We start from the raw sequence: 54,579 nt of genomic DNA on the forward strand, positions 1-54,579 counted from the left end.
TGCGGCAGGCGCGCGTCGTGCCTGCGTGCCCGGTTTGACTCCCGGCGGGGAATGCCGCGCCTTCGTACCCGGTTTGACTCCCGGCGGGGAATGCCGCGCCTTCGTACGTCACTTGGCCTGCGGCAGGCGCGCGTCGTGCCTGCGTGCCCGGTTTGACTCCCGGCGGGGAATGCCGCGCCTTCGTACGTCACTTGGCCTGCGGCAGGCGCCCGCCGCGCCCACGTGCCCGGCTTGCCTCCCGGCAGAGAACGCCGCACTGCTTACATCACTTGGCCCGCGGCAGACGACCCGGCCGCCGACCGAAGACCCGGCCAAGGTCAACGCAGTGCTGTGGCGCCCGGTCCGCGCGTCGCTGCGGGTGCACGCGGACCGGGGCCGTTGAGGGGACCCCGAGGGGTCAGTGGGCGGCGCTGACCGGTTCCTCGGCAGCGGCGTGGGCGTCCATCCGCTCCGCCGCGAGGATCGCCGCCGCCGTGTCCGCGCGGGAGGCCGCGACGACCAGGGCGCGGCCCGCGAGGGCGTGGGCCCGCTGGTGGAGCGTCGGCGCCCCGTCGGCCGTGGCCGTGGACGCGCGGAGCGGAGCGCGGCCGCCCCGCAGCCGGGACACCTGCGCGGCGAGCCGTTCGGCGGCCGTGTCCAGGTCGGTGGAGGGAGCCAGCGCACGCAGTTCGTCCGTGACGGCGAGGAGCGCCGCGAGATGCCCCGCGAGCTGGATGTCCAGCTCCTCCTCGCGCGACCGGTGGGGGAAGTTCGGGGTGGTGCCGGCCATCGTGCGGTGGACCGACTTGCTGCGGATCGGTTCGTACATGGGAGATGGCCTCCTGTGCTCTGACAGGAAGCCATCCTAGCTTAGATTTCGTCTAAAGTTGGCTGTAGCCATCGAGGAAGGTGCCGATCCGCGTCACCGCGTCCCGCAGATCGCCCACCGACGGCAGGGTGACCACCCGGAAGTGGTCCGGTTCGGGCCAGTTGAAGCCGGTACCCTGGACCACCATGATCTTCTCCTGGCGCAACAGGTCCAGGACCATCCGCCGGTCGTCCTTGATCTTGAAGACCTGCGGGTCCAGGCGCGGGAAGAGGTACAGCGCCCCCTTCGGCCGTACGCAGCTCACGCCCGGGATCTGGGTGAGCAGGTCGTACGCGACGTCCACCTGTTCCTTCAGCCGCCCGCCCGGCAGCACCAGGTCGTTGATCGACTGGCGCCCGCTGAGCGCGGCCACGACCCCGTGCTGCCCCGGCATGTTCGCGCACAGGCGCATGTTGGCCAGGATCGTCAGACCCTCGATGTAGGAGTCGGCGTGCGCGCGCGGGCCGGAGATCGACATCCAGCCCACCCGGTAGCCGGCCACCCGGTAGGCCTTCGACATGCCGTTGAAGGTGAGGGTCATCAGGTCCGGGGCGATCGCCGCGGTCGGCGTGTGCGTCGCGCCGTCGTAGAGGATCTTGTCGTAGATCTCGTCGGAGCAGACCAGCAGGTTGTGGCGGCGGGCGATGTCGGTCAACCCGCGCAGCACCGTCTCGTCGTACACCGCGCCCGTCGGGTTGTTCGGGTTGATGATGACGATCGCCTTGGTGCGGTCGGTGACCTTGCGCTCCACGTCGGCGAGGTCGGGCATCCAGTCCGACTGCTCGTCGCAGCGGTAGTGGACCGCCGTACCGCCGGAGAGGGAGACGGCCGCCGTCCACAGGGGGTAGTCCGGCGCCGGGACGAGGACCTCGTCGCCGTCGTCGAGCAGTCCCTGCATCGCCATCACGATCAGCTCGGAGACGCCGTTGCCGATGAAGACGTGCTCGACGTCCGTCTCGATGCCGATGGTCTGGTTGTGCATGACGACCGCGCGGCGGGCCGCCAGCAGGCCCTTGGCGTCGCCGTAGCCGTGGGCGGTGGAGACGTTGCGGAGGACGTCCTCGAGGATCTCGGGCGGGCACTCGAAGCCGAAGGCGGCGGGGTTGCCGGTGTTCAGCTTCAGGATGCGGTGCCCTGCCGCCTCCAGCCGCATCGCCTCCTCGAGGACCGGGCCCCGGATCTCGTAACAGACATTGGCGAGCTTGGTCGACTGGATCACCTGCATGTCAGGAGCTTACGGCCCGGTAACGCATGCCGGGTCGTGTTTTCCGACACGTGAGACGGGCGTTTTGCTCCGTTATCGCCGGTAGCTGTCCCAGGAGCCCCACCGGTACCTAGAATCGCAGGCCATGTCGAGCCCCACCCAGCCGCCCCCGGGCGGCGAGCCCCTCCCGCCGCCGAACGTGTACCACCCGTCGGTCCCGGCGGCTCCGGCGTACGAGGAGTACGCCGATCCCGCGGCGGCCCACGGGTGGCAGAACGCCTACGACGAGACGCGCGAGCTGCCGGTGACCTTCGGCGAGGACCCGTCCGGCGCGGGACGGGCCGTACGGCACCGCGCCGCCGGGCGGGGCTCCCGGAGGCGGGCGGGCGGCCGGCGTGGGCGCCGTGCGGCGGTCGCCGGCGGAGCGGTGGGCGTCGCGTCGCTCGCCGCCGTGATCGCGGGGCTCTCGCTCTCGGGGTCGCCGGACGCGCCGCAGGGGCGGCACGGGCGTACGGCGTCGACGGCGGGCGGTGAGGCATCGGCGCCCGCGCGGTCGGTGTCCCCGTCCGGGGCCTCCGGCGCCGCGACGCCCGGCACGCTCAAGGCCGTCGAGTCGGCCGCTGCCGAGTCGGGCGCCGTCGGTGCGGAGGGCACGGCGTCCGCCGGCGGCCACCCGGACGGCACGACGCGGTCCGCGACCCCGGCCGCCACCTCCGCCGCGCCTGCCGGTGCCACGCCGGCCGCCTCGGCCACCGCGACGCCGACCGCCGCCGAGACGACGGCCGTCTTCGGCCCCGGCAACTCCAGGGGGCGCGGCAGGGGGAGCACCAAGGGTCCCAAGTAGTCGCGTTTCGTGGTGGGTTGACCCCCGCGCGGCGAGCGGTGCATTGTCTGCGGCTTATTGCCGTCACCCCTCCGTGAACATAACAATGCTCATGACAAGACGGCAGGCGGCCGGAAGATTTCCGGTCGCTCACGTCTGCAGAGGGGACCCCCACATGAACAAGCCTCTCCTTGCCGCGCTCGCGACCCTGGTGATCACCGGGGCGGGCATGGCACCGGCGGCAGCCGCCACTGCGGCCGAGGGCGCCACCGCGACCAAGACCACCGCGACCAAGAGCGCGGCGCCCTCGATCAAGGCCGTCAACTTCGCCGGCACGGTGTCGCTCAGCAACTGCTCCGGGTCGGTCGTCCGCTTCCCGAAGTCCGCGGACAGCGACCCGGCGCTGGTGATGACGAACGGCCACTGCCTGGAGACCGGCTTCCCGGACCCCGGCGAGGTGATCGTCGGCCAGTCGTCCAGCCGCACCTTCGGCCTGCTCAACTCCTCGGCCACCCGGGTCGGGACGCTGCGCGCCAGCAAGGTCGTGTACTCGACGATGACCGACACCGACGTCACGCTCTACCAGCTCACCACCACGTACGCGCAGATCAAGAGCACGTACGGGATCAGCGCGCTGACGCTCCAGGACACGCACCCGACGGCCGGCACCGCCATCACGGTCGTCTCCGGCTACTGGAAGAAGACGTACGCGTGCAACGTCGACGGCTTCGTCTACCGCCTGAAGGAGGGTGACTGGACCTGGAAGGACTCGCTCCGCTACACCTCCGCCTGCCAGACCATCGGCGGCACCTCGGGCTCCCCGGTCGTCGACAACGCCACCGGCAAGGTCGTCGCCGTCAACAACACCGGCAACGAGGACGGCGAGCGCTGCACCGAGAACAACCCCTGCGAGGTCGACGCGAACGGCAACGTGACCGTCCGCAAGAACATCAACTACGCCGAGGAGACCTACAACATCCCGGCCTGCTTCACCACCGGCAACAAGCTCGACCTCACCCTGAGCGGCTGCACCCTGCCCAAGCCGTGACAGGAGCATGATGGGCCGGACGTGACGGACTGGGCATGACGGGCCGGGCGGTCAGCAGGGAGGAGTCCGGCGGACCGCCCGGCCCGCCAGTACGTCCGTCCGCCGGCCGTCCTCGATCACGAACCGCCCGTCGACCAGGACGTACGGGATGCCGACGGGCAGCGTGCGCGGCTGCTCGAACGTGGACCCCGCCGCGACCGTCGCCGGGTCGAACAGGACCAGGTCGGCACGGTATCCCTCACGGGCGAGCCCCCGGTCCGGCAGGCGCAGCCGGGCCGCGGGCCGCGCGGTGAGATGGTGCACGCACTCCTCCAGCGACAGCACCCCCAACTCGCGTACGTAGTGACCGAGATAGTGCGGGAAGGTGCCGTACGCCCGCGGATGCGGCTTGGCGCCCTGCAGGATGCCGTCCGAGCCGCCGGTGTGCGTGCGGTGCCGCATGATCGCCCGGACGTTCTCCTCGTGCCCGACGTGCTGCAGGATCGTCGAGCCCAGCCGGTCCTCGACCAGCAGCCGCCGGGCCGTGGTCCAGGGCTCCTCGCCGCGCAGCCGGGCGGACTCCGGCACCGTACGGCCGACGTGGTCGGCGAGGGCCGGGTCGCTCACGCCGGAGATCTCGACGGTGTCCCACTCGACGGGCACGCCGTGGCAGCCGTCCGAGCCGGTGACCTCCAGATCGTGCCGGATCCGCTCGGCCGTCGGCCCGTCCGCGAGCCGCGCGAGGACCGCCTCCGGGCCGCCCGCGCTCGCCCAGCTCGGCAGCAGCGCGGCGAGGGTCGTGCAACCGGGCGTGTAGGGGTAGGTGTCGAGGCTGATGTCGGCCCCGGCGGCGAGCGCGTCGTCCAGGAGGGCCAGCAGGTCGGCCGCGCGGCCCCTGTTCACGCCGAAGTTCATGGTGGCGTGGGCCAGGTGCAGCGGGCAGCCCGCCTTGCGGGCCAGCTCCACCATCTCCGCGTACGCCTGGAGCGCGCCCGCCCCGTACGACCGGTGGTGCGGGCAGTAGTAGCCGCCGTACGACCCCACCACCCGGCACAGCTCGGTCAGTTCGGCGTCGTCGGCGTACATGCCGGGCGTGTACGTGAGCCCCGACGACATGCCGACCGCGCCCTGCTCCATCCCCTCGGCGACCAGCTCCCGCATCCGGACGATCTCCTCCGGCGTCGCCGGACGGTCCTCCCAGCCGACGACCAGCGCGCGGACGGTGCCCTGGGGGATCAGATAGGCGGCGTTGACGGCGATGCCCCCGTCCAGCCGGGCGAGGTACTCGCCCACCGACCGCCAGTCGAAGTCGATGTCGTCGCCGTACCCGTTCCAGCCGGTGATGGCCCGGCGCACCCCGTCGAGCGTGCGGTCGTCGACCGGCGCGTAGGACAGCCCGTCCTGCCCGATGACCTCCAGCGTCACCCCCTGCGCGGCCTTCGCGCCGTGGTCCGGGTCGCGCAGCAGGGCCAGGTCGCTGTGGGCGTGCATGTCGATGAAACCGGGGGAGAGGACCAGGCCCTCCGCGTCCAGCTCCCGCATCGCGCGCGGGCGCTGGCAGCCCGCCGCCGCGGCCTCCTTGACGATGGCGGTGATCCTGCCGCCGTCGACCACCACGTCCGCCCGGTACGACGGCTCCCCGCTGCCGTCCACGACGTCGGCGTCCCGGATGACGAGGTCTTCCACGCGGGCCTCCTAGAAGAACGTGCGGATGTATTCGACGACCGTGCCGTCCGCCTCGGCCACCGGGATCAGCGGCCACTTGTCGAAGGACGTGCACGGATGGGACAGCCCCATACCCACCCAGTCCCCGACCTGGAGGTCCGCCTCGGAGGTGGTGCCGATCCAGGCGTGCTGGTCGGACAGGGCGGTGACCGTGACACCCGTGGCGGGCCGTTCGGCACCGTCCCGGCGGACCACCTGGGCGAACGGCAGGTCGAGGTCGTACGCCGCATCCCGCTTGCCCGCGTTCAGGAAGGCCTGCTCCGCCGACGGACGCGACACCACCTGCGCCCACAACCGGAACGCCGGCTCCAGGCCGCCCTCCCCGGGCACCCGGTTGAAGGGCGTCAGCCTGCGGTAGTGCCCGTCGTCGTGCGAGACGTACGCACCGGAGCGCAGCAACTTCAGTACCGGCAGGGACAGTTCGGGGACACCGGCGAAGACGTCGGCCACCGCGTCGAACCAGGCGCTGCCGCCCGCGCTCACCACGATCTCGTCGAGGCCGGCCGCCGCGAACCGCCCCGCCTTGTCGAAGTCGACGGCCAGCGCCACCAGCCGCCGCAGCCAGGCCGTCACCCGCTCCGGATCGGCCCGGGGCACCTCGCCCTCGTAACCGGCCACTCCGACCAGCCGCAGCGTGGGTACGCCGGCCACCGCGTCCGCGACCGCCGCGCACTCCGCCTCCGTGCGCACCCCCGTCCGGGCACCCTCCCCGGCGGCCAGCTCGACCACCACGTCCACCGGGCGGACGGCCCCCCGCAGCGCCGCGTCCATCAAGTCCACCCCGCGCACCGAGTCGACGTAGCAGACGAACCGGAACGACGGGTCGGCGGCCAGCTCGGCGGAGACCCACCCGAGGGCCGCCGCGTCCACCAACTCGTTGGCGAGGAACACCCGCTGCACCCCGAACGCCCGCGCCACCCGCACCTGGTGCGGCACCGCGAGCGTGATCCCCCACGCCCCGTGCTCGATCTGCCGCTGGAACAGCTGGGGCGCCATGGACGTCTTGCCGTGCGGCGCGAACGCGAGGCCGTGGCGGGCCGCGTACGCCTCCATCAACTCCAGGTTGTGCTCCAGGCGTTCGGCGGACAGGGCGAGGACCGGGGTCGCGAAGCCGCCGGTGAAGAGGTTGCGGCGCTGGGCGGCCAGCTCGCCGACGGTGAGGCCGTCGGCATCCGGCGGGAGGCCCTTGAAGCGGTGGTCGACGCGCTCCTCGGCCAGTCGGGCGAGCGCTTCGATCCTCATAAGGCCTCCTGAAATGCACTGTTGCACTCTGTGCAACGGTCGTTGCGTATGTCGCTCACCGCTGTCTAACATCTCGGCCACGCCGGGTCAACGGCGTCCGCCCCCACCCGGACCGAGGAGCTACGACGATCGTGACCACCACCGGATCCCGCAAGGCCCCCGGCGTCGTGGACGTCGTCGCGCTCGGCGAGTCCATGGTCACCTTCCTGCCCACCCGGCCCGGCCGCCTCGCCGACGTACCGTCCTTCGACCGCGCGATCGGCGGCGCAGAGTCCAACGTCGCCTGCGCGCTGGCGTCCGCCGGCCACTCCGTACGGTGGGTCAGCCGGGTCGGCGCGGACGGCTTCGGCGACCACCTCCTCGAGACGATCGGCGGACACGGCGTCGACGTCACCGCCGTCCGCCGCGACGAGACCCGGCCGACCGGCGTCTACTTCCGCACCGCCGGGGACCGCGGCACCGACGCCCACGAGGTGGCCTACTACCGCGCCGGATCGGCGGCCTCCGCCATGTCCGCGGACACGGTGGACCTGGCGGCGGTGCGCGCCGGACGTGTACTCCACCTGACCGGGATCACCCCGGCACTCTCCCCCGAGTGCCTGGCCCTGACCCGCGAGCTGGCCGCCCCCCACCCCGGCCGCCCGCTCCTCTCCTTCGACGTCAACCACCGGCCCGGACTGTGGCGCGGCGCGGACGGACCCGGCATCCTGCTGGAACTCGCCCGGGCCGCCGACATCGTCTTCGTCGGAGAGGACGAGGCCGAGGACCTGTGGGGCATCGGGGGAGGCCCGGCCGCCCTCCGCGACGCGCTCCCGGAACCCGAGGTCCTCGTCGTCAAGCAGGGCGCGCACGGGGCGACGGCCCTGCACCCGGGCGGCGCCGCCTTCGTCCCCGCCCTCGGCGTCGACGTCGTGGCCACCACCGGCGCCGGGGACGCCTTCGCCGCCGGCTTCCTCTCCGCCACCCTGCGCTCACTCCCCGTCCCCACCCGGCTCCGGCACGGCCACCTGACGGCAGCCGCCGCCCTCACCGTCCCCGGCGACCTCGCCACCCCCTGCTCCCGCGACCACGCCGACCGGCTGGCCGCCCTCGACGAGCAGGCGTGGGGGACACTTCGACTCGGCCCCGGCTGGACACACGCCGACCACAGGGCCGACGAGGAGGTACGCACCCCATGAGCCAGACCGTCGACCGCGCGCTGAGCATCCTGCCGCTGCTCGCCGAGGGCCCCGCCGACCTCGGCCAGGTCGCCGACCGTCTCGGCGTCCACAAGTCCACGGCCCTGCGGCTGCTGCGCACCCTCCACGAGCACGGCCTCGTCTACCGCCAGTCAGACCAGCGCTACCGCCTCGGCGCCCGCCTCTTCGCCCTCGCCCAGGAGGCCATGGAGAACCTCGACATCCGCGAGATCGCCCACCCCCACCTGGCCCGGCTGAACGAGAGCTGCGGACACACCGTCCACCTCGCCGTGTACGAGGAGGGCGAGGTCCTCTACATCGACAAGGTCGACAGCCGCTACCCGGTACGCATGTACTCACGGATCGGCAAGCCGGTCGCCATCACCGTCGCGGCCGTCGCGAAACTCCTCCTCGCCGACCTCCCGGAACCCGAGCGCCGCGCCCTCGCCGACAAGCTCGACTACCCCATGTACACGGCCCGTTCGACCCCCAACGCCACCGCTTTCCTGCGGGAGTTGGACAAGACACGCGAACAGGGCTGGGCCACCGACCTCGGTGGCCACGAGGAGTCCATCAACTGCGTCGCCGCACCCATCCGCGGCGCCGACGGCCGCGTGGTCGCCGCGATGTCGGTCTCCGCACCCAACGTCGTCGTCACCGCCGACGAACTCCTCACCCTGCTCCCGCTGGTGCGCCGTACGGCGGACGCCATCAGCGGCGAGTACTCCGGCAGGACCCCGATCAAGGAAGTCACATGACCGACAAGACCGCGCTCACCCCCAAGACCCACACCACCCCGCCCGCGAAGTTCTCCCACGGCGTCCGGAAGGGCAACATCCTCCAGGTCGCCGGCCAGGTCGGCTTCCTCCCCGCCGAGGAGGGCAAGCCCCCGACGCCCGTCGGCCCCACCCTGCGCGAGCAGACCCTCCAGACCCTCGCCAACGTCAAGGCGATCCTCGAAGAGGGCGGCGCCGACTGGGACGACGTGATGATGATCCGCGTCTACCTCACGGACACCGCCCACTTCGCCGAGATGAACGAGATCTACAACACGTACTTCGAGGAGCAGGGCCTCACCCAGCCGCCCGCCGCGCGCACCACGGTCTACGTCGGCCTTCCCGCCGGACTCCTCATCGAGATCGACGCGCTCGCCGTACTCGGCTGACGCACCCTCACCTCCCGCACGCGGTACGCCTCACGGCACGGCGCCCCACCACCCCCACCGGCGCCGCGCCGCGATCCCCCCTGCCCGAAAACTCCATGAACCCAACCAGAGGACCCCCATGTCCCACCCGCTCGCCGCGGCCACCCCCGCCCCCACCACCCCGCCCCACACCGGAGGCCTGCTCCTCCTCGTCGACGGCACCACCGGACTGCTCCTGGTCGCCGCCCTCGGCATAGCCCTCCTGCTGTACCTGATCATCAAGGTGAGACTCCAGCCGTTCGTCGCCCTGCTGGCCGTCTCCATAGCCGTCGGCCTGCTCGCCGGCCTGTCGGTCACCGAACTCTTCGGCACCGTCCAGCGCTCGGACGCCGTCTCCACCATCGAGTCCGGCATGGGCGGCATCCTCGGCCACGTCGCCATCATCATCGGCCTCGGCACCATGCTCGGCGCGATCCTCGAAGTCAGCGGCGGCGCCGAGGTACTGGCCTCCCGGCTCCTCAACCTCTTCGGCGAACGGCGAGCCCCCCTCGCCATGGGCCTGACCGGCCTGATCTTCGGCATCCCCGTCTTCTTCGACGTGGGCATCTTCGTCCTGGCACCGATCGTGTACGCGGCGGCCAAGCGAGGCGGAAAGTCGGTCCTCCTCTACTGCCTCCCGCTCCTGGCGGGCCTGTCGATGACCCACGCCTTCCTGCCGCCGCACCCCGGCCCGGTCGCCGCCGCCGGACTGCTGCACGTCCAGCTCGGCTGGATCATCCTCATGGGCGTCGTCTGCGGCATCCCCGCCGTGCTCGCCGCCTGGGCCTTCTCCGCCTGGATCGGCAAGCGCCTCTTCGTCGCCGTACCGCAGGACATGGTCGAGGCCGCCGACGAGGCCAAGCGCGCGGTGGTCGAGGAGCAGCGCCGCGCCGGCGTCGAACCGCGGGAGGACCCCGTGCCCCTCGGCACCGTCCTCGGCATCATCGGCACCCCGCTGATCCTCATCCTCGCCGCCACCTTCTCCTCCGTCGCCCTCGACCCCTCCACCGGCCGCTCGGTCCTCGAGTTCTTCGGCCACCCCTTCGTCGCCCTCACCCTCGCTCTGCTGCTCGCCTACTACCTCCTCGGCATCCGGCGCGGCTGGTCCCGCAAGTCCCTGGAGGCGGTGTCGACCGCCTCGCTGAAGCCGGTCGGCAACATCCTGCTGGTGGTCGGCGCGGGCGGAGTCTTCGGCGCGGTCCTCAAGGCCAGCGGCGTCGCCCAGGCCCTGTCGGACACCTTCCACGACGTCGGCCTGCCCGTACTCGTCCTCTCCTACCTGATCTCCGTCGTCCTGCGCGTGGCCCAGGGCTCGGCGACGGTCGCGATCGTCACGACGGCGGGCATCGTGGCGCCCCTGCTCTCCGAGGGCGACCATTCCCAGCCCTTCGTCGCCCTGGTCATCATGGCCATCTCCGCGGGCTCCATCTTCGCCTCCCACGTCAACGACGGCGGTTTCTGGATGGTCGCCAAGTACTTCGGCATCAGCGAGCGCGACACGCTGAAGACGTGGACCGTGCTGGAGACGGTGCTGTCGGTGGTGGGGTTCGCGGTGGCGGGCGTGTTGAGCGTGTTCGTGTGACCGCATCGAGCGACCCGACTGGTTCCGGCACAGCAAAGTCGTCCATACTTCCGCCGTGGAGCAGCGCATAGGTTCGAGCAGCCAGCCCCTGGAGGGCGCCGGATTCGACCCGGCCTTCATTCCCGGGCTCAACTCGCCCGTGGCGGAGGGGTCCGAGGACGCCAAGCCCGGGACCGAGCCCGGTGTGACGAAGGCGGAGGCGGACCCGGAAGCGACGGCGGAGACCGCCCCCGACGCGGCCGAGGCGGAAGCGGCGGGGGAGGAAGCGGCGGGGGAGGAGGACGGCGCCCCCGACGGCCCGGTCTTCGAGGCCTCCGACCGCCGCGCCAGAATCGTGGCCGACCGCAAGGGCGTCCGCCTGAGCCTCGACGAGGAGGCGTGCGAGTTCCGCTGGGACGAGATCGGCGCGGTCGAGACGGAGTCCCCCCGCTTCGGCAAGCGGTACACCGTCACGGTGCACACTCCTGACCGCCGCTGGTACCCGATCGAGATCGAGGCGCCGGCCAGGAGCCGCTTCACGGAGTGGGACGAGCAGCTGGACGCGGTACTGGACGCCTACTTCGAGGAGTAGCCACCCGGCAGGCGGGCCCTAACCGCAGTACTGGGCCTGCTTGCCGATGGACCGGTACATGCAGTCCGCGTTCTCCAGAAGCTGGAACACCGCGTCCTTGTTGCGTGAGGTCTCCCGCTCGATCACCTCGTCGGGCGGGTAGAACCCACCGTCGAAAGCGGACGTCGGATACATCTCGAAGGTGAAGTCGAATATCTTCTGGGTGCCCCAGAGATAGTCGTCGATCGACCCGTCCGTGATGTACAGGTCGCTGGACTGCTCCGCCGTGTAGCCGTTGCTGGCGGCCATCTTCTGCCCCACGGCCTTGAAGGCGGCGGCGTCGTCCGCGGTCATCCCGGTCGCCGTGTCGGAGTACGTGTACCCGAACGGCCACAGCACCAGCTCGCTGTAGGTGTGGAAGTCGATGCCCGCCTTGATCTGCTGCTTCCCACCGACGACCCGGCTGCGCACGAAGTCGGCGACCACCTTCACCTCGGGCGCCGACTCGGCGGAGGCGCCCCGGTAGGTCTCGGACGACGCCGACCCCGACGAGCCGCCGCAGCAGCCCCACTTGTAGTTCCAGTTCCGGTTGAGGTCGGTCCCGACGTACGAGGAACCGGCGTTGGGCTGGCGGTTCTTCCGCCAGGACCGGTACGACCCGGTCGCGATGTCGTACTCGCCGCCGTCCGGATTGAGATCCGGCACGATCCAGATCTCCCGGCTGTTCACGATGTTCGTCACCCGCGGATCGCTCCCGTACCCGGCGCCGAGCTCGCGCAGCAGGTACAGCGCCATCTCCACGGTGAGGTGCTCGCGGGCATGCTGATGGAAGGTCAGCAGCACCTCGGGCTCGTCCTCGTCCGTCCCCACGTTGTCGCTCACCTTGATGGCGACGATGTCCCGGCCCTGGTACGACTTGCCGATCACCCGCTTGCTCATGATGCCCGGGTAGGCGGCCAGCCGCTGGTCGATCTCCGTGTTCATCTCGGCGTAGTTGTGGTACTTCGAGTCGGCGCTCGGGAAGTCGAACAACCGCGCCCCGGACCGCTTCGGCGCCGCCCCCACGGGGGTGACGCTGTAACCGAGTCGGCGCAGCGCACGGATCTGGTCGGCCCGCCCGGAGACGACGACGGTCTCCTCATCGGCCTCGTCCACTGTGACGCCGGTGCGCTGGATGGCGGTACGGGTCACGGGCGTGGTGCTCTGGTGGATCTCGTACTGCCGGATGTCGTTCCGGGAAGGGGCGACCTTCCGGACGCTGTCGGCGCTGGCGTCGGCGGCCGTCGACCAGACGGGAGCGGCGAGGGCCAGGGCCAGCAGCGCGCCGAGCCCGGCGACACGTCTGCTGCCGCGCGCGCCGGAGCCGCGAGTGCGAAGTCGCATGAACTCTCCTTGGGTCTCCAGGACTCCCGGGGTCACCGGGATGTGGGGAATGGAGCTGGGAGCGGTGTGCTTCAGTGCGACGTGCGGGTGGGATGCGGGCCGGGGCGGAGTTTGCTGTGAGTCCGCTGTGCCGGTCGGCGCTCCATGGTCCAGCGATGTCATGGTCAGTTCAAGTGGCGGTAAAGGGGTCCGACTGGAAAACGCCGGATCGATCCCCCTCGGCACTACTCGGTGGTACCGTATAGCGGTACTCGGTATCACGTAGTACTGGCAAGGCTGAGGGGACCCGCAATGGACGACCTGACGGAGATGCTGAAGGGCACGCTCGAAGGGTGCGTGCTCGAAATCATCGGCGGCCAGGAAACCTACGGGTACGCCATCACCCGTCAGCTCAACGAGCTCGGCTTCACCGACGTCATCGAGGGGACGGTGTACACCATCCTGCTGCGGCTGGAGAGGAACGGACTCGTCCAGGTGACCAAACGACCGTCCGGGGTCGGCCCGCCGCGCAAGTTCTACGCCCTCAACGACGCCGGACGCGAAGAACTCGCGAAGTTCTGGGCCAAATGGCAGTACGTCTCATCACGCATCGACAGGCTCAAGAGGGGCGGGGAATGAACTTCTGGGAGAAGGTCACAGGCAGCGATCTCACCCGGGACTGGAAGGCGTTCGAAGCCCGGGCCGAGGCCCTGCCGGACGACTACCGGGCGGCGTGGGCACAGATCATCGCCCACCTCTTCCCCTACCGGGACTTCACCGGCCGCAACCTCATGCCGATCCTCGACGCCGCCCTGGGGCTGCTCGAAATGGCAGCGGCGGACGGGCAGAGCGTCCACGAGGTGCTCGGCGACGACATCCAGGGCTTCTGCACCGCGCTCGCCGGTGGGAAAGGGGCTCGAACCCATCGCGACCGGTGGCGCGAGCAGTTGAACAGGAACGTCGCAAGGAAACTGAGCCGGCTGGGAGACTGACGTGAGCATCCACGACATCATCGAGGGCAAGAAACAGTGGCGGGCGCACCTGGCTCGGGTCAAGGCCCTCCCGCCGGACTACCAGATCGTCTACAAGGAAATGCAGAAGTACCTGTTCAAGGTCGGACCGGTCAGCCTGTCCGACGGACCCCTCCTGCCTGGAATCGTCGACTTCTTCGAGGAGGGCGTCGCCGCGGGCAAGGGCGTCCTGGAACTCATCGGCACCGACGTCGCCGCGTTCTGCGACGACCTGGTCAAGGACTCTCCCACCTTCGCGGACGTCTACCAGGCATCCATCAGCGGGGAGCCAGGGACGGACGCGAAGTGACGCTCGCCGCCCCATGCCGACGGGCGTAGCGCCCGAGCGGAACCTGGAGCCGATATGCCCCCCGGGACCACGAACGATGACCGCCCAAAGCCAGAACCTCAGGCGACCGACGCCCTGAAAGGATCGGTTGGGATGATCTCTGCCTCGTCGAAGAGCTGCTCCAACGCCTCGTGTCCGTGACGCCTACGGAATTCGATCTCGGCGGTCGTCACAGGCAGGGCCCACAGGGTGCGAGCGCGTCCCCCAGGAAGCGGGCAGTGTTCCAGGCTGGGGCCGTGGAGATAAGGCAGGCTGATCAGCAGGTGGTCACAGGTTGAACCCGGCACCCACGGTTCACCGATCGGCATGCTGTGCTCCAGGCCGAGCTGATGTCCTCCGCAGTGGTAATAGGCGATCATTGCTATGAGTTCGATGAACCGCTGGTCGCGGACGTGGGCGGTCATGACGAACTCAAGTCCATGACCGTCCTTATTCATCGCGGCCCAGCACCCGGCGGTCAGATAGGCCCAGCCGTCGCCGCGGGGACCGGGCCCCACAACGAGAACGCGCAGCTCGGGCACCACTGCTCGCCGTTCCCGCCCGAGGTCGTAGTCGAGGACCTCCACAGAGTGCCCCTCGAAGAACGCCCGGACATGTGACTCAACGGCTTCCGCAGCCGGCACCCTCGCATCACTCACTGCGAGATCATCCCAGACCGCGACCCGACCGCCCCTGACAGCTCAGTCAGCGGCATGGCACTGTCGACGCCGGCTACGCATACGCGACACCCCAACACGCGAGCTCACCGGTCCCGGGGCCGGTCTACTGGAGGAGGCTCGGCCGTCGCCGCTTGACGCGGTCGAGGTCGCCGCCCAGCAGATCGCGGTGACTGATGCAGAAGTCCCCGTTGCTCAGAACCTGTCCGTCGCCGTAGTACCGACCCACGACCGCGCCGGGAAGGAAGGCACGCAGACTGTGCCGCATACGCGCCGGATAGTCGACCGGGGCGCCCCAGCCGTCCGGGGCCTGGTCGGTGGAGAACAGTACCCAGTGGTCCACGGGGACGTCGGCGTCGAGATCCGGCGCGCCTCCGGTGTGGCTGTCCAGCGCGGGCAGCGTCAACCGGTCCGGGTCGTGCGGCGAGTACCAGACCAGCAGGGGCTTGGCCCGTTGCGCATCGGCGTTGTCGAAGCAGCAGACTGCGATGGTGTGGTCGGGGAAGTGCTCGGCGTAGAACCGCAGGAGATCCGGATCGAGCCGGGGCCGCCGATGTGCGGGCACTCGATGGAGCACGGTGGATATCAGGGTCGGGTCGGAGGCGAGGAGCACGGTGTAGACATCGTGCTCGAAGACCTGCACGGGCTCCGGACCCGCGCCCATCCACGCGATGCCGTCGTCCTGGGCGTCCTCGGCGTCCTTGGCTTCGACCATCCGGTGCAGGGTGTCGTCGTTACGTGCGGTGGAGACGAACTGCTCAGGCGTGATCCGCCACGTGGGCAGGTGCAGCAGCATGGCGTTCGGCCCGTCCGCCAGGTTAACGGCAGTGTTCTGATACCCCATGACATGGACGAGACCGTGCGCCGGGTGGTGCAGTCGCCCGCAGTACAGGATGGTGCCAGAGAAGGCGGCGTCACCGGCCGAGACGCACATAAGGGCCCGTCGTGGAGGTGCTCTTCTTCAGGCCCTCGATGAAGGGGGCGAAGGCGCCGACTGGGAAGGTGAGGGCGGCTCTGGCCGGGGCCTTGGAGTCGCGGACGGCTATGTGGGTGTCGAGGTCCGCGATCTCGACGCAGGTGTTGCCATCGCCTCCGCCGGAGTACGACGACTTCCGCCAGCGGACGTCCTGGGTCATGCGGTGCCCTCACAGTTCCTTCGACATGCGGTGGATGAAGTCCCGTGACTCCACGGGCTGTAGTGCTGCCTTCCCCACCTTATTGAGCATGGCCCGGAAGCGTGCCAGCTGAGATTCGGCGTCGATGAAGGCGGTACCGTGCGGTGCGTCGCGCAGCACCGTATCCAACTGGGGGAGCGGGCCGCCCACGTACATCATCTCGATCCCCGCCCCGGCGAACCCCTCCTGCGACATAGGGATAACGCGCACCGTGGCGTGTCCGCGCTCGATAGCCCGCAGGACTTCCAGTAGCTGCGCACGGGCGGTGCGGCGCTCCGACACCAGGATGCGTAGTGCCGCCTCGTGGATGATCGTCTCGTACGGGACGGGGACGTCACGCTCGAGTACGAACCTGCGCCTCATCCGGTGCTCGACACGAGGTCTCAGTTCGCTCTCCGGCAGCTCAGGGACCATGTAGCCGAATACGGCGCGGGCGTAGTCAGGGGTTTGGAGCAACCCGGGCACGTGGCTGGTGACGACCTCACGCAGGAACGTGCCGTGATGCTCGATCTCGGCGACATCCAGGAACACCGGCGGGAGCACACCGCGGTACTCCTCCCACCAGCCATGCGTGCGGTCGGTCGCCATCGAGACCAGGGCCTCGATCAACGCTGGGTCGGCACAGGCGTAGTGGGCCGCGAGACGTCGTACCCGCTCCTCACTGACGCCGGCGAGACCCGCTTCGACCTGACTCATCTGGGCGGAGGTGGAACTGAGCAGGCCCGCCACCTCGCGCGCCTTCAGACCGGCCGCCTCCCGCAGTCTGCGCAGCTCGACACCCAGACGCACCTGTCGTGCAGTGGGTTGGCTTCTCGTTGCCATGTGCCCTCCCAGCCGTAACAGGCTTGCCCCGTGTGCCTCGTTCGGGGCCAGGTTACGCGACCAACTTGCCTGAGCGAAAATTTATGCTCTACGGTCAGTGACGTAGCGCACACGTAGCGGAAGCGCACCGCTCCGTCCTGCCGTGACGGCTGCGGCAATGCCACCGCACGCCAATCCACCGCCACCAAACCGGAGTTGACGCATGCCCGAAACCTGGGACTACACCCTCTACATCCCGAACGACCCCAGAGCCGTCACCGTCTCCCGTCGCACCCTGCGCCTGATCCTCACCCTGCACGGTCTGATCGGCCTGGTGGACACTGCGGAACTCCTCGCGGCGGAGCTGGTCTCGAACGCCGTACGACACACCAAGGGACCGGCTGCGCTCAGGGTCCGCCGCACCCCGCAGGGGGTGGTGTGGATCGGGGCCTGGGACTCGAACCCCGAGCCGCCCCCTCCACCCCGACCGCTGGACCAGACCGCAGAGCTGGAGGGCGGGCGGGGCCTGGGGCTGGTGAGGGCCTGCGCACAGTACTGGGGCTGGCAGCCGTCCGCGCGGTTCGGGGACCGGGGGAAGTACGTGTGGTGCGAGCTGGATACGGCGTGAGCGCTGCACCGGGCCTGGCCTGCCCCGTCTTCCGCTATGGAGGTGGTGTGTTGCGTGGCCACCGCGCGCCCAGGTGTTCCGATGCGGCGGCCCGGAACGCCTCCATCAGAACGCATCCCGGATACGCCCCGAACACCGGGTACTTCCAGCGGTAGTAGCACGACCAGTAGCTCACCACTCGTCGCTCCGTCCGCGCGAAGAAGACTGGATTCCGCGTGATGAACTCCCCGTAGAGCCTGCGCTGGACCGAGCCTGGCGTCCGGCACCACCGCCAGGACGCTCTGAACGTCACCGGCAAGGCGGTTCGGAAACGCTGCGACCAGGACATCGGTGGCGGTCGAAGGATCCCGAGGCAACTGCACAACAGGAGGCTAAGGGCTGTCCCGCTCACCGGGAACGGTGAGCGGGCGCCCCGGCCGGGGCCGTACTGTTCGCTCGGTGATCAGTCACGCTGGTCGAGACGCGGATCCGGACGTGGCTGGAGGCCGGCTCGTTCCAGGCCAGGCTCATGGAGGTCGAATCAACTGTGTGGACCGAAATCGTTGGCCCTCGCCGCTCTTCTCCGCGAGAGCAACGGCATCGAGGGCGAGTATGGAGACGGGCTGATCTGGTCGGCTGAGCGCATCACCTCCGAGAACCAGGGCCTTCGCGAGGACGCTGAGCTCGCCACCCTCTACATGCCGTTCGATCCGCTGCTCTTCTTCGCGGACGCGGGGAACGGGGACCTGTTCGCGCCCCTCCCCAGGATCGACCGGCCCGACGTCTTCGTCTGGAACCACGAGGACGACAGCCGCACCTGGGTGGCACCGAGCCTGGGCAAGTACCTCGAATGGTGGCTGACAGGGCATATCAAGCTGTAGCACCACGCCTCACGGCTCAATCGCGCGATGAGATTGGATCAGTACGCATGGCCACCAGGGCACAGATCGGGAACCGGGGATGAGTGGCGGCCTGCCCTTCTTTCGCTATCACCCAGGCCCCATCGCAAGTGGGTCCATCCGCGCGGCCGCCGAGACGTGCGCCTGCTGCAAGCGCAACACGGGCTGGATCTACACGGCCACCTTCTACACCGCACACGAGGTCGACGGACGTTTCTGCCCGTGGTGCATCGCAGACGGGAGCGCTGCTGAACGCTTCGCGGGTGAATTCAGCGACTCCTACGGGCTTGCTGGTGTCAGCGAGGATGTCTTGCATGAGGTCACCCGCCGCACTCCTGGCTTCCATGCCTGGCAGGACCCGCACTGGCTCGTCCACTGCCAGGATGTGGCCGCCTTCGTGGGCGAAGTCGGGTACACCGAGTTGGCGGCGCATCCCGAAGCCCTCGACCACTTGCGGGCCGACATGCGCATGGGCGGTTGGCACGACGAAAACCAGCTTGAGCACTTCCTGGCCCACCTGGGCGAGGGGGCGACCGCCATGCTCTTCCGCTGCACCGTCTGCGGCGCCCATCTCGCCTACGCAGACGCATCCTAGAAGTCAGCCGGTTTGGGCGAGTCTGCGGTAGCAGATGAGGGTACAGGCGATGCTGCCATGGTGCGTTCGATGGTGCATTGGGCCGGGCGTCGGATGGAGCGGCCCTCTGAGATGAAGTCTGTGCTCCGCTGTGAGCTGCTCTCATTTCTGAGTCGCGGCCAGGGCGGAGTGCAGGTCCTCTCTCAGGAGGAGTGGGAATTCCCGATGGGCCATGAGGCCAACTCCCACACCTGCTCGAATTCTCCTTGGTTGACCAGGGCGGCGGAAAATTCTGGCTGACTAGCCACATCTTCGATGGCACCCACGGGGATTTCACTCAAGCCGATCTCTCCAGACTCATGGAATTTATCAGATTTCAGCATCCGTCCGTCCCAATAGATCTGGATCTTGCGTATTTCGTACCCATCGCCACCGATCTCGCTATAAAAGGTCGTCGGCTCGGATTGAAAGTCGTGCGACCAGTCGACCTTCCAATATTCCATGACTCAGCTCTTTCCGTGACTGGCAATGCGACCCGCTCAGAGGGAGGGCCCCTCGTTGTGGTAAACGCAGATGTTTCGCACCGCGCATGTGACGCTCGTCCGGGCTGGTCTGGCCCCGGTTGGTGTCGAGGGCACAAGACCTCCTGGAGCGCCGCTCCAAGGGGCCCCCTGAGCCAGGAACCCCCCCTCAGGGGGAGCAGCGCAGCAATGGAGTCGTCCCACGCCCCCTGGCTTCGACCAGCGCCTGCCGGTCGCCGATGGTGGTGCCCACGCAGTCGGTGCGGGAGGCGGAAACCGGCAGGCGGCGGACCGCAGGGCGGTGAGGTCTGCGATGGTTCGTGGCTCGTGCCGCGGATCGCTCTCTCACAGCAGGTCGGACAACGCCGTGCGGAATTCATCCACTTCCTGCTGGATGTAGGGAGACAAGTCGGTCAGCATGGCGATGGTCTCGTTCAAGTGGCGAGCCCACTCGGCCGAGGACCTCCACACCGGCTCCTTTCTCGTGAGGACCGCCGACAGAAGATCGTCCTCGTACCAACCGGTGGCTGCTTCGTCGGGAGCAGTCTCCCTCAGGAAGTCCAGGGCCACCGGCAGCAGCCACCGAAGCCCGACGTCCTGCCCGATCAACCGGCGCATATCCTCTGCCGACAGATCTTTGACAGGACGCTTCCTCAGTTCATGCATGGCGCGGACCAGGGGCGTGCTGTCCCCTGGCGGGGGCGGCCATCTGACCTCCTCCAGGTCCTCGATCGATTTTTCTCTGTCCACAAAATCCGAAAGCAAGACACTTCTTCCAGGACGCCACATTCGAGCTCGCTTCCCGGCCTCAGTCACCTGGCCACATCGGCGCCGCCGGCAGCAACACCGCTCCCGCCTCAATCACTACCGCCGCCGCAGTCACCACCAAATCAGTTCGTACGTGCAGCGAGAACCTTCACGGCGTCGTCTCTGGAGAGCTCCAGCAGTGCTTCCTCGGAGTATCCCTGGATTTGGTCGACATAAGGCAGAACACCTGGGCGGCGCGTGCAGAAGGTGACGTGCGAAGTCAGGGTGTCGTCCGACAAGCCGCCCTCGGAAAGGGAAACGTAACCCAGGACAGCATGCTCGCTTTCAGCGGGGACGGCCTGCAGGACCATACATGCGTAGGCAATTGAGCGCCGCAGAAGTTGGTCCTGTCGTTCCGGGCCAGCAGCGGGAAGGTCGTAGTCCATCATGGCGCGCCCGTTCACCGTGGCTTCGAAGTGGACAATGTCTTGGAACTCTTCGACCGTCGACCCACGGTAGCCGCCCTCCAACGCGGAGAGCAGGCAGGCGTCATTAGCATCCACGGTCCAGCCCTGTGCTGCGATCGCACGATACGCGGCAGGAACGTCGTCTGGCCCAACCGACGGCAGATCGGGGCCCACAAGGGTGAGCATCCTGTCGTTCATTCTCATCGTCAATCCTCTCCCAGGACTCTGAGCCCCTTGCGGATACCAGCCTCGAAACCAGGAATCTTACCGACTTCCTTTTCGATCGAACGTGGCAGGCCGTGAAACTTTCCTTCGTCGAAATCGTACTGGTACTTTGCGGCGGGATTGCTCTGGTCCTGAAAATGCAGCTGCCCGGCTCGCTGCCCTGGATTCGGATTCTCGACGTCGATCCGGTACGGCCCGTGGTTCCACATGGTCTTGCTCGTCACCTGGGTCCCGTTGGCACCGATCATGCCGCGTGGCGGACGTTCCTTGATCCCATACAGTTCGCGCATATCGCGAATCCGCTGTTCCACTTTGTCCGGGTGGTACGGATCGTCCTTGAAAGCAGGCTGGGAGGTGTGCCCCCTGGGGGGCTCGCACTTCAGTCCGAGCGGGTCGACCCATATATGCGGATTCGGGACGTACGCGGCCGGGTTCGGGGACGGGACAAGTCCCAGGGGATCCGGGGTGACGTAGCGGGCGGTTTCGGGGTCGTAGTGGCGGAAGTAGTTGTAGTGAAGACCAGTTTCGGGGTCGTAGTACTGCCCAGGGAACCGCAGTGGTGTGTAGGCCGTACTGTTCTTTGCCCAGGCGGTGTTCCCCCACAGAGTGGCACGAGTGTGCCAGGCGATCTCACCTTGTTCGTCGAGGAGTTCGCTGGGGCTGCCGACAAGGTCGGTGACGATGGCGAAGAAACGGGAGTCGATCTCCTGCTGGGTTGCGTTGGCCGCGACGATACGTTCTGTCTGAATAACCGGCCGGTGATCTTGGTGGTCCCAGGTGAGGGTAACCAGGTGTGGCAGATCGGTGGTCGTGGTGGTCTGCTCGCACAGAACTGTGCCGTCCCAGGTGAAGTCCACCCGTTCGGCGATGGCTCCGCGGTCGTGAGCGAGGCGGAGTTTGGCGATGCGTCGCCCCAAGGGGTCGTAGCGATAACGCCATTGCGAACCGTCCGGGGTCGTCACGGAGATCAGGCGGTCCTCGGCGTCCCACATGTAGCGCCACACGTCGGGTTTGCGGGACAGGCGGGTCTTTTGGCGCAGGGTGATGCGGCCCAGGGCGTCGTGTTCGTAGCGGACCTGCCCGGCACGGATGAGACGGGTGCCCGCGTAGGTGCGCACGCCGGTCGCTTCCTGGCCGGGGTGACCCGCCGGCCAGGAAGCCGACGTCTGGTTGCCTGCGGTGTCGTAGGCGTACGTTTCGGTCCAATTCGCCGCATGGACGGCCGTCACTCGGCCTGTCGCGTCCAGATCGAAGCGGCGGGCGCCCGAGAGTTCGTCCTCGACACCTGTCAGGTGGCCGTCGGCGCGGTAGGTGTACCTGCGGTGTTGCACCCTGCGACCGACCGGACCCAGCACGGACTGGGACGTCAGGCGGCCGAGGGCGTCGAAGGAGTGTTCCAGAGTAAGAGGGCCGATGCGGCGAGAGAGCTCACGGCCCGCCTCGTCGTAGTGGAAGTCGATGTTCCGGCCGGAGGCGATCATGCCGGTGTGACGCCCGGCCGCGTCGTAGGACCAGTTCGTCGTGGCGCCGGTCGGTGTGGTGCGGCCGACGCGGCGACCCAGCTCGTCGTAGGTGAATGTCAGCGTCCGGCCGTCGACCTTCTCCGAGACCACGCGGCCGTAGCGGTCGCGCAGGATGGTGAGCGTGGTGCCGTCAGGACCCGTGGCCAGCGCCAGCTGGTCGGTGAAGTCGTAGGCGTACGTCGTGACCTGCCCAGCGGCGTCCTTGCGCACGACCTGGCCCAGCTCATTGCGCTCGAAGGTGATCGTCTGGCCAATCGCGTTGGTGCGCGAGGAGAGGCGGCCCGCCAAGTCGTACTCGTACGTAAGGGTGCGGCCGTCGAAGTCCCTCTCCGTAACTAGTCGCCCCGCCGGGTCGTACTCGTAGCTCCAGGTCAGACCCTGTGGATTGGTGACCTGTGACAGGCGCAGTTCGGTGTCGTGCCGGAACTCGTAGCGCGCCCCGTCCGGGCCGGTCCGGGCGCTGGGCAGGTCGAAGTGGGTGTACTCGAATTGGGATACACCGCCCATGGGGTCGGTGTGGCTGGTGCAGTTGCCCTCGCCGTCGTACGTCCAGGTCTCAGTCGTGCCATCCGGGGCCGTGCTGCGGGTCAGGTGGCCCTCCACTGTCCACTCCAGGCGTGTGGTGGCGCCGGTCGGATCAGTGATCGCGACGGTGCGCCCGAAGGCGTCGCGTGCGTATCGGGTCATAGCACCGGCCGGGTCCGTCACCTCCAGTGGCAGCCCGGCCCGGTTGCACACGATGCCGGTGGTGTGGCCGAGCGGGTCGGTCATCGCAGCCAGGTGGCCTGCCGCGTCATAGGAGAGGCGAGTGGTCTGCCCGGACGTGTCCGTGACAGAGGTGAGGTTGCCCTTTTCGTCAAAAGTTTGCGAGGTGACCGTGCCGTCTGCGTTGACCAGCTTTACCGGCAGTCCAAGGGCGTTGTACTCAGCCCTCGCTTCGCGGCCGTCCGGGCGGGTCACTATGAGCAGGTTCCCTGCGTCGTCGTAACCGAACGAGGTCGTGTGTCCGAGAGGATCGGTCTGGGACAGCAGGCGGTTGTAGCGGTCGTGGACGTACTGGATGGTAGCGCCGAGGGCGTCCGTCTCGGCTACCACCTGGCAGCGGCGGTTGACCAGGTAACGGGTGATGTGGCCGTGCGAGTCGGTGATGGTTGTGCTGTGCTCGCCTGTGTCCGGGTCGACCGGTCCGTAGGTGAAGGTGGAGCGCAGGTGGCCGGCGGCGCCAGACTGGTGTGTGCAGCGGTCCTGGTCGTCGTAGGTGTAAGTGAAGTGGCTGTCGTTGGTGTCGGTCCAGGAGGTGATGCGGCCTGCTTCATCGTAGGCATACCGCGTGGGCTGGCCTGAGGAGTTGATGACCTCGGTGAGATGGCCATCCACGTAGCGATAGCGGATCAGCTCCTGGTCACTGCCGTCCGCTGCGCCACCGGCCAGGTGCAAGGCGGTGACTCGGCCATCGGTCGTCGAAAGCAACAGGTGGTAGCCGCCGCTGTGGGTGAGCTGCCGGGGCGTGCCGTCGGCGTCGTACTCGAACGCGATCCAGTCGCCGTTGCGGTCGTCGAGTTGCTCGAGCAACGCCAGGGTGTCGGAGCGATCAGCGAAGTGCCGTACCTGGCCCGATTTCGGGTCGGTGAGGGTGTAGCCGTCGTCGGTGCGGTCCAGGGGCCAGCGCGGGCCGTGGGTGGGCAGGGTCGGCACGCCCGGTGCTGGGTGCGGGTAGGCGAGCGTCAGGCCGTCCTCGCCGACGAAGACCACGCCCTCGGCGTCGATCTCCAGGCGCTGGTCGAGTGTGGAGGACCAGGTCGGGCCGAACCAGCCGCCGAGACGGTACGACGACTCGAACTGCCGCTTGAACACAAGCGGCAGCCGGGCCGCCGGGAGAGAGGCATCGGTCTGCGGCAGTACCATCCGGCCGGTGGCGACGTCGACGGGGTCCTTCGCGCAGACCTTTTCACCCGGCCGCCGGGAGACGTCCTCGGCCCCTTCCTCCACGGCGTTCCGGGCGGTCTTGCGCAGCCCCTGCTCCGCCACGCCCTCCGCGCCCTCTTTCAGCGCGAGCCGCAGCCCGCCCCGGGCCAGTCCCGCGCCCTTGGTGCCGATCAGTTCCGGGATCATGCGGCCGACGAACTCCGAGGGGTCCTTCTTGAAGCCGTCCACGGCGGCCTGGACGACCCGTTCGGGATGCGCGGCGGTGGACACCAGGCCGGAGAGCGTCATGCTGACGTTCTGCATGTAGGCGGCCGGGTGGGTCAGGTTGTAGGGGTCCATCGGGTCGAGGCCGCGGGCGAAGTTGACCAGGCCGGCGGTGCCCTTGAGGGCGCCGCCCACCACGTGGGTGAGTTCGGTGTTGGCCGCTTGGAAACCGTCTTTGAAGTCGTTGCCGAGGCGGTCCAGGGGCGGGGGTTCGGCGGGCGCGTGGGCGAGGGCTGCCTTGACCTTGCCCTGTGCTTCGGAGGCGGCGGTGTTGCGCTGTTTGCGGGCCTCGGCGAGTTTCTGGGCGGCGGCCTTGATGTCGGCCGTGCCCGGATCGTGGAACGGCTCGGGCTTGGGGCCGGGGTCCTCGTTGGCCTTGATCTTGGCGTTGTAGGCGTCGACCTTCTTGTTGTAGGCGTCGACGGCGTCCTTGGACGCCTGCACACCCTTCTTGTAGAGCTCGACGGCCTCCTTGGCCTGGCCTTGCGCCCACTTGACGGTGTCCGCGTACGACTCCAGCGCCCCCGCCGCCGCGTCGCACGCCTCCGCCGCCTGCGCCCACTTGGTGGGGTGCACGCCGAACTTCTCCCGGAACGCGTCACCGCCCTCGCCCTGCCAGCCGGAGGAGTCGACCTTCCGCAGCCCCGAACTCACCTTGTCGAACGCACCGTGGAAGTCCCGCAGGTGCTTGGCACTCTCCCGGATCTTGTCCGGACTGCCGTGGACGAGTTCGTTGGGCTCCTCGGTCTGGCCGAGCTGCTGCTCGCCCGGGGTGGCCCCCAGGTCGGAGGCGATGCCGTCGCCCCAGTCCTCCACACTGTCGGCCCAGTCGTGCGCACCGACCTTGTCCAGGCCCTCACCCACCTTGTCGGTGGCCCAGTCCACGCCCTCGCCGAGCTTCTTCTTGCCCGCGTCGTAGAGGTCCTCGGCACCGCCCAGCACCGAGTTGGTGATGTCCCCGATCCCCATCAGCCCTCACCGCCCTGCTGCCCAGCGGCCTCGGCCCGGGCCTCTGGGGAGGGGCCGAAGGTGTCGTCCAGGTACTGGTTGTACTCCTGGTCGGAGACACCGAACGCGCTGTGCAGGTTCTCCGGGTTGATGCGCAGCGGCCCGGCGGTGCTGGAGGTCATCACGTCCCGGCCCGCGTCCTTCCAGCCCTGCTCGCTGTTGGCCAGCGCCTGGTCGAAGGAGGCCTTGCTGTAGTCCACGTCCCCGCCGAACGCACCGGACTTCGCGATGTCACCCCAGCCCATCCGCTCGACCTCCTCCTCGGAGGCGTACGGATTGCCGATGGCCGCGTTCTCGACGACCTTGAAGGTGCCCTTCACATACTGGTCGTTCTCGTAGTACGTGCCCGCCGCCAGACCCGTCTTCACAGCGAACCCGTTGCCCTCGTTGATCAGCGAGCGCACGCCCCACTCCCAGCGCTCGCAGAACGACTTGAACTCCCCCGTCAGCCCCTCGTGCCCGAGTTCCAGCCCGGACAGGGCGATGTCGCTGAACCCGCGCCCGGCTCCGGCCTCGCCGACCATGCCGAGCTCCTTGAGCTCACCCAGCGCATCGGTCAGACCCTTGGCGATCAGACCGAGCCCGTCCGTCGCCAGGTCCTTACCGCCACCGCTCATGCCCCGTCCCCCGTCTCCGCATCGATGTCGACCGCCGCCCTGTCCGGCACGATCCCCCGCACCGGCGGGAAGACCATGCCGTCCTCCCCGTCCGCACAGTCCAGCGCCACCCCGCACGGCACCCCGGCCGCGGGCACCGCCACGTCCAACAGACGGGCACCAAGGACCGTCTGATACGCCCACTCACGCGCCGCCTCACCGCGCGCCACGGCATAACGGGCCAGCGCCTGCTCGTCCGAGAACGCGAGGATGAAACGGACACCGTTCAAGTCGGCCGTCAGCAGACCCCGTTCACCGTCCAGGCCAGGACCGTCGCCCAGCGGCACCAGAACCGCCGTACGCCGGAACTCACCCAGCAGCACGGCGAACTCGCGGCGCCTGCGCGAAATCGCGTCCGCGGCGTCGGCGGAGGGCGCCGCGGGATCGGGCGAAGTGGCGCCCTCGGGCCTCTCCGCTCCGGTCGCCTCCGGCTGGTCGGGGCGGGCCAGGTCCACGTAGTCGTACAGCCGGGATCTGGGCAGTCGTGCCGCGGAGTCGGTGTCACCCCCGTGTTCGAACATGCCTCGGATCATCACACTGGGGTTCCGCCGACTGCAAGGAAGTACGTGCCTCACCGTTCGGATACGGCCGCAAACCACCCGCGACGATCAGCACTGGGTGTTCAGGCCTGCGTTCCTTGGGGCCCGCCGGCAGCCGGAGACGACGTTGACGAGGATCTTCGGTTCCGTCTTTCCCGGGCGCGAACGTGCTGCGCCCGCACCGGCGCAGCAGCCTCAGGGTGGGCGACGAGGGTGATGCGTGGTCAGGCGGCGGTGGTGCGGCGGGAGCGGGCCCGCAAGAGGAGCGCGATGCCGGCTGCCGCGGTGAGGAGTACGCCGCCGGCGGCCCAGGCCAGGGTGGGTGTGCGCGATGACCTGGTTGAGTGCTGCGCCAGGCACTTGCTTCCGGGGGCGGCGGGGGCGATGCGGAGTCGGGCCCAGGGTTTGGCGGGGCCGGTCTGGTCGACGTCGTGCCGGTAGACGACGTAGATGCCGGGTACGGGTTGGCAGGTCAGGGTGGTGGTGGCGGTCAGGACGGCTTTGGCGCCGCGCAGTACGGGGTGGTCGGTGAAGGCGCGGGAGGTGAGGGTGATGTCTCCGTCCGATCCCTCGTCGTCGTTGTCCGTGATCGTGATGCGGCTGCCGGCCCGGAACGTCCGCACGTCCCATTGCGACTGGGGCCACGTCCTGTCCGGAGCCCAGCGTTCCTCCAGCTTGGGCGGAGGCAGTTTCCTGACCTTGTTCCGGCAGGCGCGGCGTGCCGCCTCGTCGGCGGGCTCCACGCGCACCCGTGCCCATCGGAACGGATGCTCGTCCGGGCCCACGTCTCCAGCGCCGCGCCGCGTCACCGGGTAGGTGCCAGGACGGGCGTCGCAGGCAATGGTGACGGTGGTGGTCAGCACCGGATCCCTCATGCGCAGCTTCCCTGCCGCGACGAATGCGGGGGAGTTGATGGTTGCGAGGTAGGTGACGTCGCTGGCCTTGTCGTTGACCGTCAGTGTGTCGCCGGGATGCACCGAGCGGACGCTTCCGAACGGAAGCGAGGGTCCGGGTGGGGATGCCGAGGCCGGCCCGGCCGCCAGGAAGGGGAGCAGGAGGGGGAGTGCCGCCCACGCGGTCTTGCGGAGTCGGTCCATCGGCACACCCTGTCCTCTTATTTGATGACAAGCCAGTTGTTACTTAGTAGTACATTATGGTCACGCGATCGAACATGTATGCGGGTTCGAGTGGTTGGGGCCCGCTCACGTTCGGCCCTCTCCAAGACGGAAAGGCATCTTCTTGCGTTCCAGATACAGATGGATTCCAGCCCTTGCTCTGGGACTGGGTGTAGGCATTCTCGGCACGGGGACGGCATGGGCCGGGACAGGCGATCCGTCACCAGCGGTCTCCGCCCCGCCGAGGGCCTCTGCATCACCGGGGACTCCCGGCGCCGGGCCTCAGGTCCCGCCGACGCTGCCCTCGCCGTCGTCGACAGTCGCGGGGGCCGTCGACCCGACCGGCTCCGCCACCCCCTCGGACTCCTCGACGCAGCCCGCCGAACCGAACACTTCCCCCTCCCCCTCGGGGCCGAGTCTGAGCGAGGAGGAGAAGTACTGGACGGCTGAACGCATGGCCGACGCCGTCCCGATCGATGCCCCGCCGGACCCTGCTCAGGCCGCCTCGAAGCACGGCATCACCGCAGCCGTCACGAAACGGCCGCCGCCATCGGGCACCCCCACCCCGGAGCACTTCCTCGGCCACCCGATGATCGGCACGTTCTTCTTCGACGGGACGCCGCTGGGCGGCAAGAAGACATACTGCACGGGTAGCGTCGTGCACACGGCCGCCAAGGACATCGTCCTCACCGCCGGACACTGCGGCCTCGGTCTGAAGTCGGCCACCCACCGCATCTTCGTGCCGCGGTACCGCATCGGGAAGCCCGCCGCCGAGCAGCCGGACGGCGTGTTCCCGGTGTCCCGGCTCTACATAGACCCGCGCTACGAGAGGAACAGCAAGAAGGCGGTCTCCGACCTCGACCTGGCCTTCGCTCAGGTCGGCTCCAACAGCCGGGGCAAGGTGGAGGATGTCACGGGAGCCCTGACGTTCACGCCGACCAGCAGCTACCACCACGAGGTCACCGTCATCGGCTATCCCGACGACGTCAGCGTCAACCCCGACCATGTGCCGGTCCGATGCCCCGTCAGCACCTCCCAACTGCCGGGCTTCAGGCAGATGCGCATGACCTGCCAGGGCTTCTACGGCGGTGTCTCCGGCGGCCCGTGGATCGAGGACTACAACAGCACCACCGGCACCGGCAAGGTCATCGGCAACACCGGCGGATACAACGGCGGCGGCAACGACGCCAACGACGACTGGGTGACGTATGCGCCGGTCTACGGCAAGGACGCCCAGGAGCTGTTCGCCGACGCCGCCGCGCATCGGAACGTGGATGACCACAAACCGCCGTACCAGGCGTCCGGGGACCCCTGGCTGCCCGGTCCCGCATCCACCTGGCAGCACGCGAAGCTGCTGGCCTCCGGCGACTTCCGCCAGACCGGCCACAGCGACATGATCGTCGTCTGGACCGACGGCGAGGTCACGCTCTACCCCGGCAACGGACACGGCGGCTACGACACCGAGCGGCAGCTGCTGGCCTCCAACAGCACGTGGACCCACGCGGCGACCATCACCGCCGGTGACTTCACCGGGTCCAACCAGTCCGATCTGATGGTGCGCTGGTCCGACGGAGAGGTGACCCTCTACGGTGACGTCGGCTCCAAGGGACTGAACTGGGCCGGCACCCAGATGATCAAACCCAACGACCTCTGGAAGAACGCGATTCAGATCGCGGCGGGCCGATTCAACGCCTCCCAGTACGTCACCGACCTGATCGTGCGCTGGGTCGACGGCGAACTGACCCTCTACACCAACGTCAGCGCCGGCACCTTCGGCCAGGAACACCAGCTGAAGCCGAAGAACGACACCTGGAAGGACGCCACACTCCTGACCGCCGGTGAGTTCTCCGGCAACCAGAAGTGGGACCTCATGGTGCGCTGGACCGACGGCGAACTCGACAACTACGTCGGCACCACCACCTCCGGCCTCGGTACCGAGCAGCGCATCCTGGACCCCAACGGGACCTGGACCCACGACGCGGCCATGACCACCGGTGACTACACCGGCAACAACCGCACCGACGACCTCGTCATCCGCTGGTCCGACGGCGAGACCACCATGTACACCGACACCGGCACCGACCACCTCGGGTCCGAGCACATGCTCGTCGCCCCCACCTCCTGAACCGACCGGCACCCCCCGGGCCGGACGCGGAACACCGCGCGAAGCCCGGGGGACCGAGGTACCGGAGCAACGGCCGGACCCACTCTGACTACTGAGCGGGGCCGCAAGGTCGAGGCGTGGGGTCCGCCTCCCAGGTCCGCAGATGACCGAATGCACAACCTGCCCCGATTTGGCGTGAGTTGCGCAAAGACAGTTACCGCCCAGCTATCCAAACGCTGTTCTCCGCTCACGTAGCCGTGGTTACAGTGCTCACGAAGTCACGCAGTGAAGTCGTCCCGAGCGGGGCAGTAACACAGCCAGGGTCGACGGGTGTGAAGAGCGGGGAGCTGCGCGTGCCAACTGCCATTGCCGTGACCAGCGCCGACATGGCGCTGCCGCCGCAGGATGAGCGGACCGTGCCCGCGGTCGTGCTGCGGGATCTGGACCAGCGGCCGATCGAGGACGCCCTGGCCGAACTCCAGGCGCTCGTCGAGCAGCATGGGCACGTCATCGTGGTGGCCTCGCGGGCCGTCCCCGAAGGGGTGATCCGGCGGCTGTACACCCTTCGTTCGCTCATGGAGAGCGACCGCATCGCCCTGTTCCGCCCCGAACTGCCACCCCTCGGCATCGCCGTCCTCGCCCGCCAGTTGCGTCAGCTCGCCTCCTGCGACCTCAGCCCGGGGGTGCTCGCCTCCGCCGGCCGGCTGCTCACCCACTACATCCACGCCGGGGCCGTCCTCGGCTCCGTCGCCAGACTGGACCGCGTACCGGTCGACCTCAAGGCGCACGCCAAGTCCTGGATGCCCGGCAGCCAGTTCGCGGTGGTCGCCCACCCCGAGCCGCAACTGGTGCGGGTCGGGCCCGACGCGACCCTCGGCGGCCCGGAGTTCGGCACCTGGTTGCTGGTCGCCAAGGGGCAGCTGCAGTCCGAGTGGGTCGGGGGAGCGCTGGCGAAGTCGTGGGGGGTGCAGGGCCTGCGGGAGGCCCCGCTGCCCGCCGAGTCCCCGTCCTGGTGGGGGACCGGCAAGGTGGTCGAGTTCTGCAGTCATCTGGCCGACCTGTCCGTTCTCTACCAGTTGGTCACCTCGGTGCGGCGGGGGAGCTGCCACTGGTGCGGCATCGACGTCATCGGTGACCGCTGCGTCTTCTGCTCGGCCGGCCCGCCCGTCCACGAACCGCCCGCCCCCCGGGCCCTGGAACAGCGCACGCCCGCCTGACGAAGCGCCGCACACGGCACCCCGCACAGCCATCGCTCAGCCCCGACCCCGCTCGACCGATTCCCCCAATGAGGTTGCACGGTTCATGAACTCCCGTCAGCGCCGCGGCGTGATACTCCTGATTTTGTCGGTCCTCTGCGCCCTCGGCGCGTTCGCCGGTGTGCTCTCCGTCGTCCACGACGTGCAGTCCAAGGTCGGTCCCGAGGTCACCGCGTACCGGGTGCGGTCCAGGGTGGCGCCCTACGCGCCGCTGAATCCGGGCCAGTTCGAGCAGATCAAGATGCCCAAGCGGTGGCTGTCCTCCAACGCCGTCACCAGCCTCCGCCAGATCGAGGGCAAGATCGCGGTGACCACCCTGGAGAAGGGCTCGCTGCTGCAGACCGACATGGTCGTCGACCAGCCCGCGCTGCAGGCCGGCCAGCAGGAGGTCGCGATCATGATCGACGCGGCCACCGGGGTCGCCGGCAAGATCACCCCGGGCTCCCGGGTCAACGTCTACGCCACCTTCCAGGGCAAGAAGGAGGGCGACCCCGACCAGTCGAAGATCATCGTCACCAACGCCCGGGTCCTCGACGTCGGCCAGATCACCGCCCTGGAGCCCGACAGCAAGAACCAGCAGCAGCCCACCGACGCCGTCCCGATCACCTTCGCGCTGTCCACCGTCGACGCCCAGCGCATCACGTACGCCGAGTCGTTCGCCCAGCGGGTCCGGCTCGCCCTGGTGGCCCCCGGCAGCCAGACCACGGTCCCCGACAAGGACCGCACGTACGAACTCGCGACGGACAAGTGAGAGGCGCCCCGCATGCCCACCAGGATTCTCCCGGCGGTCGGTGACGCGGACGCGGTCCGGTCCCTCACCACCCTGCTCAGCCAGCTCCCGGACGCCGAACCGCTGCCGCCGGTCACCGACTCCACCCAGCTCGTCGACACCCTGGCCCGGCTCGCCGCCGAGTCCGTCGACGAACTGCCCGAGGTCGTCGTCGTACACGAACGCATCGGCCCCGTCCCGGCCCTGGAGCTGATCCGCGAAGTCGGCCTGCGCTTCCCGGCCGTCGGCGTCGTCCTCGTCACCTCCGACGCCGGCCCCCACCTGTTCGCCGCCGCCATGGACTCCGGCGCCCGCGGCCTGGTCACCCTCCCCCTCGGCTACGAGGAACTGGCGATGCGCGTCCAGGCCGTCGCCCAGTGGTCCACCGGGGTACGACGCCATCTCGGCCACGGCGCGGACGTGGTCAGCGGCGCCGGCGGCACCGTCGTCACGGTCAGCGGCGCCAAGGGAGGCGTCGGGACCACCTTCGCGGCCATCCAGCTCGCCCTCGCCGCCCAGGCCTCCGGGCGGAGCACCGCACTCGTCGACCTCGACCTGCAGACCGGCGACATCGCCTCCTACCTCGACGTCCAGTTCCGCCGCTCGGTCGTCGACCTGGCCGTCATCAACGACATCTCCCCGCGCGTCCTCGCCGACGCCGTCTTCCGCCACGAGACGGGGCTCGCCCTGCTGCTCGCCCCCGGTGAGGGCGAACGCGGCGAGGAGGTCACCGACCGCGCCGCCCGCCAGCTCGTCAGCGCCCTGCGCTCCCGCTACGAGGTCGTCGTCGTCGACTGCGGCGCCCAGCTCAGCGGCGCCGGCGCGGTCGCCGTGGAGATGGCCGACACCGCGCTGCTGGTGACCACCCCGGACGTGGTCGCCGTCCGCGCCGCCAAGCGGACGGTACGGATGTGGGACCGGCTGCAGATCCGCAAGGCCGAGGAGACCACGGTCGTCGTCAACCGCCACTCGCGCGCTACGGAGATCCAGCCACCCCTCGTCCAGCGCATCACCGGCACCCCGGTGGCCCGCACCACCGTCCCGGCCAACTTCAAGGAGCTCCAGGCCGCCGTGGACGCGGGGCGGGTCCACGAACTGGACGCCAGGAGCTCGGTGAAGCAGGCCCTGTGGGCGCTCGCGGGGGAGGTGGGGCTGGTCAAGGCGGCCGAGGGAGGCCGACGCGGCCGGGCGCGGGGGGACCGGGGGTCGGTGGGCTTCCGGCGGCGGAAGGAGGCGGGCGGGTGAGACGTTCGGCGGACGACCGGGGTGCGGGCGACCGGGGGCAGGTGAGCATCGAGCTGCTCGGCATGACCCCGCTGATCGTGCTGACGCTGGTGCTCATGTGGCAGTGCGTGCTCACGGGGTACGCCTACACGCTTGCCGGGAATGCTGCGGACGAGGGGGTGCGGGCGGGGACGGCGGTGGCACCGGGGGCAGGGCGTCAGGGCGCTTGTGAGCAGGCGGGGCTGAAAGACCTGTCGGCCGCTTGGAGGGAGGGTGCCAAGGTGAGTTGCACACCGGTCGGCTACGTCCAGGCCGACGTCTCCCTCAAGGTGCCCGTCCTCTTCCCGGGCAGTATCGACTTCCCCGTCACCGTGCACGGACACGCCGGCACCGTGGAGGAGGTGAAGCACTGACATGCGGTACCGCCGTGAACGCCGCCGCGACCAGGGCCAAGTCGCCATCGAGTACCTCGGGTTCGTCCCGATCCTGCTCCTCGTCGGCATGGCCGGCTTACAGATCGGGGTGGTCGCGTACGCCGCCGAGCAGGCGGGGACGGCGGCCCGGGCGGGGGCTCGTGCCGCCTCACTGCAGCTGGGCACCGCTCAGCAGGCGTGCAGGGAAGCGGTCAGCGGTGGGCTCGACGTGCAATGCGGGGAAGAGCCGCAGGGCGACTCCGTCAAGGTGACCGCCAACGTCCACATCCCCTCGATCGTGCCCTTCTGGAAGTTCGGCACCGCCCAGAAGACCGCCACCATGCCGCTAGACCACCCAGCCCAAGGAGCCCCCGCCCCATGAGTCTCCGCGCACGCATCACCACCCCCGAGGAGCACGGCAGCCGGGGCGAGGACGGTCATCTGGTCGCCTCCTACCGGGCCAAACTGCTGGAGGAGATCGACCTCGCGGAGATGAGTTCGCTGGCCGCCGCCGAGCGCAGGGCGCGGCTGGAACGGGTGCTCGGGCACATCATCAGCCGTGAGGGCCCGGTGCTGTCCACGGTGGAGCGCGGCCAGCTGATCCGCCGGGTGGTCGACGAGGCGCTCGGCCTCGGCATCCTCGAACCCCTCCTCGAAGACGCCTCCATCACCGAGATCATGGTGAACGGCCCCGATGCGATCTTCGTGGAGCGTGGCGGCCGGGTCGAGCAGTTGCCGATCCGTTTCGTCTCGCAGGACCAGCTGATGCAGACGATCGAGCGGATCGTGTCGACGGTCAACCGGCGCGTCGACGAGTCGAACCCGATGGTCGACGCCCGTCTGCCCTCCGGCGAGCGCGTGAACGTCATCATCCCGCCGCTGTCCCTGACCGGCCCCACCCTCACCATCCGCCGCTTCCCGCGCTCCTTCACCCTCCAGGAGCTGATCGGCCTGGGCTCGCTGGACGAGCACATGGTGTTCCTGCTGGCGGGTCTGGTGCAGGCGAAGTTCAACATCATCGTCTCCGGCGCCACCGGCACGGGGAAGACCACCCTGCTCAACGCGCTCTCCGGTCTGATCCCGGCGCACGAGCGCATCATCACCATCGAGGACTCGGCCGAACTCCAGCTCCAGCAGTCGCACGTGGTCCGCCTGGAGTCCCGCCCGCCGAACGTCGAGGGCAAGGGCCAGGTCACCATCCGCGACCTGGTCCGCAACTCCCTGCGGATGCGCCCCGACCGGATCGTGGTCGGCGAGGTCCGCGGCGGTGAGTCCCTGGACATGCTGCAGGCGATGTCGACGGGCCACGACGGCTCCCTCGCCACCGTGCACGCCAACAGCGCCGAGGACGCCCTCACCCGTCTGCAGACCCTCGCCTCCATGTCCGACGTCGAGGTCCCCTTCGTGGCGCTGCACGACCAGATCAACAGCGCCGTCGACGTCATCGTCCAGCTCACCCGGTTCGCCGACGGCGCCCGCCGCATCACCGAGATCGCCGTCCTGGACAGCCACGGCGGCGAACCGTACCGACTGGTGACCGTCGCCCGCTTCGACGCCCAGCCGATGACCCACGACGGCCGGGTGTACGGCGCCTTCCAGTACTTCCCGCTGCCGCGCCGCACCGCCGACCGCCTCTACATGGCGAGCCAGCCGATACCCCAGGCCTTCGGCGTCGCCCACACGCTGGACCAGCTGACCACCCGAGAAGCCAGGTAGGCCACCCCCATGGATCTCCATACCCTCGTCAGCCTCACCACCGGCGTCACCCTGCTGACCTGCGTCCTCGCGGTGCTCGGCCTGCACGCCTACGCGTCCGGCCGGGCCCAGCGGGCGGAACTGGTCGACCGGCTGACGTACACCGGCCAGGTCCCCGGCACCGGCCGCCGACGCCGCTTCCGCACACTGGACCGCCGGCTGCGCGGCACCGGACTCGGCAAGAAGCTGGAACTGCGGCTGGCGGCGACCGGCCTGGACGTCACCCCGGGCGAGTTCTTCGCGTACATGCTCGCGACGGTGGCCGCGCTCTGGCTGATCGGCCAGGCCACCCTGGCGCCCTTCTTCGGCCCGCTCGCCGGACTGCTGGGCGTCTGGGCGGCGTGGCAGTTCCTCAACTGGCAACGCCAGAAACGCATCGAGCGCTTCATCAACCAACTGCCCGAGCTCGCCCGCATCCTGGCCAACGCCACCCAGGCCGGCCTGGCCCTGCGCACCGCCATCGGCATGGCCGCGGAGGAGTTGGAGGCCCCGGCGGGCGAGGAACTCGCCAAGGTCGCGGACCAGCTGGCGATCGGTCACTCCATGGACGACGCCCTCGGCGAGCTCGCCGACCGGCTTCCCTCCCGCGAACTGGTCGTCCTGGTCACCACGCTGGTCCTGTCCAACAGGGCGGGCGGACAGGTGGTCAGCGCCCTGCGCAACCTCACGGAGACCCTTGAGGAACGCAAGGAGACCCGCCGTGAGATCCGTACCCAGCTCTCCCAGGTGACCATGACCTCGTACGCCGTCCCGGTCCTCGGCGTCGGCGCCCTGTTCCTGATGAACGGGGTGAAGGACGGCGCGCTCGACCGTATGACCGGCTCGCCGATCGGCCAGGCCTGCGTGCTCATCGCCTTCGCCCTGTACGCGATCGGCTTCGTGCTGATCCGCCGCATGAGCCGCATCGACGTCTGAGGACCTGAGGAGGTGAACGACGGCATGGCCCTGCTCCTCGCGCTCGCCATGGGCATCGGCGTCCTGGGCGCCTTCATGGGCATCCGCATGTACCGGGCGGACGCCAAACTGCCCAGTGACCTCGTGCTGGCCCTGGAGGTCGGCGCGACCCGCACCGGCGCCGCGCACTCCGTGGTCGACCGCATGGGCATGCGCTACGCGCCCGCCGTACTGCGGCTGATGGGCCCCAAGCTGGTCGCCAGGTACCGCCGCAGGATCGACCTCGCGGGCAACCCCGGCGGCCTGACCATCGACCGCTACGCGGCCCGCCGCGCGGTGTACGGGGCGCTCGGCGGCGTGGGCTTCCTGCTCTTCCTCCTGCGCGGCCAGTGGTTCGTCGCCCTGCTCCTGCTGGCCTTCGGCGCGTTCTGGACGGAGGTCGGCATCTGGTCCGCGATCCGCATCCGCAAGGACGTCATCGAGCGGACCCTGCCGGACTTCCTGGACGTCCTCGCGGTCGTGGTCAGCGCGGGCCTCGGTTTCCGACAGGCCCTGGACCGCGTGGCCTCCCGGTACGAGGGACCCTGGGCCGACGAACTGCGCATCACCCTGCGCCAGATGGACCTGGGCGTGAGCCGCCGCGAGGCCTTCAGGGAACTGCGCCGCCGCAACGACTCCGAGCAGGTCGCCATGTTCGTCACGGCGCTCCAGCAGGGTGAGGAACTCGGCGCCCCGATCGTCGACACCCTGGTCGCCCTCGCCAAGGACATGCGCCGCACGGACGCCCAGAACGCCCGCCGCAAGGCCGCCCGCGCGGTACCCCGGGCCACCCTGATGATCACCACCTTCATGGTCCCGGCGACCATGCTCCTCCTCGCCTCGGGCCTGATCCTGGGGTCCGGCGTGGACTTCGGCTCGATCACCGGGAAGTAGAGGAGGTGGGGTGATGGCGATGGCGACGACGAGGTGGCGGGTGGGACCGGTCCGGCGATGGCGGGCCGCCGACGGCGACGAACTCCGACCGGAGCCACCCGCCTCCGAGAAGCTCCAGCTCCGCGCCCTGCAGGCCATGTGCCGCCAGGTTTTCGGCTTCCGCCTCGCCATGATCGCCCTGGCCGCCCCCGCGGCCCTGGTCAACGCCGCCCCCGGCATCGGCGTCCGCCTGGTCGGCGCGGCGGTCGTCGTCACCTTCATGGTGTCGTACGTCCTGTTCAGGGACTGGGAACGCTTCGGCCCCCTCCTCCTGCGCCACCCCAGCCTGCTGGCGGCCGACACCCTGATCGGCTCCCTGCTCCTCATCTCGGCCGGCCCGGACACGACACTCGCGTACGTCAGCGTCTGCACCCCGCTCCTCGCGGGCCTGGTCTACAGCTGGCGGGGAGCGGCGTGCTTCGCCTCCCTCCAGTCCCTGATCCTGCTCCTGGTCCACGCCACGCTGAGGGGACATCAGGACCCGGAGTTGGCCGAGTCGCTGCTCCTGCCCGGCCTGTGCGTCATCACGGGCGCCGTGGGTTCGACCCTGCGCAACCTGATGCTCCGCTTCGGCACGGCCACCCAGGCCCTGACGGAGGTCCAGGCCCGCCTGGCGGTGACGGAGGCGGTGCACGCCGAACGTGCCCGCCTGGCCCGCGAGATGCACGACTCGGTGACCAAGACCCTCTACGGCGTGGCCCTGGCCGCGGACGGCCTGGCGGCCTCGGCGTCCGCGGACAGCAGGGACCCGGCCGTGCTGCGTGCGCAGGCGGAACTGGTGGCCCGGTCGGCGCGCAGGGCGGCGGCCGAGGCCAGGGAACTCCTCACGGACCTCCGCCGGGAGAGCGACCCCGTCGACGGAACGTATGTAGGGACGGAACTCTCCGCGATGGCGAAGGACTTCACGACCCGTACGGGCATCCCGGCGACGTTCCGTTCCCCGGCCGGCCAGGAACCCCCTTCCGTCCCCCCGGCGGTGGCCCGCCAGCTCCTCACGGTCGTCTCGGAGGCGATGGAGAACGCCCACCGCCACGGTTTCCCCACCCACGTCCAGGTAGAAGCCGCTGCCGACGGTGACTTACTGACCCTCACCGTCTACGACGACGGCCGCGGCCTGCCACCGGACACCAGCCTCGACCAGCTGCGCCGCACGGGTCACTTCGGCGTCGTGGGCATGGTCGAACGGGCCGAGTCGGTGGGCGCCCGCATCCGTATCGGCCGGGGTGACCACCCCCGGGGCACGGAGATCCGCCTGGAACTCCCGCTGGCGGCCCTGAGACCCGTACCGTCCGTACCGACCAAGGACGCATGAGAGGAGGGAACCCGATGCCGCCGAATCCGAACCCGACCCCCTCCCCACCGCTGCGCATCGTGGTGGCCGACGACAATCCGGTGGTCCGGGCCGGCCTGACCGCCCTCCTCTCCAGCCGGGAGGACACCACAGTGGTCGCAGAGGCAGCCGACGGCCGCGAGGCCTGCGCCGCGGCCCGCCGCCACCGCCCCGACGTGGTCCTGCTGGACGTCCGCATGCCCGGGGTCGACGGCCTCACCGCCCTCCCGGACCTGGTACGGCTGGCCCCGGTCATGATGCTGACGTACAGCCATGAGTCGGAGACGGTGCGGGAGGCGGTACGGCTGGGGGCGGTCGGCTATCTGGTCCACGGGGAGTTCACGGTGGAGCAACTGGTGAAGGCGGTACGGGACACCACGGCAGGCAGACCGCACTTCACCCCGAGCGCGGCGTCGGCGCTGGCCGCGACGGGATTGCCATGCTCCCCTGCATCTGCACATGCGGTCATGCAACTTCCTGCTGTCCAGGGGCAAATAGCCCACTCGGGTCTTTCGCAACTGCAATCATATGTGGGACAGTCGACCAGGTCGCAGTTCCGGCTGAGCACGAGGGAGGCGGAGATCATGGACCTCATCGCGACGGGCATGAACAACCAGCAGATCGCCGCCGCGTGCTTCATCAGCGAGAAGACGGTCAAGAACCACATCAACCGCATCTTCGCTAAGTTGCAGAGCACCAGCCGCTCCCAGGCGGCCGCCAAGTGGCTGGGGGTGGCGTGAGATGCGGTGGGATTGGGCCCAGGGGCCCTGTGGCGGATGGGGGGTCCGGCCGTACGGTGCCCGGGTCGGTAGCGAACCCGGAGGGGAACACCATGAGCGACCTGATGCTGAAGACGGCCGTGGCGACCAAGGTTCGCGTCAACGGCTGGAAGAACACGACCGCTGGCGCGCTGCGGCGCCGGGCGGGCGACGGGGGGCAGACGGCGGTCGAGTACCTGGGGATCATCGCCGTGGTGGTGGCGATCGTGCTGGCGGTTACGGGGACCAGCATCGGCTCGGCGATCCTCGACAAGATCATGTCGCAGATCAACAAAATCGTTTAGTGCGCTCACGTCTGCACGGCGACGCAGGGCAGGCCTTCCCCATCTACATCACGGTGGTGGCGGGCCTGCTCTTTCTCGCATTCGCGTACCTTGCGGTGGGGCAGGCGGCGGTGAATCGGAACGGTGCCCAGACAGCTGCGGATGCCGCGGCTCTGGCGGCGGCTCAGAGCGCGCGGGACCAGTTCGCGGCGAAGTGGGTGGAAGACATTCTCGATCCCACCAAGTGGCTGAGAGACCTCCATGGGCAGGTGGAGATCGACTCCAGTCTCCCATGCCTGAGGGCCGAGCAGCTTGCCACCCAGAACGACGCGAAGATAGATAATGCTTGCCCTACGGATAATCCTCTGTCCTATTTCTTCACCGTGACGACCAACAAAAACGTGGGATCCTCCGTCGTGCCAGGCACGGAGGATATGAAGTCAACAGCGCATGCCAGAGCGGTAGTAAAGCCACTCTGCAACTTCTCGTCACCCGGCGATAACCCCGGCGGTGAAACGCTGCCAGGACTGACCTGCAAGGGCAACACATACCCCTTGGACCCCGACGACCTCAAGGACCTCCCAAAACCCGAGGATCTCTTCGACGTCTACCTGGCCGACTCACCTGCGAACAACGATTGAAGAAGGAAGCAGAGCGATGAGTGTTCGGTTCACTGCGAAGGCCCGAAGGGGGATGGTCGCATTGACCGTTGCGGCCGGTCTGGCCGTCGGTCTGGCGGGCTGCGGTGGCGGCGGCAGCGAGGACAAGAAACCGCAGACCTTGCCGTCCGTCTCCAAGGGGACTGGATCGAACCCGAGCGCCCAGCAGCAGAAGCCGGACGCACCATTGGCTGAACTCCGGGGGCAAGGTGGTCTGACACTCCAAATCACCGCTGCCGAGAGGGACTCCGGTGGCTTTGTCACGGTGAACGGCGATCTGAAGAACGACGCGTCCCAGTCACTGGTCATCCCGTCCGCTCTTCGCGGCGATGAGACCGAGATCGTGCAGCACGGCACGTCGCTCGGTGGTGCCACTCTGGTGGATTCCAAGGGTAAGAAACGCTATTACGTACTGCGCGATACAGAGGGGCGACCGTTGACGACAATCGGTCTTACCTCGATTCAGTCGGGCCAGACCATCCCTGTCTTCATGCAATTCCCCTCGCCCCCGGCAGGCACCTCCGAAGTAACCCTCCAGCTACCCACCTTCTCCAGCGGCACGATCAAGATCTCCGGGTGAGCCCGCCGTGACCACAACCCGCCACCGCCTCCCCCTCGCGGTAACCGCCGCCGCCTTCCTCCTGCTCGCCCCCACAACCGCCCGCGCCGACGACACCGACCCCAGCGTGCCCCCGGGCACCGAACCCTCGGCCTCCGCCCCCGTGAAGATCGACCCCACCGACCCGGACCTCAAGCTCCCCGAGGGCGCCACCCTCGCGGACCCCAAGGTGCTGGACATCAAGTCGGTCGTCGAGGATCAGAGCGGGGACGAGCGCCGCGAGGACACCAACGCGGACGTGAAGTTCGCCCTGCAGGCGGAGGTGCTGTTCGGCAAGGACAGCTTCAAGCTGAGCGACGACGCAAAGTCCCGTATCCAGGCCATCGCGGACGAGATCAAGAAGCAGAACGCGACCCAGGTCAGGGTCTTCGGCTTCACGGACAACCTGGGCTCCTCGGCCCACGGCGACGTCCTGTCGAGGCAGCGCGCCAACGCCGTGCAGGGCGTCCTCGACCAGGACCTGAACGACGCGAACATCACCTTCGAGGTGCGGGGCTACGGCGAGCAGTACCCGATCGCGGACAACTCGACGGAGGAGGGCCGCAAGAAGAACCGCCGGGTGGAGGTCAGCTTCCCGCGCTCGTAGAGCTGATGGAGCCGGCTGTGGCCGCATAGGCGGTGCGTGGAGGTCGCCGCAAGGCGACGCATTCGCGATCCATACTGTGTGTCGGCAGCTTCGGGGAGGGCATGTCCATGCAGCACACCGGTGGGATCGCACGGGCAGTCAAGCGAGCAGCGGTCGCTGTCGTCGCCGCTGTCCTGATGAGCGGTTGTTCGTCAGACGACCATCCAGCGCGGGCCAAAGAGTGGCAACGGGATTACTGCAGCAAGCTGGGCTCCTGGCAGGACGTCGCGCACGCCACAACGACCGGCGAGGCAGACGCCGACCAGTCGTCCGAGTCCGAGTCCGAGTCCGACGACACCGAGTCGGCAGGACATGCGGTCATCGAGGCCTCGAAGAGGCTTGACCGGGCAGGCCTGGAACACGGAGGAACCCGCATCCTCGACGACACCGTCAACGCGGTCGGCGGCGACGTCGGGGCTGAGGGGCGTGCAGTGTCTTACTGCGACGACTCGGGCTTCGAGACATTGGTCGGTTCGGTGGGCTAGTGCTGTGACCGCAGGGGTTCGCCGGCCAGAGGTCAAAGCAGGTGGTCGGCCTTGCCGGCCTTGATCTCCAGGATGAGGGTGCGGAGTGCTTCGAGGGTGTCGGTGACGTAGTGCTCCTCCTGCCCGGCGACGGCGATGTAGGCGTTGCCTTGGGGGTCGGTGCCTATGCGGAAGCAGTTGTTTCCCTCGCCGCAGAAGGGGTCTTCCCAGCTGATGTCGGTCATGGTGGCTCCCTCAGAGTTCTCGGGCGACGGTCCGGACGAGGTCGCGGGAGGCCGCCGGTGACAGCGCCGCGTCGTCCATCCAATCCAAGTGGGCACGGTACTTGGTGAGCTGTGCCTCGGCGCCGGTGAATTCAGGGCCGTGCGCGGAATCCAGCTGCACAGTGTCCAGTTGCGGGACGATACCGTCGGCATAGAGCAGGGCGTGGCCTGCCCCCGGGAAGCCACCCACGCTGGTGGGAATCACGCGGACGTCGATGGTCTCGCGCTCCGACTGGGCGGCCAGATGCTCCAGCTGGCGCCGAGTCGCCTCGGCGCCGCCGTACGGCATGCGCAGCGCGGCTTCATGGACGTACGCCACGTAGGGAAGCGGCTCGGCCCGCTCGAACACCTGTTGCCGCTTCATGCGGTGGTCCACCCGCAGTTCCACTTCCAGCCGGGTCAGGGCGGGGAGTACGGCGGCGAAGACGGCACGGGCGTACTCCTCGGTCTGGAGCAGCCCGGGTACATGCATCACCTGGGCCGTTCGCACTCGCGCGGCGTGCCACTCCAACTCCGCGATGTCCAACAAGCCGGTGGGCAGGGTGCCTCGGTAGTGCTCCCACCAACCCCGTGCCTTCTCGTCCGCCATCGAGGCTAGTGCTTCGACATAACGCTCGTCGGCGCAGGCATAGTTGCAGGCGAGGGTGCGCACGCGCTCCGCTGAGAAGGGGCGGATCCCCGACTCCATGTTGGACAGCCGGGTCCGATCGATGCCGAGCAGACCAGCGGCGTACTCCGTAGTGGCTCCCGCCGCGAGCCGCATCCTCCGCAACTCGGCGCCCAACCGCTTCTGTCGCTCCGTCGGTGCGCTTCTCGTCGCCATGCCACCCCTTCGCCTGCCATTGGTCGCCTCAGTCTGCCGGTCCGCCGCCCGGCGGTCCACATGGTGAGGGGGTAATTATCACCAACTAGATGGACAACGTGACTCCCATGCCCATACATTCAGTGACGGGTCGAACACGGCCCGGCGCCACCCGGAAGCGCATCGCGCGAGCCTGCCCGCAAACTCCTCCCCTGGGAGGGGCGGGCCGCGTCAGGGAGACAGGCCACCGATCGAGGCGTCAATCCAGACCGACGACAAGGAAGTCGCCGTCATGCCCGCAAACCTGACGTCCTGCCTGGTCCCGCCATCCACGAACCTGCTCCCGACGCCCTCCACCCCAGAAACCCTCGCCTACAGCTTCACGCTCCCCGCCTCCCCGCAGACCGCTGCGATCGCCCGGACAGCGGTCCGGACGATCCTCCAGGTCCATGACCTCGGGGATCTGACAGACCCCGCCGTTCAGGTGGTGAGCGAACTGACCGCCTGTGCCTGCCGTTTCACACCCTCCGCCGAGATTTACGTATCCCTGCGCTACCGCGACGCCGCCCTCCGCGTGAGCCTCTTCGACGGCCACCCCCGCCACATCAACCCCCGTCTCGCCACCGCCTGCGACACCCGCCGCCGTGCGGCGCTGCGGGTGCTCGCCTGCGTGGTCAGGGCCTGCGAGGGCGACTGGGACTTCGGCGAAGCCCGCGAACCGGGCGGTGGCACGCGCATGTGGGCGGTGCTGCCCCGAACCGCAGCGAGTGCGTACCTCAGGACCTGACGTGTGCGATTGGAGGGAATGTCTCACGCCGAGACTTCCCCACCTGCGGATTCACCGACGGGGCCTGGCGCATACCCACCAATTGCTACGGCAGCGGGCGTGTCAGTCCCCCTCGGCCCCGAGGTCGACCCTCACTGCCACCCGCACCCCCACCCGAACCCCCCACCCCGCCATCGCCCCCGCCTCCGCCTCCAGCACGTGCCGGGCGCGCAGCCGGGGCAGGCCCAGGCGACCGGGGCGCATGGTGCGTACGGCGACGACCTTCAGTCGGCGGTCCAGGTAGGCGACGTCGATGGGTATCCGCATGCGGAAGGTGTGCACACCGCTGGCCGGGGACAGGAGCATGGCGCCGTCCACGGAGTCCCGGCCCAGCAGCCCCTTCGTGCGGGCACGGTAGGAGGCGGCGATCTCCAGGGGGATGCCGGCCGTGCCGCCGTCACCCAGAACCGTGAGTGTGCCCCGCCCGTCCCGCCAGCGCCCCATGCTGCCGACCGTACCCAAATAGAGTTGTGACGCATGCCTTCGGCGGGCTACGAAAGGCACATGACTGCTCTCGGCGCCGTTTTCCGTCCCCAACTCCCCCCGGAGCGACTCCGATCCGTGGCCCGCATCGCGGACTCCACGGGGCTGGAGGAACTCTGGCTGTGGGAGGACTGCTTCCTGGAGGGCGGGATCTCCACGGCCGCCGCCGCGCTCGCGTGGACCGAGCGGGTGAGGATCGGGGTCGGCCTGCTGCCCGTGCCGCTCCGGAACGTGGCCATCACCGCGATGGAGGCGGCCGCGCTGCACCGGATGTTCCCGGGGCGGGCGATCGTCGGCGTCGGGCACGGTGTGCAGGACTGGATGGGGCAGGTCGGCGCCCGGGCGGAGTCTCCGGTGACGTTGCTGCGGGAGCATCTCGAGGCGCTGCGGGCCCTGTTGGGCGGGCAGCGGGTCAGCGTCGACGGACGGTACGTGAAGCTCGACGGGGTCGCCCTCGACTGGCCCCCGGACGGCGCCGTCGAGGTCCTCGCCGGTGCCACCGGGCCCCGTACGCTGCGGCTGACCGGTGAGGCCGCCGACGGCACGATCCTCACCGCCGCCACGCCGCCGGACGGTGTACGCCGGGCATGCCGGCTCATCGAGGAGGGCCGGGAGAAGGCGGGGCGTACCGGGGCGCACAAGGTCGTCGTCTATCTCCTCACGGCGACCGGGCCCGGCGCCGCCGACCGCCTCCGGGCCGAACTGGTCGCGGAGGGGCTGGAGTCCGTCCCGGAGCTCGGGGTCGCCGGGGACGCGGCAGCCGTCGCGGACGCCGTGCGGCGGCTCGCGGACGCGGGGGCCGACACGGTGGTCCTCCAGCCGACGGGGGACGAGCCGGATCCCGAGGGCTTCGTACGGTTCACCGCCGAGGAGGTCCGGCCGCTCCTGCCGTAGCGCGGCAGTCGTTGTCAGTGGGCCCTGCCACACTCCTCGCCATGACCGAGGTGGCGTACGAGCACGAGCCCGACGCCCTCCTGCCGTCGAGTTCACGCCCCGCGGCCGGTCGAGATCGGCCTCGTTCACCTGTCGTCCGCCCGGAGTTTCCACATTGTTATCCGTCGAGCCTCGCATCCGCGTGTCCGTTCGCGTAAGTTCAGACCAAGGTAATTCGCGTAAGCAAAGCTGCGTGAGCGGGGCCGCGCAGCGGAGGGGGCTGCGCGGTGCTCGAATCCCGTCGACGGACGCGTCAAGCGGCCGTTCGCGACCGGGTCGCCCGTCGGGGGGACGGGGGAGACAAGTGGTCGAGTGGGTCCGAAGAGGGCGTAAATCCTCAGGATCCATCCGTAAACGGCTCGTTTGCCTGGGAATCGGCCGTGTTTTGGCCGTCCGAACCCCTTGACTGAAGCGTTCCCTACTCAGCTCCGCGTCGCCGGGTGACTTCGGAGAGTAGTTGTGGGGCGCGGATGCACGCATCCGCCCTTACGAAGGGTTATGGTGGAAGCCCCCCCTCGGGCCGGTCCGTCTCCCCCCCACGGACCGGCCCGTTTTTCTTCCCACGGGAGCGGCCTCGCGAGCGGCCTTCCGACGGCCTGGCGAGCGGTCTCCCGAGGGGCCTTCCAGCGGCCTCCCAAGGGCGGGGCCCGGGGGCAGGAATCCACCGCCGAAGCCCCGCAGGGGTAGGCTGCGCCCGCGGGGACCGCCACACCGGAGGGGCTGACGAACACGTGAACCTGCGCGACAAGGTGCGCAGTCTGCTGGTCAGGCTGTACGCGCGCCGGGTGGAGGGCCACCTGGACCACGCTCAGGTGCCCAAGCACATCGGGGTCATCATGGACGGCAATCGCCGGTGGGCGAAGGCCGCCGGCTCCAGCACCGTCCACGGCCACCGGGCCGGTGCCGAGAAGATCGAGGAATTCCTCGGCTGGTGCACCGAGACCGACGTCGAGGTCGTCACGCTCTGGCTGCTGTCGACGGACAACCTCGACCGGCCCAAGGAGGAGCTCGTCCCCCTCCTCGGCATCATCGAGGACGTCGTGCGCACGCTGGCCGCCGACGGCCGCTGGCGGGTGCACCACGTCGGCACGCCCGACATCCTGCCCTCCCAGATGCAGAGGACGCTGAAGGAGGCCGAGGAGGCCACCGCGCACGTCGACGGAATACTGGTCAACGTCGCCATCGGCTACGGCGGCCGCCAGGAGATCGCCGACGCGGTCCGCTCGATGCTCCACGACGCCCAGGACAAGGGCCTGTCCCTGGAGGACGTGGCCGAGTCCGTCGACGTCGACATGATCGGCCGTCACCTCTACACCCGCGCCCAGCCCGACCCCGACCTGGTGATCCGCACCAGCGGTGAGCAGCGGCTGTCCGGATTCATGCTGTGGCAGACCGCCCATTCGGAGTACTACTTCTGCGAGGTCTTCTGGCCGGCCTTCCGCAAGGTCGACTTCCTGCGCGCCCTGCGTGACTACGCCGCACGTCATCGGCGTTACGGCGGCTGATCCGCGGGCACCCGCTCCCTGGACGTACCTCCGGGGTGAAAGGCGCTCGTATACCCCACTTCGAGCGGGTGTAACAAGGAGTTCACCGGCGCGCTGTCCCATGCTCTTGCATGGCGCCGCTTGTTCGAGGGCATAAGCCAAGCAGGTCGACACCCGAACCACGGGCGTCGCATCTCAGCGGACGGCTCGGGGCCGTCCGCCCGGGAGGCCCTTTGCACCAGCCCGACCGTGCGGTCACAGCACGGACGCAGCCGCGGAGGGCCGGTTCTCGGCCCGCCACGCGCCAGGGCCGGCTTCCGGCCCGACTGGTTCCCGCCCGCCCGGCCCAGTCTCACTTCGTCGCTCCCCGACCTCATCCGAGGGGGTACGTCCTTCCGTGGTGACCAGCACAAAGCGCCACAAGCCAGACCGGCGCACCTATGTTCTCGACACCAGCGTCCTGCTGGCCGACCCGAACGCCCTCACCCGCTTCGAGGAGCACGAGGTCGTGCTCCCGATCGTCGTGGTGACGGAGCTGGAGGCCAAGCGGCACCATCCCGAACTCGGCTACTTCGCCCGGCAGGCCCTGCGCCTGCTCGACGACTACCGGGTGAAGCACGGTCGCCTCGACGCCCCCATCCCGATCGGGGAACTCGGCGGGACCGTCCGTGTCGAGCTCAACCACTCGGACCCCAGCGTTCTGCCGACCGGCTACCGCCTGGGGGACAACGACTCCCGCATCCTCGCGGTCGCCCGCAACCTGCAGGCCGAGGGGTACGACGTCACCGTCGTGTCGAAGGACCTGCCCCTGAGGATCAAGGCGTCCTCCGTGGGGCTCCTCGCGGAGGAGTACCGGGCCGAGCTCGCCATCACGGACTCCTCCGGCTGGACCGGGATGTCCGAAGTGACGCTGCCCGGCGAACAGGTGGACGTCCTCTTCGAGGAAGGCCACGTGTACGTGCCGGAGGTCGCCGACCTCCCGGTGCACACCGGCCTGACGATCCAGTCGGAGCGCGGCAAGGCGCTCGGCCGGGTCACCGCCGAGGGCAACGTGCGGCTGGTGCGCGGCGACCGTGAGGCGTTCGGCATCAAGGGCCGCAGCGCCGAGCAGCGGATCGCGCTCGACCTGCTCCTCGACCCCGACGTCGGCATCGTCTCGATGGGCGGCCGGGCCGGCACCGGCAAGTCGGCGCTGGCGCTGTGCGCGGGCCTGGAGGCGGTCCTGGAGCGCCGCCAGCACCAGAAGGTGATGGTCTTCCGCCCGCTGTACGCGGTCGGCGGGCAGGAGCTCGGCTATCTGCCCGGCTCCGAGGCGGAGAAGATGAGCCCCTGGGCCCAGGCCGTCTTCGACACCCTCTCGGCGGTCACCAGCCGCGAGGTCATCGAGGAGGTCACCGCGCGCGGGATGCTGGAGGTTCTGCCGCTCACCCACATCCGCGGGCGCTCGCTGCACGACGCGTTCGTCATCGTGGACGAGGCGCAGTCACTCGAACGGAATGTCCTGCTGACTGTTCTGTCCCGAATCGGCGCCAATTCACGGGTGGTTCTGACTCATGACGTGGCACAACGGGACAATCTGCGAGTCGGCCGCTACGACGGTGTGGTCGCCGTCGTGGAGAAACTGAAGGGTCATCCGCTCTTCGCGCATGTCACGCTGACGCGGTCCGAGAGGTCCCAGATCGCCGCACTTGTGACCGAAATGCTCGAAGAGGGGCACATCTGACCCGAGTGACCAACATGGGTGACTGACCCGCGAGTTGGCGCCGTCCGGCAAAAGGCCGAGAGCCTAGCCGGGCGGCGCCGTCGTGTGTGGCCGTTTCTGGAAATCCGCTGGACCAAACCGGATGTGAGCTTTCACACGCAACTCGGAATTGCCACCCGGCGTCCGGTTACGGCAGAGTCTCATTCCTGTCAGGCCCCGCATACGACACACCTGTACCCCCAGCGGTAGGGCAACACCGGAACACCACGTCCAACTCCATAGCGATGTCGTATGCCGCCCGAGCTTCACACGGCGCTCCCGTAGCGGGAGTCGTCCACCGGGCCCGCGCCTCCGTGACCCGCAGTTGGGAGGCCAGTGTCAGGGGCACGATTGCGTCCGCCAGGGTCACCGAAGCGGACGATGCTGGAAGGAAACCGTGTGAGCCGGATTTCGGTCCGGGGACTCGCAGTGGCCTCGGCCACCGCGGTCACCGCCGTCGGAAGCGTCGTCGGAGTTGCCTCGGGCAGCGTCGCGCAGAACAACGACGCCGAGCCGACGGCTGCCGACACCACGCTTCTCGCCGACCTCCCCGCGGGTCAGCAGGCCCAGGTGCAGACCGCGTCCCTGACGCAGCAGGCGGACACCGCGGCCATCGCGGCGGACGCGAGCGCCAAGAAGGACGCCGAGGAAGCTGCCCGCAAGGCGGCCGCCCACACGGCGATCCAGAAGAAGGCGGCCGCCGAGCAGGCGGCGGCCAAGGCGGCCAAGGAAGCCAAGGACCGCGCAGAGACGAAGGCCGCGGCGGCCAGCCGTGACGACGTCCGCGACGCCTCCAGCTTCCCGGTGCAGACCTCCTACACCATCGCGCAGATCCAGGCGATGGCGCGTCAGATCGTGCCGGCCGGGCAGTTCCAGTGCTTCAGCAACATCGTGGACCACGAGTCCAGCTGGAACTACCGTGCGACCAACGCCTCCTCCGGCGCCTACGGTCTCGTCCAGGCCCTGCCCGCCTCGAAGATGGCGACCGCCGGTGCCGACTGGCAGACCAACCCGGCCACGCAGATCAAGTGGGGCCTCAACTACATGAACGTGCGTTACGGCAGCCCGTGTGACGCCTGGTCGTACTGGCAGGCCAACGGCAACTACTGATCGGCCCACACCGGTTACGGTGCTTCCGGCACCCCATCTCAACCTTGTGCAGCCCCTCCCCGTCCTAGGGTGAGGGGCTGTTGCCCTGTACGGTCGGACACGACGACTCCAGAGGGGAGTGGTGAGGCGTATCCGGGGACACGGGGGAAGAGGACGGATCATGTCACGAGTACCAGTGTGGCTCGGCAAACTCGGTGCCGGTCTCACCGAGGTGAGCGGGCGCCTGGACGAGCGCCGCGCCGAAGTCGAACGCGAGAACGGCCCTGATCCCTCGCACACCCCGCCGGAACCCGCCGCCAGGCCCGCCGCCGACGCGGCCCCCGTGCCGGCCGCACGCAGGGCCGCGCCCCCGGCCGGCCCACGTCCCGACCCGGCCCAGGCGGTGCCCTGGGGGGTGCGGGTGGCGGCCGAAGCCGGATGGCGGCTGCTGGTCCTCGCCGGCACCCTCTGGGTGCTGATGCGGGTCATCAGCGCCATCCAGCTCGTGGTGTTCGCCTTTGTCATCGCCCTGCTGGTGACCGCGCTGCTGCAGCCGACGGTCGCCCGGCTCACCCGCCGCGGAGTGCCGCGCGGCCCGGCCACCGCGATCACCGCCATCGGCGGGTTCGTCGTCATCGGACTCATGGGCTGGTTCGTGACCTGGCAGGTCATCGAGAACATCGACACGCTCTCCAGCCAGATCCAGTCCGGCATCGACGACCTGCGCGACTGGCTGCTGAAGAGCCCGTTCCACGTCACGGACAAGCAGATCAACCAGATCGCGAAGAACCTCCGCGAGGCGATCGGCGCCAACGCCGACCAGATAACGTCCGCGGGCCTGGAGGGCGTTCAGGTCATCATCGAGGGCCTCACCAGCATCCTGCTGGTGTTCTTCTCGACCCTGTTCCTCCTCTACGACGGCAAGCGCATCTGGGAGTGGTTCCTGAAGCTGGTGCCCGCCGCGGCCCGCCCGGGTGTGGCCGGCGCCGGTCCGCGCGCCTGGCGCACCCTGACCGCCTACGTGCGCGGCACGGTCCTGGTCGCACTGATAGACGCGGTCTTCATCGGCATCGGCATCTACTTCCTCAACGTGCCGATGGCCGTCCCGCTGGCCGTCTTCATCTTCCTGTTCTCGTTCATCCCGCTCGTCGGCGCCGTCGCCTCCGGCGCGCTCGCGGTGATGGTGGCGCTGGTCACCCAGGGCGTCTTCGCGGCCGTCATGACCCTCGCGGTCGTGCTCGCGGTCCAGCAGATCGAGGGCCACGTCCTGCAGCCGTTCATCCTCGGCCGCGCGGTCCGCGTCCACCCGCTGGCCGTCGTCCTCACGGTCGCCGCGGGCGGCATGGTGGCCGGCATCGGCGGCGCGGTGGTGGCCGTACCGCTCGTGGCGGTGACGAACACCGTGGTGGGGTATCTGCGCGCGTACTCGGAGGAAGCGGCCGCGCTGCCGGGCGAGCCGGCGGCCGTGGAGAGCGAGCCGTCAGCCGTAGCGGACGAGCACGGAGCCGAGTAGCGGCGCGGCCGAGGCCGCAGGTGGCCTTGCAGCCGCACCTGCGCCCCGGCTCACGATCGCCGCAGTGCCGGCTAGTTGCAGTTCGTGGTGTCCCGAATGGCGTTGATGATGTAGGTGCTCGAACTGGAAGAGGACTTCATCAGCGACGTGACCTCGCCGCAGCCGCCGTGGTTGCGGTAGACGGGGCCCGCGTACTCGGAGAAGGTGCCCGAGTCGCTGTCGCAGCCCTCCGCGATGTAGTTCGAGCACATCTTGATCTTCATCCACTTCGCGCTCGACGTGTTGTTGTCGAGGATGGCGCAGGTGGGAGCGTCGTTGCTCGCCGGGTTGCTGCCCTTGACGTAGACGAAGAGAGTTCCCTTGCGTGACGCGTCGGGCAGCATTTCCGCCTGGTAGAGGTTGTATCCCGTACCGCACACGGTCGCCCCCGCGGCGGCGGCCTTGGGCTGTGCCGCCGCGATCGCCCTGGTGTGCTTGTCGGCCTTGACGGAGATGCTGGGCACCGGCTGGTCGGCGGCGGCGACCTGCGGAGCGGCCGCCCCGAGGACACCCAGACCGGCTGCGGCCGCGGCCAGCGCGGTCCTCGCGGAGAAACGGTCTCGAACGGACATGAGATCCCCCTGTGATGCATTCGGGCAACCGCCGGGGAAGCGCAGGCCGGCGGTATCGATGTGGTCGGGGGGAGCTAACCAGACCGTCTTTGCAGTTGTCGATCAGAAAAACGAAAGCGAAGTGGAGGTCGCAACTCCGTTATGACTCTTCGCTTGTGGAGCTTCCTCACGTGAGGGCAAGAACCGGACATCGTTCGAAGACTTGTTCACTCCTGGTCCCTGACCCCGGACGGGACGAGTGGTCCACGTCACACACGACACGCGCACTGCGGCCCCCGCCCATCCGATGGGCGGGGGCCGCAGTGCGCGTGGGGGCGGGTTACTCGGCCGACTCGGCCAATACCGCCTCGGCGTCCAGCGTCACGCCGACCGCCTGCACCACCGAGGCGATCTTGAACGCCTCCTGGATGACCTCACGGTCGAGACCGGCCTTGCGCAGCACCTGCTCGTGGGAGTCGAGGCACATGCCGCAGCCGTTGATGGCGGAGACGGCGAACGACCAGAGCTCGAAGTCGACCTTGTCGACCCCGGGGTTGCCGATGACGTTCATCCGCAGGCCCGCCCGCAGGGTGCCGTACTCGTGGTCCGACAGCAGGTGACGGGTGCGGTAGAAGACGTTGTTCATCGCCATGACCGCCGCGGCGGACTTCGCCGCCGTGTAGGCCTCCGGCGTGAGGTTCGCCTTCGCCTCGGGCTCCAGCTCGCGCAGCACGATCGGGGAACGGGAGGCGATCGCCGTCGCCAGCACCGTGCCCCACAGCTGCTGCGCCGGCAGGTCCGAGTTGCCGATGACCGAGCCCAGGTTGAGCTTCAGGTCCTTGGCGTAGTCCGGTACCCGGGACTTGAGGGAGTCGAGCGACATGTCAGATCACTCCCCGGACAGCAGCTTGACCGGGTCGAGCGTCTCGTCGCCCTTGCTCCAGTTGCAGGGGCACAGCTCGTCCGTCTGCAGCGCGTCCAGCACCCGCAGGACCTCCTTGGGGTTACGGCCGACCGAGCCCGCCGTCACCATGGAGAACTGGATCTCGTTGTTCTGGTCCACGATGAAGACCGCGCGCTTGGCGAAGCCGTCCTCGTCCTCGATGCCCAGTTCGCGCATCAGCTCGTGCTTGGAGTCGGCCATCATCGGGAACGGCAGGTCGCGCAGGTCGTCGTGGTCCTTGCGCCAGGCGTGGTGGACGAACTCGGAGTCGCCGGAGAAGCCGAGAACCTGGGCGTCGCGGTCGGCGAACTCCTCGTTCAGCTTGCCGAACGCGGCGATCTCGGTCGGGCACACGAAGGTGAAGTCCTTGGGCCAGGCGAAGATCACTTTCCACTTGCCCTCGTAGGTCTTGTGGTCGATCTTCTCGAACTCCTTGCCCTTCTCCAGCGAGACACAGGCGGTCAGTTCGTACTCGGGGAACTTGTCACCGACAGTGAGCACACGCTCTCCTTGCAGCGAGGAAAACACCCGGATTGCGGGTGTTTCCCATGGGTTGGACGATCTCGATGTTGGCACAGGGAGCATTGATTCGGGAAATAGCTACACTCGGTCGGGTTGATCGGAGGTGGCTATCAGTGTCCATGGGCATCGGCAAGCGGCGTCAGCCCAGCCTTTCCCAGCTGCGCGCGTTCGCCGCCGTGGCGGAATACCTGCACTTCAGGGACGCGGCGGCGGCCATCGGCATGAGCCAGCCCGCGCTGTCCGGTGCGGTGTCGGCCCTCGAGGAGACCCTCGGGGTCACGCTCCTCGAGCGTACGACGCGCAAGGTGCTGCTCTCACCCGCCGGTGAGCGTCTGGCCGTACGGGCGAAGGCGGTACTGGAGGAGGTCGGGGCGCTGCTGGAGGAGGCCGAAGCGGTACGGGCGCCGTTCACGGGCGTGCTGCGGCTCGGGGTCATCCCGACGGTCGCGCCCTATCTGCTGCCCACCGTCATCGACCTGGTCCACGACCGCTACCCCGACCTCGACCTCCAGGTCCACGAGGAGCAGACCGCCAACCTGATCGAGGGACTGACCAGCGGCCGGCTGGACCTGCTGCTCCTCGCCGTCCCCCTCGGCGTCCCCGGTGTCACCGAACTGCCCCTGTTCGACGAGGACTTCGTGCTCGTCACCCCCCTCGATCACTGGCTCGGCGGCCGGGAGGGCATACCGCGCGAGGCCCTCAAGGAGCTCAACCTGCTGCTCCTCGACGAGGGGCACTGCCTGCGCGACCAGGCGCTCGACATCTGCCGGGAGGCGGGGCGCGAGGACGCCCCGGTCACCACCACGGCGGCGGGCCTGGCCACCCTGGTCCAGCTCGTCGCCGGCGGACTCGGCTGCACCCTGCTCCCGCGCACCGCCCTCAAGGTCGAGGCGACCCGGAGCAACCAGCTCCTCGCGGGCTACTTCGCCGAGCCCGCCCCGAGCCGCCGGATAGCCCTCGCCATGCGCGCCGGCGCGGCCCGCGGCGCGGAGTACCAGGAGCTCGCGGCCGCCCTGCGCGAGGCATTGCGGCCGCTGCCGGTACGGGTCCTGGGGGAGAGCGGCTAGGACCACGCGCCGCCGTGTCCCGTCCCCTCGTACCTCACTCCGTCCGCAGCCCCTCGGGCCGCATCAGCCGCAGCAGCGGCGGCAGGCTGAGCAGGGTCACCGCGAGGACGACCGCCGCGCCGGCGCCGGTCATCGACAGGACGCTCGCCCAGTCGACGCGCACGGGCGTGTCCGTCATACGGAGCAGTACCGCGCCCAGCGTCAGGCCCACCGTGGAGGCGAGCAGCAGTCCGAGCGCGACCGGGACGGCCGTCTGCCACAGGACGGACAGGCTCAGCGTGCGCCGCCGGGTACCGAAGGCGACCAGGGCGGAGAGCAGCTTCTTCCGCTCGCGCAACTGCTCCAGCTGCGACACCAGCAGGCTCGCCCCGATCAGCGCCAGCACGCAGAC

Annotated in this window: 60 protein-coding genes (1 of these 60 cut by a window edge); 36 read left to right on the top strand and 24 right to left on the bottom strand. The window is 69.1% G+C overall.

Annotated features, from left to right (window positions below):
- Positions 1-397 precede the first annotated feature (397 nt).
- Together ACFY0F_RS11760 and ACFY0F_RS11765 are read right to left on the bottom strand one after the other, a co-directional pair.
- The gene (locus tag ACFY0F_RS11760) at positions 398-808 is read right to left on the bottom strand and encodes a hypothetical protein (protein ID WP_388792059.1); all 411 of its coding nucleotides are present in this window, start codon (positions 806-808) and stop codon (positions 398-400) included.
- A gap of 52 nt (positions 809-860) precedes the next feature.
- On the bottom strand, positions 861-2,072 hold the full coding sequence (locus ACFY0F_RS11765; protein ID WP_388792061.1) for a pyridoxal phosphate-dependent aminotransferase: 1,212 nt from the start codon (positions 2,070-2,072) through the stop codon (positions 861-863).
- A 124-nt stretch (positions 2,073-2,196) separates the two neighbouring features.
- Between ACFY0F_RS11765 and ACFY0F_RS11770 the strand changes: the two genes are divergently transcribed.
- Positions 2,197-2,895: a hypothetical protein gene (locus ACFY0F_RS11770; RefSeq protein ID WP_388792063.1), complete on the top strand. Its 699-nt coding sequence runs from the start codon at positions 2,197-2,199 to the stop codon at positions 2,893-2,895.
- 154 nt (positions 2,896-3,049) lie between these two features.
- Positions 3,050-3,922, top strand: a complete 873-nt coding sequence (locus ACFY0F_RS11775; RefSeq protein ID WP_388792065.1) for a serine protease — start codon at positions 3,050-3,052, stop codon at positions 3,920-3,922.
- A gap of 51 nt (positions 3,923-3,973) precedes the next feature.
- Here the strand turns inward: ACFY0F_RS11775 and ACFY0F_RS11780 are convergent, their stop codons facing one another.
- Together ACFY0F_RS11780 and ACFY0F_RS11785 are read right to left on the bottom strand one after the other, a co-directional pair.
- Complete coding sequence (locus tag ACFY0F_RS11780; RefSeq protein WP_388792067.1) at positions 3,974-5,587, bottom strand: amidohydrolase family protein; 1,614 nt, start codon at positions 5,585-5,587, stop codon at positions 3,974-3,976.
- Positions 5,588-5,596: 9 nt separating this feature from the next.
- A complete protein-coding gene (locus ACFY0F_RS11785) occupies positions 5,597-6,868 on the bottom strand; it encodes an amino acid deaminase (RefSeq protein WP_388792069.1) in 1,272 nt (423 codons plus the stop codon).
- Between the two features lie 194 nt (positions 6,869-7,062).
- Here ACFY0F_RS11785 and ACFY0F_RS11790 point away from each other — a divergent pair, with 194 nt between their 5' ends.
- The 5 genes from ACFY0F_RS11790 to ACFY0F_RS11810 all read left to right on the top strand — a co-directional run bounded on the left by ACFY0F_RS11790 (position 7,063) and on the right by ACFY0F_RS11810 (position 11,382).
- Positions 7,063-8,046, top strand: coding sequence for a sugar kinase (locus ACFY0F_RS11790; protein ID WP_388792416.1), 984 nt, complete (start codon positions 7,063-7,065; stop codon positions 8,044-8,046).
- The gene (locus ACFY0F_RS11795) at positions 8,043-8,804 is read left to right on the top strand and encodes an IclR family transcriptional regulator (RefSeq protein WP_388792071.1); all 762 of its coding nucleotides are present in this window, start codon (positions 8,043-8,045) and stop codon (positions 8,802-8,804) included. Before ACFY0F_RS11790 ends, ACFY0F_RS11795 begins: the two co-directional genes overlap by 4 nt.
- A complete protein-coding gene (locus ACFY0F_RS11800; RefSeq protein ID WP_388792073.1) occupies positions 8,801-9,211 on the top strand; it encodes a RidA family protein in 411 nt (136 codons plus the stop codon). Before ACFY0F_RS11795 ends, ACFY0F_RS11800 begins: the two co-directional genes overlap by 4 nt.
- Positions 9,212-9,329: 118 nt before the next feature.
- A complete protein-coding gene (locus tag ACFY0F_RS11805) occupies positions 9,330-10,811 on the top strand; it encodes a GntP family permease (RefSeq protein WP_388792075.1) in 1,482 nt (493 codons plus the stop codon).
- Between the two features lie 55 nt (positions 10,812-10,866).
- On the top strand, positions 10,867-11,382 hold the full coding sequence (locus tag ACFY0F_RS11810) for a hypothetical protein (protein ID WP_388792077.1): 516 nt from the start codon (positions 10,867-10,869) through the stop codon (positions 11,380-11,382).
- A gap of 18 nt (positions 11,383-11,400) precedes the next feature.
- On the opposite strand, the gene ACFY0F_RS11815 is transcribed toward ACFY0F_RS11810, so the two are convergent.
- Positions 11,401-12,744 carry a M14 family metallopeptidase gene (locus ACFY0F_RS11815; RefSeq protein WP_388792079.1) on the bottom strand — a complete coding sequence of 448 codons (1,344 nt, stop codon included), beginning with the start codon at positions 12,742-12,744 and terminating at the stop codon, positions 11,401-11,403.
- A gap of 291 nt (positions 12,745-13,035) precedes the next feature.
- On the opposite strand from ACFY0F_RS11815, the gene ACFY0F_RS11820 reads away from it, so the two are divergent.
- Genes ACFY0F_RS11820 through ACFY0F_RS11830 form a run of 3 tightly spaced genes read left to right on the top strand, consistent with a single transcriptional unit; the run spans position 13,036 to position 14,043 of the window.
- Complete coding sequence (locus tag ACFY0F_RS11820; RefSeq protein ID WP_388792081.1) at positions 13,036-13,362, top strand: PadR family transcriptional regulator; 327 nt, start codon at positions 13,036-13,038, stop codon at positions 13,360-13,362.
- Positions 13,359-13,715, top strand: coding sequence for a DUF1048 domain-containing protein (locus ACFY0F_RS11825; protein ID WP_388792083.1), 357 nt, complete (start codon positions 13,359-13,361; stop codon positions 13,713-13,715). The genes ACFY0F_RS11820 and ACFY0F_RS11825 overlap by 4 nt, the downstream gene beginning before the upstream one ends.
- A gap of 1 nt (position 13,716) precedes the next feature.
- Positions 13,717-14,043, top strand: a complete 327-nt coding sequence (locus ACFY0F_RS11830; RefSeq protein ID WP_388792085.1) for a DUF1048 domain-containing protein — start codon at positions 13,717-13,719, stop codon at positions 14,041-14,043.
- Positions 14,044-14,141: 98 nt separating this feature from the next.
- Here the strand turns inward: ACFY0F_RS11830 and ACFY0F_RS11835 are convergent, their stop codons facing one another.
- The 4 genes from ACFY0F_RS11835 to ACFY0F_RS11850 form a co-directional block, all read right to left on the bottom strand.
- A complete protein-coding gene (locus tag ACFY0F_RS11835) occupies positions 14,142-14,648 on the bottom strand; it encodes a suppressor of fused domain protein (protein ID WP_388792087.1) in 507 nt (168 codons plus the stop codon).
- A gap of 196 nt (positions 14,649-14,844) precedes the next feature.
- The gene (locus ACFY0F_RS11840) at positions 14,845-15,582 is read right to left on the bottom strand and encodes a hypothetical protein (protein ID WP_388792089.1); all 738 of its coding nucleotides are present in this window, start codon (positions 15,580-15,582) and stop codon (positions 14,845-14,847) included.
- A gap of 70 nt (positions 15,583-15,652) precedes the next feature.
- Complete coding sequence (locus ACFY0F_RS11845; protein WP_388792091.1) at positions 15,653-15,874, bottom strand: DUF397 domain-containing protein; 222 nt, start codon at positions 15,872-15,874, stop codon at positions 15,653-15,655.
- Positions 15,875-15,883: 9 nt separating this feature from the next.
- Positions 15,884-16,735, bottom strand: a complete 852-nt coding sequence (locus tag ACFY0F_RS11850; RefSeq protein WP_388792093.1) for a helix-turn-helix domain-containing protein — start codon at positions 16,733-16,735, stop codon at positions 15,884-15,886.
- A gap of 202 nt (positions 16,736-16,937) precedes the next feature.
- Here ACFY0F_RS11850 and ACFY0F_RS11855 point away from each other — a divergent pair, with 202 nt between their 5' ends.
- From ACFY0F_RS11855 to ACFY0F_RS11865, 3 genes are all read left to right on the top strand, one after another.
- Positions 16,938-17,342, top strand: coding sequence for an ATP-binding protein (locus ACFY0F_RS11855; protein WP_388792094.1), 405 nt, complete (start codon positions 16,938-16,940; stop codon positions 17,340-17,342).
- Positions 17,343-17,884: 542 nt separating this feature from the next.
- Complete coding sequence (locus ACFY0F_RS11860; RefSeq protein ID WP_388792095.1) at positions 17,885-18,202, top strand: SMI1/KNR4 family protein; 318 nt, start codon at positions 17,885-17,887, stop codon at positions 18,200-18,202.
- A 79-nt stretch (positions 18,203-18,281) separates the two neighbouring features.
- Complete coding sequence (locus ACFY0F_RS11865) at positions 18,282-18,815, top strand: CbrC family protein (RefSeq protein WP_388792096.1); 534 nt, start codon at positions 18,282-18,284, stop codon at positions 18,813-18,815.
- A 182-nt stretch (positions 18,816-18,997) separates the two neighbouring features.
- Here the strand turns inward: ACFY0F_RS11865 and ACFY0F_RS11870 are convergent, their stop codons facing one another.
- The 8 genes from ACFY0F_RS11870 to ACFY0F_RS11905 all read right to left on the bottom strand — a co-directional run bounded on the left by ACFY0F_RS11870 (position 18,998) and on the right by ACFY0F_RS11905 (position 28,241).
- Complete coding sequence (locus tag ACFY0F_RS11870) at positions 18,998-19,297, bottom strand: DUF6881 domain-containing protein (protein ID WP_388792097.1); 300 nt, start codon at positions 19,295-19,297, stop codon at positions 18,998-19,000.
- A gap of 363 nt (positions 19,298-19,660) precedes the next feature.
- Positions 19,661-20,080: a contact-dependent growth inhibition system immunity protein gene (locus ACFY0F_RS11875; protein ID WP_388792098.1), complete on the bottom strand. Its 420-nt coding sequence runs from the start codon at positions 20,078-20,080 to the stop codon at positions 19,661-19,663.
- Positions 20,081-20,205: 125 nt separating this feature from the next.
- Complete coding sequence (locus ACFY0F_RS11880) at positions 20,206-20,727, bottom strand: hypothetical protein (RefSeq protein ID WP_388792099.1); 522 nt, start codon at positions 20,725-20,727, stop codon at positions 20,206-20,208.
- 8 nt (positions 20,728-20,735) lie between these two features.
- Positions 20,736-25,436, bottom strand: coding sequence for a putative T7SS-secreted protein (locus ACFY0F_RS11885; RefSeq protein ID WP_388792100.1), 4,701 nt, complete (start codon positions 25,434-25,436; stop codon positions 20,736-20,738).
- The gene (locus ACFY0F_RS11890) at positions 25,436-26,092 is read right to left on the bottom strand and encodes a hypothetical protein (protein ID WP_388792101.1); all 657 of its coding nucleotides are present in this window, start codon (positions 26,090-26,092) and stop codon (positions 25,436-25,438) included. The genes ACFY0F_RS11885 and ACFY0F_RS11890 overlap by 1 nt, the downstream gene beginning before the upstream one ends.
- Positions 26,089-26,652, bottom strand: coding sequence for a hypothetical protein (locus ACFY0F_RS11895; RefSeq protein WP_388792102.1), 564 nt, complete (start codon positions 26,650-26,652; stop codon positions 26,089-26,091). Before ACFY0F_RS11895 ends, ACFY0F_RS11890 begins: the two co-directional genes overlap by 4 nt.
- A gap of 242 nt (positions 26,653-26,894) precedes the next feature.
- The gene (locus ACFY0F_RS11900; RefSeq protein WP_388792103.1) at positions 26,895-27,767 is read right to left on the bottom strand and encodes a hypothetical protein; all 873 of its coding nucleotides are present in this window, start codon (positions 27,765-27,767) and stop codon (positions 26,895-26,897) included.
- A 300-nt stretch (positions 27,768-28,067) separates the two neighbouring features.
- Positions 28,068-28,241: a hypothetical protein gene (locus ACFY0F_RS11905; RefSeq protein WP_388792104.1), complete on the bottom strand. Its 174-nt coding sequence runs from the start codon at positions 28,239-28,241 to the stop codon at positions 28,068-28,070.
- Here ACFY0F_RS11905 and ACFY0F_RS11910 point away from each other — a divergent pair.
- The 16 genes from ACFY0F_RS11910 (at position 28,240) to ACFY0F_RS11985 (ending at position 41,932) form a co-directional block, all read left to right on the top strand.
- Positions 28,240-29,910, top strand: coding sequence for a trypsin-like serine peptidase (locus ACFY0F_RS11910; RefSeq protein ID WP_388792105.1), 1,671 nt, complete (start codon positions 28,240-28,242; stop codon positions 29,908-29,910). The two genes, ACFY0F_RS11905 and ACFY0F_RS11910, sit on opposite strands and share 2 nt — an antisense overlap.
- 365 nt (positions 29,911-30,275) lie before the next feature.
- Positions 30,276-31,106, top strand: a complete 831-nt coding sequence (locus ACFY0F_RS11915) for a hypothetical protein (RefSeq protein WP_388792418.1) — start codon at positions 30,276-30,278, stop codon at positions 31,104-31,106.
- 85 nt (positions 31,107-31,191) lie between these two features.
- The gene (gene cpaB / locus ACFY0F_RS11920) at positions 31,192-31,896 is read left to right on the top strand and encodes a Flp pilus assembly protein CpaB (RefSeq protein ID WP_388792106.1); all 705 of its coding nucleotides are present in this window, start codon (positions 31,192-31,194) and stop codon (positions 31,894-31,896) included.
- 12 nt (positions 31,897-31,908) lie between these two features.
- Complete coding sequence (locus tag ACFY0F_RS11925) at positions 31,909-33,159, top strand: CpaE family protein (RefSeq protein ID WP_388792107.1); 1,251 nt, start codon at positions 31,909-31,911, stop codon at positions 33,157-33,159.
- A gap of 62 nt (positions 33,160-33,221) precedes the next feature.
- Positions 33,222-33,551, top strand: a complete 330-nt coding sequence (locus ACFY0F_RS11930; RefSeq protein ID WP_388792420.1) for a pilus assembly protein — start codon at positions 33,222-33,224, stop codon at positions 33,549-33,551.
- Position 33,552: 1 nt separating this feature from the next.
- Positions 33,553-33,933, top strand: coding sequence for a TadE/TadG family type IV pilus assembly protein (locus ACFY0F_RS11935; RefSeq protein ID WP_388792108.1), 381 nt, complete (start codon positions 33,553-33,555; stop codon positions 33,931-33,933).
- Positions 33,930-35,267: a CpaF family protein gene (locus ACFY0F_RS11940; RefSeq protein WP_388792109.1), complete on the top strand. Its 1,338-nt coding sequence runs from the start codon at positions 33,930-33,932 to the stop codon at positions 35,265-35,267. Before ACFY0F_RS11935 ends, ACFY0F_RS11940 begins: the two co-directional genes overlap by 4 nt.
- Positions 35,268-35,276: 9 nt before the next feature.
- Positions 35,277-36,221 (top strand): type II secretion system F family protein, encoded by a 945-nt coding sequence (locus ACFY0F_RS11945; RefSeq protein WP_388792110.1) that lies wholly within the window; start codon positions 35,277-35,279, stop codon positions 36,219-36,221.
- A gap of 24 nt (positions 36,222-36,245) precedes the next feature.
- On the top strand, positions 36,246-37,133 hold the full coding sequence (locus tag ACFY0F_RS11950) for a DUF5936 domain-containing protein (RefSeq protein WP_388792421.1): 888 nt from the start codon (positions 36,246-36,248) through the stop codon (positions 37,131-37,133).
- 136 nt (positions 37,134-37,269) lie between these two features.
- Positions 37,270-38,484 carry a sensor histidine kinase gene (locus ACFY0F_RS11955; RefSeq protein WP_388792423.1) on the top strand — a complete coding sequence of 405 codons (1,215 nt, stop codon included), beginning with the start codon at positions 37,270-37,272 and terminating at the stop codon, positions 38,482-38,484.
- A complete protein-coding gene (locus ACFY0F_RS11960; protein WP_388792111.1) occupies positions 38,481-39,242 on the top strand; it encodes a response regulator in 762 nt (253 codons plus the stop codon). Before ACFY0F_RS11955 ends, ACFY0F_RS11960 begins: the two co-directional genes overlap by 4 nt.
- Before the next feature lie 92 nt (positions 39,243-39,334).
- Positions 39,335-39,565 (top strand): hypothetical protein, encoded by a 231-nt coding sequence (locus ACFY0F_RS11965; RefSeq protein WP_388792112.1) that lies wholly within the window; start codon positions 39,335-39,337, stop codon positions 39,563-39,565.
- The gene (locus ACFY0F_RS11970) at positions 39,565-40,185 is read left to right on the top strand and encodes a pilus assembly protein TadG-related protein (RefSeq protein WP_388792113.1); all 621 of its coding nucleotides are present in this window, start codon (positions 39,565-39,567) and stop codon (positions 40,183-40,185) included. The genes ACFY0F_RS11965 and ACFY0F_RS11970 overlap by 1 nt, the downstream gene beginning before the upstream one ends.
- A gap of 16 nt (positions 40,186-40,201) precedes the next feature.
- Positions 40,202-40,783, top strand: a complete 582-nt coding sequence (locus ACFY0F_RS11975) for a hypothetical protein (RefSeq protein ID WP_388792114.1) — start codon at positions 40,202-40,204, stop codon at positions 40,781-40,783.
- Positions 40,784-40,790: 7 nt separating this feature from the next.
- Positions 40,791-41,408, top strand: coding sequence for an OmpA family protein (locus ACFY0F_RS11980; protein WP_388792115.1), 618 nt, complete (start codon positions 40,791-40,793; stop codon positions 41,406-41,408).
- A 107-nt stretch (positions 41,409-41,515) separates the two neighbouring features.
- On the top strand, positions 41,516-41,932 hold the full coding sequence (locus ACFY0F_RS11985) for a hypothetical protein (RefSeq protein WP_388792116.1): 417 nt from the start codon (positions 41,516-41,518) through the stop codon (positions 41,930-41,932).
- A gap of 32 nt (positions 41,933-41,964) precedes the next feature.
- Here ACFY0F_RS11985 and ACFY0F_RS11990 read toward each other — a convergent pair whose 3' ends face one another.
- Positions 41,965-42,156, bottom strand: a complete 192-nt coding sequence (locus ACFY0F_RS11990; RefSeq protein ID WP_388792117.1) for a hypothetical protein — start codon at positions 42,154-42,156, stop codon at positions 41,965-41,967.
- A gap of 10 nt (positions 42,157-42,166) precedes the next feature.
- Entirely contained in the window at positions 42,167-43,018 is an 852-nt protein-coding gene (locus tag ACFY0F_RS11995) for a helix-turn-helix domain-containing protein (protein WP_388792118.1), read from the bottom strand.
- 271 nt (positions 43,019-43,289) lie between these two features.
- Here ACFY0F_RS11995 and ACFY0F_RS12000 point away from each other — a divergent pair, with 271 nt between their 5' ends.
- The gene (locus ACFY0F_RS12000) at positions 43,290-43,784 is read left to right on the top strand and encodes an ATP-binding protein (RefSeq protein ID WP_388792119.1); all 495 of its coding nucleotides are present in this window, start codon (positions 43,290-43,292) and stop codon (positions 43,782-43,784) included.
- A gap of 102 nt (positions 43,785-43,886) precedes the next feature.
- Here the strand turns inward: ACFY0F_RS12000 and ACFY0F_RS12005 are convergent, their stop codons facing one another.
- On the bottom strand, positions 43,887-44,267 hold the full coding sequence (locus tag ACFY0F_RS12005; RefSeq protein ID WP_388792120.1) for a DUF192 domain-containing protein: 381 nt from the start codon (positions 44,265-44,267) through the stop codon (positions 43,887-43,889).
- Positions 44,268-44,327: 60 nt separating this feature from the next.
- Here ACFY0F_RS12005 and ACFY0F_RS12010 point away from each other — a divergent pair, with 60 nt between their 5' ends.
- The 5 genes from ACFY0F_RS12010 (at position 44,328) to ACFY0F_RS12030 (ending at position 51,066) form a co-directional block, all read left to right on the top strand.
- Complete coding sequence (locus tag ACFY0F_RS12010) at positions 44,328-45,200, top strand: LLM class flavin-dependent oxidoreductase (RefSeq protein WP_388792121.1); 873 nt, start codon at positions 44,328-44,330, stop codon at positions 45,198-45,200.
- Positions 45,201-45,970: 770 nt separating this feature from the next.
- Complete coding sequence (locus tag ACFY0F_RS12015; RefSeq protein ID WP_388792122.1) at positions 45,971-46,744, top strand: isoprenyl transferase; 774 nt, start codon at positions 45,971-45,973, stop codon at positions 46,742-46,744.
- Between the two features lie 376 nt (positions 46,745-47,120).
- Positions 47,121-48,446, top strand: coding sequence for a PhoH family protein (locus ACFY0F_RS12020; RefSeq protein ID WP_388792123.1), 1,326 nt, complete (start codon positions 47,121-47,123; stop codon positions 48,444-48,446).
- Between the two features lie 417 nt (positions 48,447-48,863).
- Positions 48,864-49,574, top strand: coding sequence for a lytic transglycosylase domain-containing protein (locus tag ACFY0F_RS12025; RefSeq protein WP_388792124.1), 711 nt, complete (start codon positions 48,864-48,866; stop codon positions 49,572-49,574).
- Positions 49,575-49,734: 160 nt separating this feature from the next.
- Positions 49,735-51,066 (top strand): AI-2E family transporter, encoded by a 1,332-nt coding sequence (locus ACFY0F_RS12030; protein WP_388792125.1) that lies wholly within the window; start codon positions 49,735-49,737, stop codon positions 51,064-51,066.
- 71 nt (positions 51,067-51,137) lie between these two features.
- Here ACFY0F_RS12030 and ACFY0F_RS12035 read toward each other — a convergent pair whose 3' ends face one another.
- The 3 genes from ACFY0F_RS12035 to ACFY0F_RS12045 all read right to left on the bottom strand — a co-directional run bounded on the left by ACFY0F_RS12035 (position 51,138) and on the right by ACFY0F_RS12045 (position 53,100).
- Positions 51,138-51,677, bottom strand: a complete 540-nt coding sequence (locus ACFY0F_RS12035) for a hypothetical protein (protein WP_388792126.1) — start codon at positions 51,675-51,677, stop codon at positions 51,138-51,140.
- Between the two features lie 319 nt (positions 51,678-51,996).
- Positions 51,997-52,539, bottom strand: coding sequence for an alkyl hydroperoxide reductase (locus ACFY0F_RS12040; RefSeq protein WP_388792128.1), 543 nt, complete (start codon positions 52,537-52,539; stop codon positions 51,997-51,999).
- A 6-nt stretch (positions 52,540-52,545) separates the two neighbouring features.
- Positions 52,546-53,100, bottom strand: coding sequence for a peroxiredoxin (locus ACFY0F_RS12045; protein ID WP_388792130.1), 555 nt, complete (start codon positions 53,098-53,100; stop codon positions 52,546-52,548).
- A 140-nt stretch (positions 53,101-53,240) separates the two neighbouring features.
- Between ACFY0F_RS12045 and ACFY0F_RS12050 the strand changes: the two genes are divergently transcribed.
- Entirely contained in the window at positions 53,241-54,188 is a 948-nt protein-coding gene (locus tag ACFY0F_RS12050; RefSeq protein WP_388792425.1) for a LysR substrate-binding domain-containing protein, read from the top strand.
- A 34-nt stretch (positions 54,189-54,222) separates the two neighbouring features.
- Here ACFY0F_RS12050 and ACFY0F_RS12055 read toward each other — a convergent pair whose 3' ends face one another.
- Positions 54,223-54,579 carry the final stretch of an ABC transporter permease gene (locus ACFY0F_RS12055; protein ID WP_388792132.1) on the bottom strand. Its footprint extends 1,974 nt past the window's final position, so only the last 357 of its 2,331 coding nucleotides appear in the window; the start codon falls outside the window, past its right edge — the gene reads right to left on this strand; the stop codon is at positions 54,223-54,225.

The sequence above is a fragment of the Streptomyces sp. NPDC001544 genome (assembly GCF_042894285.1).
Taxonomy (GTDB): Bacteria; Actinomycetota; Actinomycetes; order Streptomycetales; family Streptomycetaceae; genus Streptomyces.

Coding starts and splice junctions, on each gene's coding strand:
- ACFY0F_RS11760 (WP_388792059.1), bottom strand. CDS start 808: ATGTACGAACCGATCCGCAGCAAGTCGGTCCACCGCACGATGGCCGGC.
- ACFY0F_RS11765 (WP_388792061.1), bottom strand. CDS start 2,072: ATGCAGGTGATCCAGTCGACCAAGCTCGCCAATGTCTGTTACGAGATC.
- ACFY0F_RS11770 (WP_388792063.1), top strand. CDS start 2,197: ATGTCGAGCCCCACCCAGCCGCCCCCGGGCGGCGAGCCCCTCCCGCCG.
- ACFY0F_RS11775 (WP_388792065.1), top strand. CDS start 3,050: ATGAACAAGCCTCTCCTTGCCGCGCTCGCGACCCTGGTGATCACCGGG.
- ACFY0F_RS11785 (WP_388792069.1), bottom strand. CDS start 6,868: ATGAGGATCGAAGCGCTCGCCCGACTGGCCGAGGAGCGCGTCGACCAC.
- ACFY0F_RS11790 (WP_388792416.1), top strand. CDS start 7,063: ATGGTCACCTTCCTGCCCACCCGGCCCGGCCGCCTCGCCGACGTACCG.
- ACFY0F_RS11795 (WP_388792071.1), top strand. CDS start 8,043: ATGAGCCAGACCGTCGACCGCGCGCTGAGCATCCTGCCGCTGCTCGCC.
- ACFY0F_RS11800 (WP_388792073.1), top strand. CDS start 8,801: ATGACCGACAAGACCGCGCTCACCCCCAAGACCCACACCACCCCGCCC.
- ACFY0F_RS11805 (WP_388792075.1), top strand. CDS start 9,330: ATGTCCCACCCGCTCGCCGCGGCCACCCCCGCCCCCACCACCCCGCCC.
- ACFY0F_RS11815 (WP_388792079.1), bottom strand. CDS start 12,744: ATGCGACTTCGCACTCGCGGCTCCGGCGCGCGCGGCAGCAGACGTGTC.
- ACFY0F_RS11820 (WP_388792081.1), top strand. CDS start 13,036: ATGGACGACCTGACGGAGATGCTGAAGGGCACGCTCGAAGGGTGCGTG.
- ACFY0F_RS11825 (WP_388792083.1), top strand. CDS start 13,359: ATGAACTTCTGGGAGAAGGTCACAGGCAGCGATCTCACCCGGGACTGG.
- ACFY0F_RS11840 (WP_388792089.1), bottom strand. CDS start 15,582: ATGGGGTATCAGAACACTGCCGTTAACCTGGCGGACGGGCCGAACGCC.
- ACFY0F_RS11845 (WP_388792091.1), bottom strand. CDS start 15,874: ATGACCCAGGACGTCCGCTGGCGGAAGTCGTCGTACTCCGGCGGAGGC.
- ACFY0F_RS11850 (WP_388792093.1), bottom strand. CDS start 16,735: ATGGCAACGAGAAGCCAACCCACTGCACGACAGGTGCGTCTGGGTGTC.
- ACFY0F_RS11855 (WP_388792094.1), top strand. CDS start 16,938: ATGCCCGAAACCTGGGACTACACCCTCTACATCCCGAACGACCCCAGA.
- ACFY0F_RS11865 (WP_388792096.1), top strand. CDS start 18,282: ATGAGTGGCGGCCTGCCCTTCTTTCGCTATCACCCAGGCCCCATCGCA.
- ACFY0F_RS11870 (WP_388792097.1), bottom strand. CDS start 19,297: ATGGAATATTGGAAGGTCGACTGGTCGCACGACTTTCAATCCGAGCCG.
- ACFY0F_RS11880 (WP_388792099.1), bottom strand. CDS start 20,727: ATGAACGACAGGATGCTCACCCTTGTGGGCCCCGATCTGCCGTCGGTT.
- ACFY0F_RS11885 (WP_388792100.1), bottom strand. CDS start 25,436: ATGGGGATCGGGGACATCACCAACTCGGTGCTGGGCGGTGCCGAGGAC.
- ACFY0F_RS11890 (WP_388792101.1), bottom strand. CDS start 26,092: ATGAGCGGTGGCGGTAAGGACCTGGCGACGGACGGGCTCGGTCTGATC.
- ACFY0F_RS11895 (WP_388792102.1), bottom strand. CDS start 26,652: ATGTTCGAACACGGGGGTGACACCGACTCCGCGGCACGACTGCCCAGA.
- ACFY0F_RS11900 (WP_388792103.1), bottom strand. CDS start 27,767: ATGGACCGACTCCGCAAGACCGCGTGGGCGGCACTCCCCCTCCTGCTC.
- ACFY0F_RS11910 (WP_388792105.1), top strand. CDS start 28,240: ATGGCCGACGCCGTCCCGATCGATGCCCCGCCGGACCCTGCTCAGGCC.
- ACFY0F_RS11905 (WP_388792104.1), bottom strand. CDS start 28,241: ATGCGTTCAGCCGTCCAGTACTTCTCCTCCTCGCTCAGACTCGGCCCC.
- ACFY0F_RS11915 (WP_388792418.1), top strand. CDS start 30,276: ATGGCGCTGCCGCCGCAGGATGAGCGGACCGTGCCCGCGGTCGTGCTG.
- cpaB (WP_388792106.1), top strand. CDS start 31,192: ATGAACTCCCGTCAGCGCCGCGGCGTGATACTCCTGATTTTGTCGGTC.
- ACFY0F_RS11925 (WP_388792107.1), top strand. CDS start 31,909: ATGCCCACCAGGATTCTCCCGGCGGTCGGTGACGCGGACGCGGTCCGG.
- ACFY0F_RS11930 (WP_388792420.1), top strand. CDS start 33,222: ATGACCCCGCTGATCGTGCTGACGCTGGTGCTCATGTGGCAGTGCGTG.
- ACFY0F_RS11935 (WP_388792108.1), top strand. CDS start 33,553: ATGCGGTACCGCCGTGAACGCCGCCGCGACCAGGGCCAAGTCGCCATC.
- ACFY0F_RS11940 (WP_388792109.1), top strand. CDS start 33,930: ATGAGTCTCCGCGCACGCATCACCACCCCCGAGGAGCACGGCAGCCGG.
- ACFY0F_RS11945 (WP_388792110.1), top strand. CDS start 35,277: ATGGATCTCCATACCCTCGTCAGCCTCACCACCGGCGTCACCCTGCTG.
- ACFY0F_RS11950 (WP_388792421.1), top strand. CDS start 36,246: ATGGCCCTGCTCCTCGCGCTCGCCATGGGCATCGGCGTCCTGGGCGCC.
- ACFY0F_RS11955 (WP_388792423.1), top strand. CDS start 37,270: ATGTGCCGCCAGGTTTTCGGCTTCCGCCTCGCCATGATCGCCCTGGCC.
- ACFY0F_RS11960 (WP_388792111.1), top strand. CDS start 38,481: ATGAGAGGAGGGAACCCGATGCCGCCGAATCCGAACCCGACCCCCTCC.
- ACFY0F_RS11965 (WP_388792112.1), top strand. CDS start 39,335: ATGAGCGACCTGATGCTGAAGACGGCCGTGGCGACCAAGGTTCGCGTC.
- ACFY0F_RS11975 (WP_388792114.1), top strand. CDS start 40,202: ATGAGTGTTCGGTTCACTGCGAAGGCCCGAAGGGGGATGGTCGCATTG.
- ACFY0F_RS11985 (WP_388792116.1), top strand. CDS start 41,516: ATGCAGCACACCGGTGGGATCGCACGGGCAGTCAAGCGAGCAGCGGTC.
- ACFY0F_RS11990 (WP_388792117.1), bottom strand. CDS start 42,156: ATGACCGACATCAGCTGGGAAGACCCCTTCTGCGGCGAGGGAAACAAC.
- ACFY0F_RS11995 (WP_388792118.1), bottom strand. CDS start 43,018: ATGGCGACGAGAAGCGCACCGACGGAGCGACAGAAGCGGTTGGGCGCC.
- ACFY0F_RS12000 (WP_388792119.1), top strand. CDS start 43,290: ATGCCCGCAAACCTGACGTCCTGCCTGGTCCCGCCATCCACGAACCTG.
- ACFY0F_RS12005 (WP_388792120.1), bottom strand. CDS start 44,267: ATGGGGCGCTGGCGGGACGGGCGGGGCACACTCACGGTTCTGGGTGAC.
- ACFY0F_RS12010 (WP_388792121.1), top strand. CDS start 44,328: ATGACTGCTCTCGGCGCCGTTTTCCGTCCCCAACTCCCCCCGGAGCGA.
- ACFY0F_RS12030 (WP_388792125.1), top strand. CDS start 49,735: ATGTCACGAGTACCAGTGTGGCTCGGCAAACTCGGTGCCGGTCTCACC.
- ACFY0F_RS12035 (WP_388792126.1), bottom strand. CDS start 51,677: ATGTCCGTTCGAGACCGTTTCTCCGCGAGGACCGCGCTGGCCGCGGCC.
- ACFY0F_RS12040 (WP_388792128.1), bottom strand. CDS start 52,539: ATGTCGCTCGACTCCCTCAAGTCCCGGGTACCGGACTACGCCAAGGAC.
- ACFY0F_RS12050 (WP_388792425.1), top strand. CDS start 53,241: ATGGGCATCGGCAAGCGGCGTCAGCCCAGCCTTTCCCAGCTGCGCGCG.